This window comes from Kitasatospora sp. NPDC028055, from assembly GCF_040637885.1.
Taxonomy (GTDB): Bacteria; Actinomycetota; Actinomycetes; order Streptomycetales; family Streptomycetaceae; genus Kitasatospora.
On record NZ_JBEZXE010000047.1, the window covers coordinates 1 to 57,202 of the forward strand.

General features: G+C 73.5%; 51 protein-coding genes and 1 pseudogene (1 of these 52 cut by a window edge). 35 read left to right on the plus strand and 17 right to left on the minus strand.

What is annotated here, in order from left to right:
• The first annotated feature begins 244 nt into the window (after positions 1 to 244).
• The 4 genes and pseudogenes from AB0F71_RS32480 to AB0F71_RS32495 all read left to right on the plus strand — a co-directional run bounded on the left by AB0F71_RS32480 (position 245) and on the right by AB0F71_RS32495 (position 2,524).
• A complete protein-coding gene (locus AB0F71_RS32480; RefSeq protein WP_360242126.1) occupies positions 245 to 595 on the plus strand; it encodes a hypothetical protein in 351 nt (116 codons plus the stop codon).
• A gap of 56 nt (positions 596 to 651) precedes the next feature.
• A pseudogene (locus tag AB0F71_RS32485) lies at positions 652 to 1,526 on the plus strand (IS5 family transposase).
• 153 nt (positions 1,527 to 1,679) lie between these two features.
• Positions 1,680 to 2,096, plus strand: a complete 417-nt coding sequence (locus tag AB0F71_RS32490) for a hypothetical protein (RefSeq protein ID WP_360242129.1) — start codon at positions 1,680 to 1,682, stop codon at positions 2,094 to 2,096.
• Positions 2,093 to 2,524, plus strand: coding sequence for a DCC1-like thiol-disulfide oxidoreductase family protein (locus AB0F71_RS32495; RefSeq protein WP_360242132.1), 432 nt, complete (start codon positions 2,093 to 2,095; stop codon positions 2,522 to 2,524). Before AB0F71_RS32490 ends, AB0F71_RS32495 begins: the two co-directional genes overlap by 4 nt.
• Before the next feature lie 285 nt (positions 2,525 to 2,809).
• Here AB0F71_RS32495 and AB0F71_RS32500 read toward each other — a convergent pair whose 3' ends face one another.
• A complete protein-coding gene (locus tag AB0F71_RS32500) occupies positions 2,810 to 3,376 on the minus strand; it encodes a DUF4232 domain-containing protein (RefSeq protein WP_360242135.1) in 567 nt (188 codons plus the stop codon).
• Between the two features lie 435 nt (positions 3,377 to 3,811).
• Between AB0F71_RS32500 and AB0F71_RS32505 the strand changes: the two genes are divergently transcribed.
• Complete coding sequence (locus AB0F71_RS32505; RefSeq protein ID WP_360242138.1) at positions 3,812 to 4,072, plus strand: hypothetical protein; 261 nt, start codon at positions 3,812 to 3,814, stop codon at positions 4,070 to 4,072.
• A gap of 146 nt (positions 4,073 to 4,218) precedes the next feature.
• Complete coding sequence (locus AB0F71_RS32510; protein ID WP_360242141.1) at positions 4,219 to 5,433, plus strand: response regulator; 1,215 nt, start codon at positions 4,219 to 4,221, stop codon at positions 5,431 to 5,433.
• Between the two features lie 98 nt (positions 5,434 to 5,531).
• On the opposite strand, the gene AB0F71_RS32515 is transcribed toward AB0F71_RS32510, so the two are convergent.
• From AB0F71_RS32515 to AB0F71_RS32525, 3 genes are all read right to left on the minus strand, one after another.
• Complete coding sequence (locus AB0F71_RS32515; RefSeq protein WP_360242143.1) at positions 5,532 to 5,855, minus strand: hypothetical protein; 324 nt, start codon at positions 5,853 to 5,855, stop codon at positions 5,532 to 5,534.
• An 83-nt stretch (positions 5,856 to 5,938) separates the two neighbouring features.
• Positions 5,939 to 6,832 carry a hypothetical protein gene (locus AB0F71_RS32520; protein ID WP_360242146.1) on the minus strand — a complete coding sequence of 298 codons (894 nt, stop codon included), beginning with the start codon at positions 6,830 to 6,832 and terminating at the stop codon, positions 5,939 to 5,941.
• A 121-nt stretch (positions 6,833 to 6,953) separates the two neighbouring features.
• The gene (locus AB0F71_RS32525; RefSeq protein ID WP_360242149.1) at positions 6,954 to 7,640 is read right to left on the minus strand and encodes an alpha/beta hydrolase; all 687 of its coding nucleotides are present in this window, start codon (positions 7,638 to 7,640) and stop codon (positions 6,954 to 6,956) included.
• A gap of 371 nt (positions 7,641 to 8,011) precedes the next feature.
• Here AB0F71_RS32525 and AB0F71_RS32530 point away from each other — a divergent pair, with 371 nt between their 5' ends.
• Positions 8,012 to 8,503, plus strand: a complete 492-nt coding sequence (locus AB0F71_RS32530; RefSeq protein WP_360242152.1) for a YcxB family protein — start codon at positions 8,012 to 8,014, stop codon at positions 8,501 to 8,503.
• 7 nt (positions 8,504 to 8,510) lie between these two features.
• On the opposite strand, the gene AB0F71_RS32535 is transcribed toward AB0F71_RS32530, so the two are convergent.
• Entirely contained in the window at positions 8,511 to 9,368 is an 858-nt protein-coding gene (locus AB0F71_RS32535) for a hypothetical protein (protein WP_360242155.1), read from the minus strand.
• Positions 9,369 to 9,935: 567 nt separating this feature from the next.
• Here AB0F71_RS32535 and AB0F71_RS32540 point away from each other — a divergent pair.
• The 9 genes from AB0F71_RS32540 (at position 9,936) to AB0F71_RS32580 (ending at position 22,408) form a co-directional block, all read left to right on the plus strand.
• On the plus strand, positions 9,936 to 10,925 hold the full coding sequence (locus AB0F71_RS32540) for a nucleotidyl transferase AbiEii/AbiGii toxin family protein (RefSeq protein WP_360242158.1): 990 nt from the start codon (positions 9,936 to 9,938) through the stop codon (positions 10,923 to 10,925).
• 104 nt (positions 10,926 to 11,029) lie between these two features.
• Entirely contained in the window at positions 11,030 to 11,551 is a 522-nt protein-coding gene (locus tag AB0F71_RS32545) for a MarR family transcriptional regulator (protein ID WP_360242161.1), read from the plus strand.
• Positions 11,552 to 11,708: 157 nt separating this feature from the next.
• On the plus strand, positions 11,709 to 12,248 hold the full coding sequence (locus AB0F71_RS32550) for a hypothetical protein (RefSeq protein ID WP_360242164.1): 540 nt from the start codon (positions 11,709 to 11,711) through the stop codon (positions 12,246 to 12,248).
• Positions 12,245 to 13,111: an NmrA family NAD(P)-binding protein gene (locus tag AB0F71_RS32555; RefSeq protein ID WP_360242167.1), complete on the plus strand. Its 867-nt coding sequence runs from the start codon at positions 12,245 to 12,247 to the stop codon at positions 13,109 to 13,111. Before AB0F71_RS32550 ends, AB0F71_RS32555 begins: the two co-directional genes overlap by 4 nt.
• Positions 13,112 to 13,491: 380 nt before the next feature.
• The gene (locus AB0F71_RS32560; protein WP_360242170.1) at positions 13,492 to 17,418 is read left to right on the plus strand and encodes a Pls/PosA family non-ribosomal peptide synthetase; all 3,927 of its coding nucleotides are present in this window, start codon (positions 13,492 to 13,494) and stop codon (positions 17,416 to 17,418) included.
• An 89-nt stretch (positions 17,419 to 17,507) separates the two neighbouring features.
• Entirely contained in the window at positions 17,508 to 18,833 is a 1,326-nt protein-coding gene (locus tag AB0F71_RS32565) for a M1 family metallopeptidase (RefSeq protein WP_360242173.1), read from the plus strand.
• A gap of 97 nt (positions 18,834 to 18,930) precedes the next feature.
• Positions 18,931 to 20,325: a serine hydrolase domain-containing protein gene (locus AB0F71_RS32570; protein ID WP_360242176.1), complete on the plus strand. Its 1,395-nt coding sequence runs from the start codon at positions 18,931 to 18,933 to the stop codon at positions 20,323 to 20,325.
• Positions 20,326 to 20,666: 341 nt separating this feature from the next.
• Positions 20,667 to 21,503 carry a GNAT family N-acyltransferase gene (locus AB0F71_RS32575; RefSeq protein ID WP_360242179.1) on the plus strand — a complete coding sequence of 279 codons (837 nt, stop codon included), beginning with the start codon at positions 20,667 to 20,669 and terminating at the stop codon, positions 21,501 to 21,503.
• The gene (locus AB0F71_RS32580; RefSeq protein ID WP_360242182.1) at positions 21,500 to 22,408 is read left to right on the plus strand and encodes a lysophospholipid acyltransferase family protein; all 909 of its coding nucleotides are present in this window, start codon (positions 21,500 to 21,502) and stop codon (positions 22,406 to 22,408) included. The genes AB0F71_RS32575 and AB0F71_RS32580 overlap by 4 nt, the downstream gene beginning before the upstream one ends.
• Before the next feature lie 116 nt (positions 22,409 to 22,524).
• Here AB0F71_RS32580 and AB0F71_RS32585 read toward each other — a convergent pair whose 3' ends face one another.
• Complete coding sequence (locus AB0F71_RS32585; RefSeq protein ID WP_360242185.1) at positions 22,525 to 24,087, minus strand: MFS transporter; 1,563 nt, start codon at positions 24,085 to 24,087, stop codon at positions 22,525 to 22,527.
• 125 nt (positions 24,088 to 24,212) lie between these two features.
• Here AB0F71_RS32585 and AB0F71_RS32590 point away from each other — a divergent pair, with 125 nt between their 5' ends.
• From AB0F71_RS32590 to AB0F71_RS32605, 4 genes are all read left to right on the plus strand, one after another.
• Entirely contained in the window at positions 24,213 to 24,911 is a 699-nt protein-coding gene (locus AB0F71_RS32590; protein WP_360242188.1) for a TetR/AcrR family transcriptional regulator, read from the plus strand.
• A gap of 107 nt (positions 24,912 to 25,018) precedes the next feature.
• Positions 25,019 to 25,444, plus strand: coding sequence for a hypothetical protein (locus AB0F71_RS32595; protein ID WP_360242191.1), 426 nt, complete (start codon positions 25,019 to 25,021; stop codon positions 25,442 to 25,444).
• Positions 25,445 to 25,549: 105 nt separating this feature from the next.
• Positions 25,550 to 26,512, plus strand: a complete 963-nt coding sequence (gene pip, locus AB0F71_RS32600) for a prolyl aminopeptidase (protein WP_360242194.1) — start codon at positions 25,550 to 25,552, stop codon at positions 26,510 to 26,512.
• A 35-nt stretch (positions 26,513 to 26,547) separates the two neighbouring features.
• A complete protein-coding gene (locus AB0F71_RS32605; RefSeq protein ID WP_360242196.1) occupies positions 26,548 to 27,546 on the plus strand; it encodes a YdcF family protein in 999 nt (332 codons plus the stop codon).
• A gap of 90 nt (positions 27,547 to 27,636) precedes the next feature.
• Here AB0F71_RS32605 and mca read toward each other — a convergent pair whose 3' ends face one another.
• Both mca and AB0F71_RS32615 read right to left on the minus strand, forming a co-directional pair.
• Entirely contained in the window at positions 27,637 to 28,566 is a 930-nt protein-coding gene (mca, locus tag AB0F71_RS32610) for a mycothiol conjugate amidase Mca (protein ID WP_360242199.1), read from the minus strand.
• A gap of 51 nt (positions 28,567 to 28,617) precedes the next feature.
• Positions 28,618 to 30,084, minus strand: coding sequence for an MDR family MFS transporter (locus tag AB0F71_RS32615; protein WP_360242202.1), 1,467 nt, complete (start codon positions 30,082 to 30,084; stop codon positions 28,618 to 28,620).
• Positions 30,085 to 30,210: 126 nt separating this feature from the next.
• On the opposite strand from AB0F71_RS32615, the gene AB0F71_RS32620 reads away from it, so the two are divergent.
• The 3 genes from AB0F71_RS32620 to AB0F71_RS32630 all read left to right on the plus strand — a co-directional run bounded on the left by AB0F71_RS32620 (position 30,211) and on the right by AB0F71_RS32630 (position 32,568).
• Complete coding sequence (locus AB0F71_RS32620) at positions 30,211 to 30,900, plus strand: helix-turn-helix domain-containing protein (protein WP_360242205.1); 690 nt, start codon at positions 30,211 to 30,213, stop codon at positions 30,898 to 30,900.
• Positions 30,901 to 31,063: 163 nt separating this feature from the next.
• Positions 31,064 to 32,035 (plus strand): hypothetical protein, encoded by a 972-nt coding sequence (locus AB0F71_RS32625; RefSeq protein ID WP_360242208.1) that lies wholly within the window; start codon positions 31,064 to 31,066, stop codon positions 32,033 to 32,035.
• A gap of 86 nt (positions 32,036 to 32,121) precedes the next feature.
• On the plus strand, positions 32,122 to 32,568 hold the full coding sequence (locus tag AB0F71_RS32630) for a nitroreductase family deazaflavin-dependent oxidoreductase (protein WP_360242211.1): 447 nt from the start codon (positions 32,122 to 32,124) through the stop codon (positions 32,566 to 32,568).
• 14 nt (positions 32,569 to 32,582) lie between these two features.
• Here AB0F71_RS32630 and AB0F71_RS32635 read toward each other — a convergent pair whose 3' ends face one another.
• The gene (locus tag AB0F71_RS32635) at positions 32,583 to 33,371 is read right to left on the minus strand and encodes an alpha/beta hydrolase family protein (protein WP_360242214.1); all 789 of its coding nucleotides are present in this window, start codon (positions 33,369 to 33,371) and stop codon (positions 32,583 to 32,585) included.
• A gap of 106 nt (positions 33,372 to 33,477) precedes the next feature.
• On the opposite strand from AB0F71_RS32635, the gene AB0F71_RS32640 reads away from it, so the two are divergent.
• Positions 33,478 to 34,350 carry a helix-turn-helix transcriptional regulator gene (locus AB0F71_RS32640; protein WP_360242217.1) on the plus strand — a complete coding sequence of 291 codons (873 nt, stop codon included), beginning with the start codon at positions 33,478 to 33,480 and terminating at the stop codon, positions 34,348 to 34,350.
• Between the two features lie 400 nt (positions 34,351 to 34,750).
• On the opposite strand, the gene AB0F71_RS32645 is transcribed toward AB0F71_RS32640, so the two are convergent.
• Complete coding sequence (locus tag AB0F71_RS32645; RefSeq protein ID WP_360242220.1) at positions 34,751 to 35,200, minus strand: hypothetical protein; 450 nt, start codon at positions 35,198 to 35,200, stop codon at positions 34,751 to 34,753.
• 470 nt (positions 35,201 to 35,670) lie between these two features.
• Here AB0F71_RS32645 and AB0F71_RS32650 point away from each other — a divergent pair, with 470 nt between their 5' ends.
• The 8 genes from AB0F71_RS32650 to murQ all read left to right on the plus strand — a co-directional run bounded on the left by AB0F71_RS32650 (position 35,671) and on the right by murQ (position 44,223).
• On the plus strand, positions 35,671 to 37,089 hold the full coding sequence (locus AB0F71_RS32650; protein WP_360242223.1) for a DUF2079 domain-containing protein: 1,419 nt from the start codon (positions 35,671 to 35,673) through the stop codon (positions 37,087 to 37,089).
• A gap of 828 nt (positions 37,090 to 37,917) precedes the next feature.
• Positions 37,918 to 38,490, plus strand: coding sequence for a hypothetical protein (locus tag AB0F71_RS32655; RefSeq protein ID WP_360242226.1), 573 nt, complete (start codon positions 37,918 to 37,920; stop codon positions 38,488 to 38,490).
• Positions 38,491 to 38,744: 254 nt separating this feature from the next.
• Complete coding sequence (locus tag AB0F71_RS32660) at positions 38,745 to 39,671, plus strand: aminoglycoside phosphotransferase family protein (protein WP_360242229.1); 927 nt, start codon at positions 38,745 to 38,747, stop codon at positions 39,669 to 39,671.
• A 118-nt stretch (positions 39,672 to 39,789) separates the two neighbouring features.
• Entirely contained in the window at positions 39,790 to 40,197 is a 408-nt protein-coding gene (locus tag AB0F71_RS32665) for a GntR family transcriptional regulator (RefSeq protein ID WP_360242232.1), read from the plus strand.
• Between the two features lie 108 nt (positions 40,198 to 40,305).
• A complete protein-coding gene (locus AB0F71_RS32670; protein WP_360242235.1) occupies positions 40,306 to 41,298 on the plus strand; it encodes an ABC transporter ATP-binding protein in 993 nt (330 codons plus the stop codon).
• Positions 41,295 to 42,305, plus strand: a complete 1,011-nt coding sequence (locus AB0F71_RS32675; RefSeq protein WP_360242238.1) for a hypothetical protein — start codon at positions 41,295 to 41,297, stop codon at positions 42,303 to 42,305. Before AB0F71_RS32670 ends, AB0F71_RS32675 begins: the two co-directional genes overlap by 4 nt.
• Positions 42,306 to 42,521: 216 nt before the next feature.
• Positions 42,522 to 43,202: a DUF6445 family protein gene (locus tag AB0F71_RS32680; RefSeq protein WP_360242241.1), complete on the plus strand. Its 681-nt coding sequence runs from the start codon at positions 42,522 to 42,524 to the stop codon at positions 43,200 to 43,202.
• A 70-nt stretch (positions 43,203 to 43,272) separates the two neighbouring features.
• Positions 43,273 to 44,223 carry an N-acetylmuramic acid 6-phosphate etherase gene (gene murQ / locus AB0F71_RS32685; protein WP_360242244.1) on the plus strand — a complete coding sequence of 317 codons (951 nt, stop codon included), beginning with the start codon at positions 43,273 to 43,275 and terminating at the stop codon, positions 44,221 to 44,223.
• A gap of 112 nt (positions 44,224 to 44,335) precedes the next feature.
• On the opposite strand, the gene AB0F71_RS32690 is transcribed toward murQ, so the two are convergent.
• Both AB0F71_RS32690 and AB0F71_RS32695 read right to left on the minus strand, forming a co-directional pair.
• The gene (locus tag AB0F71_RS32690) at positions 44,336 to 44,848 is read right to left on the minus strand and encodes an isochorismatase family protein (protein WP_360242247.1); all 513 of its coding nucleotides are present in this window, start codon (positions 44,846 to 44,848) and stop codon (positions 44,336 to 44,338) included.
• Between the two features lie 5 nt (positions 44,849 to 44,853).
• Positions 44,854 to 45,576, minus strand: coding sequence for a TetR/AcrR family transcriptional regulator C-terminal domain-containing protein (locus AB0F71_RS32695; protein ID WP_360242250.1), 723 nt, complete (start codon positions 45,574 to 45,576; stop codon positions 44,854 to 44,856).
• A 180-nt stretch (positions 45,577 to 45,756) separates the two neighbouring features.
• On the opposite strand from AB0F71_RS32695, the gene AB0F71_RS32700 reads away from it, so the two are divergent.
• A complete protein-coding gene (locus AB0F71_RS32700) occupies positions 45,757 to 47,031 on the plus strand; it encodes an MFS transporter (protein ID WP_360242253.1) in 1,275 nt (424 codons plus the stop codon).
• Positions 47,032 to 47,102: 71 nt separating this feature from the next.
• On the opposite strand, the gene AB0F71_RS32705 is transcribed toward AB0F71_RS32700, so the two are convergent.
• The 3 genes from AB0F71_RS32705 to AB0F71_RS32715 form a co-directional block, all read right to left on the minus strand.
• A complete protein-coding gene (locus AB0F71_RS32705) occupies positions 47,103 to 48,311 on the minus strand; it encodes a hypothetical protein (protein ID WP_360242256.1) in 1,209 nt (402 codons plus the stop codon).
• A complete protein-coding gene (locus AB0F71_RS32710; protein WP_360242259.1) occupies positions 48,308 to 51,037 on the minus strand; it encodes a hypothetical protein in 2,730 nt (909 codons plus the stop codon). The genes AB0F71_RS32705 and AB0F71_RS32710 overlap by 4 nt, the downstream gene beginning before the upstream one ends.
• 246 nt (positions 51,038 to 51,283) lie before the next feature.
• Positions 51,284 to 52,822, minus strand: coding sequence for a glutamate synthase subunit beta (locus AB0F71_RS32715; RefSeq protein WP_360242262.1), 1,539 nt, complete (start codon positions 52,820 to 52,822; stop codon positions 51,284 to 51,286).
• A 162-nt stretch (positions 52,823 to 52,984) separates the two neighbouring features.
• Between AB0F71_RS32715 and AB0F71_RS32720 the strand changes: the two genes are divergently transcribed.
• Entirely contained in the window at positions 52,985 to 53,668 is a 684-nt protein-coding gene (locus AB0F71_RS32720) for a response regulator transcription factor (protein WP_360242265.1), read from the plus strand.
• Positions 53,665 to 55,050 (plus strand): ATP-binding protein, encoded by a 1,386-nt coding sequence (locus tag AB0F71_RS32725; protein WP_360242268.1) that lies wholly within the window; start codon positions 53,665 to 53,667, stop codon positions 55,048 to 55,050. The genes AB0F71_RS32720 and AB0F71_RS32725 overlap by 4 nt, the downstream gene beginning before the upstream one ends.
• Before the next feature lie 135 nt (positions 55,051 to 55,185).
• Here the strand turns inward: AB0F71_RS32725 and efeB are convergent, their stop codons facing one another.
• Both efeB and efeU read right to left on the minus strand, forming a co-directional pair.
• On the minus strand, positions 55,186 to 56,559 hold the full coding sequence (gene efeB / locus AB0F71_RS32730; protein ID WP_360242271.1) for an iron uptake transporter deferrochelatase/peroxidase subunit: 1,374 nt from the start codon (positions 56,557 to 56,559) through the stop codon (positions 55,186 to 55,188).
• Positions 56,559 to 57,202, minus strand: partial view of an iron uptake transporter permease EfeU gene (gene efeU, locus AB0F71_RS32735; protein ID WP_360242274.1) — the end only. Its footprint extends 1,432 nt past the window's final position; only the last 644 of its 2,076 coding nucleotides appear in the window; its start codon lies beyond the right edge, outside the window; the stop codon is at positions 56,559 to 56,561. The genes efeB and efeU overlap by 1 nt, the downstream gene beginning before the upstream one ends.

The following is a 57,202-nucleotide window of genomic DNA, read 5'->3' on the forward strand; positions in this document are numbered from 1 at the left end:
CCGGAGAACCGGGCGGCCATTCTCCAGGAGCCATCGAGGGCAACCACGCCATCAGCCACACCCGGTCCTCCCGGACCGACCAACATTCTTAAGGACCAGCCATGGCGAAGGTGGGCTGGAGATCCGTAAGGGACTGCGGCACTTTGCGCCGGGGGCGAAGGTGTGGATAGCACCGCCGGCCTGGGGCGACGGCGGCGAACGCGTCATTGTGGCTGGACGTCATCGGGGTAACCACCGTCGCTACATGCGGATCGTGATCGAGAGCCGATTCCTGGTGAACTTCCGGGTCCGTGCCGTCTACAGCCTGGCGCTGGTGCGTGCGTTGACAGAGGCGGAGCCTGGTGAGGAGAAGGAGTTCGGCGCCCACTTCCTGTGGCCCCTGGAACAGGCGGAGAGCTGGGCGCGGTCCTGGAACACACCGAAGATGGAGGCCCTGGTGGACGGCCACCGCAGTCGGGCCCACCTGGTCACCGATCCTCCGCCCATGGAGCTGCAGCTCGACGGCGTCACCTACTACCTGGCTCATTTCAATGCCCGTGGGGCCCGCTACTCGCCGGAGCCGCCACCGGTGGAGCCGTCGCCGACGACTGGCTGAGGGAAGCGACCGGCTCCTTTCCGGAGTGGATCAAGGTCATGCGATGATCACGTTCCATGGCTCGGGGAGATCTGACGGACACCCAATGGGCAGTGCTGGAACCGCTGCTGCCGCGGGGCATCAAGACCGGTCGGCCGCCGGTGCACACCAAGCGGAAGCTGATCAACGGCATACGGTTCCGAACCCGCACGGGCATCCCGTGGCGGGATCTCCCAGAGCGGTACGGACCGTGGGAGACGGTGTACGGGCTGTTCCGCCGCTGGCAGCGCGACGGCACGTGGCACCGGATTCTCGAACAGCTCCAGGCTCGGGCTGATGCGAAGGGTCTGATCACCTGGGACATCTCGGTAGACTCCACGATCACTCGCGCGCACCAGCACGCGGCTGGTGCGCGCAAAAGGGGGACCTACAGGTCGAGCCGCCCGGCGGAGTGTTCGCCGAGCCCGGAGACCATGGCCTCGGGCGCTCTCGCGGTGGACTGACCACCAAGATTCACCTGGCGGTCGAGCAGGCGCAGAAGCTGATGTCGCTCGTAATCACGGCAGGACAGCGCGGGGACTCTCCGCAGTTCCAGGTCGTCCTGGGCCGTATCCGCGTGCCACGCCTTGGTCCGGGACGGCCGCGCACCCGGCCGGACAAGGTCCGCGCCGACAAGGCGTACGGCTCGCGCGCGAACCGCGTCTACCTACGCAGACGCCGCGTCGGCTGCACGATCCCGGAGAAGCGCGACCAGATCGCCAACCGCAAGAAGCGCGGCTTCCATGGCGGGCGGCCGCCGAAGTTCGACAAGGACGACTACAAGAAGCGCCACGCGGTGGAGTGCGGGATCAATCGCCTCAAGCGCCACCGCGCGGTCGCGACCCGGTACGACAAACTCGCCGTCCGCTACGAAGCGACCGTGCTGGTCGCAGCCATCAACGAGTGGCTGTGACCAGCACTTTCGAAACACGCCCTAGGACTCCCCCTGCGACGTTGCAAGGGTCCGCGATCACCCCCACGCCTCACTTGAACGCGTTCAAAATCGCGCTACAGTGTTCCTCGGCAAGGTTTTGAACACGTTCGAAACACGAAGGGGAGTAGTCCCGTGGACTACACAGTCATCAGCTACGCCGTCTATCTGCCGGTCGCCACCGGGGTGACGGTCTGGGTGGCCCGCACGCTCAGCCGGAACGGCCGGATCTTCCTGGCGGACGTGTTCGCCGGGGACGACCGGCTCGCCGACGCGGTCAACCACCTGCTCGTGGTCGGCTTCTACCTGATCAACCTCGGGTTCGTCGCGCTCTGGATGCGCAACGACGAGCAGGTGGGCGACGTCCAGGGCATCTTCAACGCCCTGTCCTACAAGCTCGGCACCGTCCTGCTGGTACTCGGGGCGATGCACCTCGGCAACGTCTACGTGCTCAACCGGATCCGCCGCCGGGGCGCCCAGGAGCGCGAGCCCATGGCAGCGTCGCGCCCGCCGGTCCCGGCGCAGGGCCGCGTCAAGCCGGGCGTGGCGTGACCGCGCACGGGTACGAGCCGCCGCCCGTGCAGCGGCTCACCGTGCTCCACGATCCCGCCTGCCCGCTCTGTCGCGGCCTCACCTCCTGGCTGCGCGGGCAGTGGCAGCTCGTCCCGCTGGAGTTCGTCGCGGCCGCCTCCCCCGAGGCCCGCGAGCTCTTCCCCGGGCTCGACCACGACGCATCGCTCGGCGAGATCACCGTGGTCGGCGACACCGGCGAGGTGTGGCGCGGCCACCACGCCTTCGTCGCCTGTCTCTGGGCGCTGGCCGACCACCGGCCGCTCGCCCGGCGGCTCGCCACGCCGGCCGGTCTCCCGCTCGCGCGGGCCGCCGCCTTCGCGGCCGCCCGGATCCGCGCGGTTACCAAGGGGCCGACCCGCGACTGCCGGCCCGACGCGTGTGACGTCCCAGCTCGTGCGGCCGAGTAGGGTGCTGCTCCTCAGGAAGGGTGGGTGCAGTGCCCATGACCCGCGAGACGGCGGTCGGGCCGGTGCAGAAGGTCATGCACGCCGAGTGCTCCAAGGCCGAGACGGCACGGTTGTTGGAGCAGCTCGACCGGGCTCTCGCCTGCCCGACCGGCTAGTGGCCGCAAAGTCAGTGGCATTGCGCCTGGCGGTTGAAGGACGCGTTCCCGGCCTCCCGCCAGATCCCGCTCGCCGCCTTCTCTCGTTCTCACTTCTCTCGTGCTCTCGCCGAAGGGTGTTGCCGAGGCGTCACCAGGAGGTGGTGTCGTCCATCGGCTGCTGCCAGTAGGTGACCTTGAGGGAGTCGTCGACGAAGACGCCCTCGGCGGGCAGCGAGGGCTGGGATCCGGCGCCGACGCTCTCGTTGCCGGACGGGCCGTGGAAGTAGACGGCCAGGGAGTTCACCGTCTGGCCGTTGGTGCTGTCGGTGCTGTCGGTGCCGTCGGTGGAGGACAGGTTCACGGAGGCGTAGCCGGACTCGCCGGGCTTGAGCGTGACGACGGCCTGCGGCTTGGAGTCGGCGATCACCGGGGGCACGGACTGGGCCTCCCCGAACCGGACCTCCGGGTAGCCGTACAGGAAGCACCTGCCGCTGCCGGTGTTGGTGACCGTGAGCAGCATGTGGTTCACGGGGCGGTTCAGCGGGGCGGCCGTCGTCCTGGTGTTGTCGCCTGTGCAGGTGGCCGACTTGGCCACCTCCGACGCCTGCGCGCCGGACGACGTGGACGCGGGGGCGTTCGCTCCGGGCTTCGCACCGGTGGATGCGGGCCCGGTGGCCGAGGGCTTTCCGGCGCTGCCGGTCGGAACGGCGGGCACCGGCGTGGTGCTCGACGCCCTTCGGAAAGCGGTCGAACCGTTCGTCGACCGGATGACCGAAGCCTGCGAGACGGTCCGTCCCAGCCGCCGGACCACACACCCTGCTGGGGAAACGGGAACGGCAAAAGGGCCCCTGACCTGCGGGAACGAGGCGCCCTTGGAACCCCGAAACGGGACGCCGAGGGGCTTCGCGGACCCTTGCGTCCCGCCGTCAGTGCGGCTGCCGGTCGGACCTCTCGTTGTCCTGCATCGCCCCGAAGGCAGCGCGCTTCGCCGCATCGATCCCGGCGGCGGTGTTGCCGATCGGTGTTGCCGCCCCGGAAACGGGGGCGCAACGGGGGCCGGACTGTCCATGCTGTGACGCACCGTCAGCTCGGTCCGACTGGCGGGCAGGTCGTGGTCGGCGGAGGCCGCCACGGATCGAGGAGGTTCACGGTGCGGCGTCCGCTGCTGTCGACCAGGGCGACCCTGGTACTGCTGATCGGCGTGCTCACGGGGATAGGCGCGGGCGTCCTGGCCGCCGCTGGGGGTGTGCACGCGACCCAGTGCGTGCTGTACGGCGCCGGGGCCTTCGGCGTCAGCGTGCCCTTCGTCGACCGGCTCGTCGCCGGTCCGGAGCAGGAGCCCGCCGAGAAGGCGCCGGCCGAACGGGCCCCGGCCGGAACGGCTCCGGCCGGAACGGAGCCCAGTTCCTGACACCGGCGCGGCCCGGGCCCCGGGCTCCCGGTCCCCGGGCCGCGACCGGACCGACGTGCCGATACACCGACACGCCGACACACCAACACACCGATACTGCAAGGATGGTGCCGTTGTGGAGCCCGTAGGACGCAGGGGGTGACCGGGTGGGGAACTTGCAGCCGCTGAGCCCCGATCTGAACGAGGAGTGCCGTGCCTTCGCCGAGGCCCTGCGCAGTCTGTTCGCCGGGCTGTGGCCCGCGGTGTCGGTGCGCCGCTACGGCTCGCGCCGACACCTGAGCCCGGGGGCGCTGTCCCGCTATCTGTCCGGGCAGCGAATCCCGTCCTGGCAGTTCGTCCAGGACCTGCTCACCGACGTGGGCGCCGACCGGGGCACCGTCGCCACCTTGGAGACCGTCGAGCTCCTCCGTTCCCTGCACGCGGCCGCGCTGCGGACCAGTGCCTCGGTGGGCCACGCCGTGCAGCAGCTGCAGTTCCAACTGGCCGAGGCAGACCGGCTGTCGAGGCGCTCGGCCGCGCACAGCGACGTCCTGGGCGACGCCCTGCTCGACAAGAACCACCGCATCGCCGATCTGGAACTGCGCCTCAACCAGCTGGAGAGCGACTGGGCACGCGAGCGCGCCCGCGCGGACGAGATCGCCGTCTACGTCGACGACCGCGAGGACCTGCTCCTGGAGAAGCAGGACCTGGAGAAGGAGGTCGCCCGGCTGGAGGCCGAGTTGGGCGAGGCGCTCCGGCGCCGGCTCGCCGCCGAGGCCCGCTGCGAGCTACTGGAACGCCAGCTGATCGCGGCGGAGCAACAGGCCGGCGAGGACCCGCTGCGGATCGAGGCGGTCGCGGCCGATACCGCCGTCCCGGCCGTCACCGGTCGGCCGAGGGTCCTGGTGGTCGACGACCAGCCCTCGAACCTGGTGGCCCTGGAGGCCGTCCTCGCGGCCGCCGACTGGGACGTCCTGGCCGTCACCTCCGGTCCGGACGCGCTCAAAGCGCTGCTCCAGCACAACGACATCGCCGTCATCGTCCTGGACGTGCAGATGCCCGGCATGGACGGCTACGCGACCGCGGCCCAGATCAAGGGCCGCGCACAGACCCGCGACATCCCGATCATCTTCGTCACCGCGATCGGCTCCGACCCGGAGAACACCCTGCGCGGCTACGACGCGGGGGCGGTCGACTTCATCGTCAAGCCCTTCGACCCCTGGCTGCTGCGCGCCAAGGTCACCGCCCTGACCGGCATGTACCTGAGCTACCGCGGCACCCCCCGTCCCGCCCCCGCGCACCGGCCTCAGCACCCCACCACCGACTGGCTCCTGCCCTCCACCGCCGCCCCCGCTCCCGCTCCCCCGCACCAGCCGTCCTGACCCCGGGCCTTTCTCGTGGCGCAGTCGGGGTCGCGGGGGTCTTCCAGGTCTTCACGCGTCGAAACGAGACGCCCTCGCAGAGAATGACCGACCAGGGTTCAGCCCACGACCGCGCCATTGCCGACGCCGATGAGCTGCTCGTACGAGGTGCGGTACTCCCTCAGCGCCTCTCCACGGAAGAGCGCCAGTTCCTCCGCCGTGAGCGGGGCGGTCCGCGCGGCGATCTCCCCCAGGGACTCACCCGCACAGGCCGCGGTCAGCGAGTACCCGGCCCCTCGGTCGCAGCAGACCTGAACCAGTGCCGCGCGGACACGAGGGTCATCGCTCTCGCCCAGGTACATGGCGGCGTCCACCCGCTCATCCTCACGCGCTCCAGAATCCAGCACGAGCTTGATCAGTGGCTCAATCCGCCATGCCTCCATGCGAACATCCTGCCCGATCAACCCGACGAGTGGCGCCGGTCGGACGCGCGGAGCACACGGGGCGAACGTGGTCTGATGCGGCACTAGCAGGGCGCGGTGGGGCTACGGGTGACGTGCACCGTCGTCCAGTCCGCCGTTCCCCGATCAGGGCTGAACTCGAGCCGTTGGGAGTCACCGCCCAGGAGTTCGGCGCACACCGTGCCCTCGGCGTTCACGGAGCCGTCCACGTTCTGCAGCGTGACGACGATTCCGAACTGCCTGGCGAGCCCGGTGTTCGGATCGTGCGAGGTCACATCGAGAAGGAGGTCGACGGTCGTGGTGTTGGCGGGGTTGGCCAGGCTCATCCTGACGCTGTAGTCGCCGATCGTGCAGGTCTGGGCGAGCGCCTTCTGCTGCGCTGCCGCCGTCCGGACGGCGGCAGCGGAAGCCGATGCGGACGCTGCCGCCGACGCGGACGCCGATGCCGCAGCAGAGGCCTCGCCCCGCGCAGCGCCCGACGCCCCCGTGGACGCCGACGACGACGCCTCCGTGCCGACCCGGCCGGAACCACCACCGGTTCCCGGCCTCGCCAGCGCGGCCGCCAGCACACCGTCGGGGGACACCGCCGGCTGCGGCCTGCCGTCCTCCGGCGTCAGCTCCTGGGCGCTCACCGGACCGATGCGACAAGCCAGATCGCGATCGGTGACGCTGTCCAGGATGCTGGCGGCGGCGATAGTGTGCCGGCCGGGCGGCACATAGTAGACCGTGCGGCCGGCGTCGAAGGCGTGGCGCTCGGTACTCGTGCAGGCGAGGTCGATCGTGTACGCCAGCATGCGGGGAGAGCGGTTGTCGACCGATAGCGCGCACCGCTCCGTTCGCATCCGACCGCCCAGGACGGGATCGACGCCTTCCGATGCACACAGGATGAGTCCCACCTCCGCACTGCGGTCCCGATCCGGCACCGAGGAGGAGCAACCGGACAGCATGGTGACCGCCACCAGTGCCGCGGTGACGCAGGCGGAGTTCCCGGCGGAGGTCACGGCGGAGGCGGCCAGGGAAGCGAAGGGGTGATCCTCAGCTCGGGCGGGACCCGGTTCCGGGGCCGGAGTGCGGGCGCGATCAGCCGCGGGGCGCCATCTCGTCGAGGAGGTGGGCGAGTTCGGCAGGCCTGGTGAACATGGGCCAGTGGCCGGAGTCGATGTCGACGAAGTCGACGTGCTCGGCCCGGGCGAGTTCCGGGGCCTCGCCGGCGGCGATCCACTCCCGGGCCTGCTGCGGGGTGAACTCCGGGCAGACCAGCACGACCGGGACCTGGTAGCGGCGTCGGTCCGTCAGCCGGACCACGCCCCTGGCCACCTGTTCGGGGACGGGGACGGCCTCGGCGGCGATGCGGCGGCGGAGCTCCTCGTCGAGGTCGGCGCTGTCGGCCCCCTCGAACGGGCCCCAGCCGGGGAAGGGCATCGCGCCGTCGTGGATGGCGAAGAAGTCGGCGTAGGGCCGGCCGTCCTGGTGGGGGAAGCCGCCGATCAGCGCCAGTTTGGCGACCCGGTCCGGGCGGGCGTCGGCGGCGAGCCAGCCGAGGGTGGCGGCGGCCGAGTGCGCTACGACGAGGGGCTTCTCCTCGGCGGCGTCCACGGCGGCGAGGACTGCGGCGAGCTGGTCGTCGAGCGTGGCGGACGAGCGTCCGTCGCCCTGGCCCGGCAGGGTCACGGGCCGCGGGCGGTGCCCCAGCGCCTCCAACGCGGGTACCACCGCGTCCCAGGCGCTGCCGTCGAGCCAGAGGCCGCCGATGAGCAGGATGTCCACGGTGGGACTCACTTCCTTGGTCGAGGTTTGCGGGGAGGCAGCGGGAGGAGGCCGCGACCGTCCCGGAGCGGACGCGCCGCGCCGCGCCGCGCGGACAGCGTACGCACCTACCGGATCGACCGGGTGCAGGCGGCCGAGGAACTCCCGGCCGGATTCCGGATGCCCGAGGGCCTCGACCCGGTCGCGGTGCTGGAGCAGCACCTGGCCGCCGCCCTGGCCGTCCGTCTCACCGCGGCCGTGTCCGGACCTGCGGCACCGTCCCGTCCCCGCCCCCTGAACCCCGGTGCGGGCCAGAGCACTTGGCGCCCGCCGCCGCTGCTGGCAGGATACCGGGGCGACGGGACAGTGGACGAACCACCGGAGGGCGAACTGTGAGCATCCACGTCAGCTACGAGCTGACGGCCGAGGAGGAGTACCGCGGGGTGCGGCGGGCCTACCGGCGCCGCTTCGCGGTGGTCCGGACCTGCTGCGCGGTGCTCGCGGCCTGCGGCATCGCCCTGCTGGTGACGGGTGGCCAGACGGTGCTCGGCGTGGTGCTGGTGGTGGTCGCGCCGCTGCTCGCCTTCTGGCAGTCGTTCGTCACCAGGCTCCGCGTCGCCCGCCACCGGGCGCAGTACCCCGGCCCGCTGACCATCACCTTCGCCGACAGCGGCTGCGCCTTCACCACCGGGGGCTTCCGGCAGGCGTTCTCCTGGTCGCGCTTCTCCCGGATCACAGACGACCGGGACCACCTGTACCTCTACGCCCGCGGCGAACTCCCGGTGGCCGTACCGAAGAGCGAGTTCCACCCCTACGAACTGGGCGAACTGCTGCGGGTGTTGCGGTCCCGGCCGAACTACCGCCCGCCCCGGCACTCTTCCTGAGGCACGGTCAGAGCGAGTAGCCGCGCGGCCGCATGGCGGTCGAGAGCCCCAGCGCGCCGCGGACGGCCTGGTCCGGGTCCATGGCGGCGTGGTCGGCCTCGCGGGCGGCGTCCATCTGGTGGTGGATCTCGGCGCGGGTCGTCCCGGCCGCCGCCGCCTGCCAGGCGGACACGGCCTTGCGGTGCTGGTCGAGCACGACGGCGAACTGCTGCTCGGCCCCGGCCGGTGCTCCGGCCTTTCGTAGTTCGTCCACCACATGCGGCTCGGCCGTGGCCATCTCGCCCGCCCAGGCGGTCAGGTGGTCGTTGGTCGACTCCGCCGCGTCCAGACCGACCGAGGAGGCGTTGTCGTAGGAGCGCACGGCGTCCAGGTAGCGGCGCTGCTCGGCGGTCAGGCGGGAGGTGTCGGCGCGCAGCGGGCGGGTGAGCGGGATGCTCCGGCCCAGGTAGAGGCAGGTCGCGACCGGGTGGTCCTTGAGGTCCTGCTCCCGCGGGGGCACGAGGGTGATGACGGCGTTGTCCGGGAGGGCCCAGAAGTCCGGGTTGTAGTCCGCGAAGGGCTCCCGGCAGGCCAGTTGCGAGGCGGTGGCGAGGTCGTTGTGGCGGACCTGGTCGGGGTCGAGGGCGGCCTGGGCGACCACTTCGCCGCGGTGCGGCTCGGTGCACGTCACGGGCAGCACGTCACGGCCCGGCCCGTCCGGGGCATCGTGATGGGCCTGGAGGTAGCTCGCGGAGGGGTTCCGGAAGCAGGTGCCGGGCGCGAGCGAGGTCAGCGCCACCGGACTCTCGCGGTCATCCGACGGGGAGGCGAGGACCACGGCCAGTCCGGCGGCCAGCAGCACGCAGCCCGCGATCCCGGTCCACATCCACGCCCGGGCACGCGGGCCACGCCCCGAACGCCCCGCACGCCCCGTACGCCCCGCACGCCACCCCGCCCCGGCCGCGGTCGGCGCGGCGTCCGTGAGCCGGCCCGGCCCGTCGGAGGGGTGCTGTTCGGCACTCGGTGGCGGCTCGGCCGGACTTGACACGCGGAACCCCTTCATGAAGATCACCCGATACGACTGCGAGACCCTACTCCAGCGGTCGCCGAAGGATCCGGTCGGGCATCGGCATCCTCCGCGTCCGAGCTGTGCCCACCGGCGCTGGACCCCCGGCCCGCTGGCATGTCCGCGGCCGAAAGTTCGCAGGTCAAAGCTCTGTTCATGCGGCCCGGACCGGTCTAGCATTCCGGGTCACAGCAGCCCCACCACCCCCTCGCGGGGCTGCTGGGCAGACCGGCCACGCCCCCACGTCGGCCGGTGCCTCCCACGGCCGGGACCGCGGGCCTCCCCCCGTCCCCGCGGTCCCGGCCGGCCCGCACGCTGTCGGTGGTGGCCACTACAGTCGGCTACCGACGAGCGGACGGACGGACGAGCAGGCGCGGAGTGGCGGAAGTGACGGATCTCGCGGGGGACTTCGAGCACGACGGCGAGCGCCGTCGAGCCCACCGGGCCGTCCTCGACCACCTCCTCGCCCTGGTCGCCACTTCCCCGCTGGGGGACATCCTGGTGCTGCGCGGAAGCATGGTGATGCCGGCCTGGGTGGGGGCCGACGCACGGGAGCCCGCCGACCTCGACTGGATCGTCCCGCCGCCACCGCTGATCCCCGTCGATCCCGGGCACCCGTACCCGTACGTGGCGGAGCCGGCCACCCTCCAGCAGTGGCCGGAAGCCGCCGACGGCGCTGCCCGGTACGAGATCTGGAGCTTCGAGGAGGTCGACACGCCCGGTCTGCGACCCGCGCTCGCACCCGAAGGACTGCACTGGATCGGCGCGGCGGAGCCGGAGGCCGACCCGCCCCACCGGACGCTGCTCGACCTGGTGCGTGAGCAGCCGACGGCCGCCCCGGGGCTGGTCCTCGACCCGGCCGCCGCCCGGCTCGACGGCACCTGGACCTACGCGGAGTACGACTCCCCGGGCATCCGCCTGGCCATCCCCTGGCGGGCCGACGGTCTCCCGCCCGGCGAGGTGACACTGGACTTCGCCCGCGACGAGCGGCTCCCCGAGGCCCCCGTGTGGACGGCGGTCCCCCGTGGCGACAGCGCTGCGCCGACCCCCGTACGCACCGCGAGCCGTGAGCTGTCGCTCGCCTGGAAGCTGTTGTGGCTGCACGCCGACTCCGCGACGGAGGGCCGCGCCGAGCCCAAGGACCTCTACGACGCCGTCCTGCTCGCGGAGGCCGCCGGCACCGGCCCCTCCCCGCAGCTGCTGCACCGGGTGTTCCGCCGAGGACCCGTCACCCCGGCGGGCGGGACCACCTTGCACCTGGACTCGCTGGCCCTCCCGCCCGGGGCCTGGGACGACTTCCGGGCACGGCACCCCAGGGTCCGGGGCACGGCCCAGGACTGGCTGACCCGTCTGCGCCGGGCACTGAACGGGCGCTGACCGACCGAAGGGGCCCTACCGCACCACCGTCGCCGGGCCGGTCTCCCGGGCACGGGCGACCGGGGCAGCTTGACCGGAATCTGATGAGGCGCCATATTACTTTCATGACGCAGCACCCCGAGACCGGCCCCGCCGCCCCCAGCATCGAGCAGGTCCGTCGGCAGATCGCCCGCTACGGCCTGTCGGCCGATCCGCAGGCGATCCTGGTCGCGGCCCGGCTGATGACGGCGGGGGCGCGGCTCGGGCAGGCCGGAGAGGTGCACTTCGGGCGGTTCGGCCTGTCGACCGGCCGGTACCGGCTGCTGGCGGACCTGGAGGACCACGGCGGCGAGAAGTCGCCGTCCCAGCTCGCGGCGACCCTCGGGGTCTCCCGGGCGACCGTGACCGGCCTGGTCGACGGGCTGGAGCGGGAGGGGCTGGTGGTCCGCCGGCCGTCGGCCGAGGACGGCCGTGGCAACGTGGTGATCCTGACCGCGCGCGGCGCCGACCGGCTGCGCGAGCTCGCCCCCGAGCACTTCGCCCGGATGCAGTCGCTGGTCGGCGGTCTCAGCGTCGAGGAGCGCGCGACCTTCCTGGACCTGCTGGCCCGGGTCGTCGCGGGCATCGACGCCCTCGCCGAGGACTGACGCCCCCACACCGAGGACCGACACCCCGCCCCGAGGGCGGCAAGCACCACCCGAGCCCGAGGCGGGCCGCCGAGCGGTCCGCCTTCTCTTCACCCCAATAGTTAGGTACCTAAGTACAAATACTTAGGCGCCTCACCAGATCCATCGAGGAGCAACCGTGAGCAAGAAGGCCCCCGGGGCACCCCCGCCCTTCGTCCTCTGGCGGGAGGTCCTGACCTCCTACGCGATGCCCGCCGTCAGCGCCGGGATCGGCGGAGCCGCCACCCAGCAGCCCCAGCTGATCGTCGCCGCGTTCACCACCATCGGCGGCACCTCCGCCCTGGTGGCCGCCGTGCTGGGCGCCGCCCTCCGCCGCCGCTCGGCCCGGGCCGCACCGACCCGGACGCCCCGGACACCCCGGACGCCCCGGGCGCTCGCGGCCGCCGCCTCCGGGCTGCTCGCCGCCGCCCTCGGCCTCGCCGTCGGCCTGGCCGCCGCGCGCTGGCTCCCGCACCTCCCGCCGCTCGCCGACAGCCCCTGGCCACGGCGGCTGCCCGTCGACCTGCCGGTCTCCTCGGCGATCGCCGGGACCATCACCACCTGGCGCTGGCGCGCCAACCGGCCCGCCCGGGAGCCGCAGCACCGGCTCCCCGCCGACACCACGACCAACGCCAACACCAACGCCAACACCACCCGACCCGAAAGGCAGACGTCATGATCGTCATCATGGGCGCCGGAGGCGCCACCGGCGGTGCCACCCTGCGCAGCCTGGCCGCCCTCGGCGTACCGACCCGCGCCCTCAGCCGCGACCCCGCCCGACTGGCCGCCGCGCTGGACGACCACACGCTCGCCCGGACCACCACCCTCCCGGCCGACGCCGCCGACCCTGGCTCGCTGCGCCGGGCGTTCCAGGGCGCGCGCCAGCTGTTCCTCACCATGGCCAACGGCCCGCGCCAGGTGCAGTACGAACTGGCCGCGATCGAGGCGGCCGTCGACTGCGGCGTGGAGCACATCGTCAAGGTGTCCGCCCCCGCCGCGGAACCGGACTCCCCGGTCGCCGTCTCCCGGGGCCATCACCGGATCGAGGAGCACCTGCGGTCACTGCGCGTCACCACGACCGTCCTGCGGCCGTACGCCTTCCTGCAGAAGCTGCTGCTCCTGGCGCCCGGCGTGGCGGCCGGCGGGGTGCTGCACGGCGCGATGGGGCAGGCCCGGTGCAACTACGTGGACGTCCGGGACATCGGCGACGCCGCGGCGGAGGTGCTGACCCGCCCGGAGCTGGCCGGCGGCAGCTACCCGCTCACCGGCGGGCGCGCCTACAGCCACCCGGAGCTCGCCGCGCTGCTGGGCGAGCTGCTGGGCCGACCGGTCCGCTACCTGGACCTGGCGCCCGGCGAACTGCACGCCCACCTGGTCGGCCGGGCCGCGATGCCGGACTGGCTGGCCGCCCACGTGGTGGAGATCCAGCAGCTCGCGGTGGTCCGCAAGGAGGTGCCGGACGACACTTTCACTCGTCTGACCGGGCGCCCCCCGCGCAGCCTGACGGCCTTCCTCGACGAGCACCTGCGCCTCTTCCACTGACCGTCCGACCCCCGGGCGGTGCCGCGCCCGGCACCGCCCGGCACCGCCCGGCCCGGCCCGCCACCCGAACGGAGCAGCATTTCCTGTGGCATGGGTCACGATCGGAAAGTCGACCTGACGATCCATCAATTCGACTGACGAATCGTCACATCGATACGAACGGGCATCAGTTGTTGACTGACGTGGCGTCAGATTTGGCCGTTCAAGGCCAAGTTGAGCCTTCTGCGGCCCACTGCCGGCTCGCCGCCCCGGGGCTACCATCGGTCGGGTTGTCCGCTCCGGCCCCGGAGCGGGGTCACCCGTCGCACAGGTGATCCCGCCGCCCCAGGGGCCGGACATCGGTAGGAACGGGGCGAGGACAGAGGAGCGCACGGGCTGCCATGACCGCTGAACCGAGCCACCCGAAGCAGAACGCCACGCCACTGCGGCCCGCGCCGGAGCCGGTGCCGGACTCCACGCCGCCGCGGCCCGCGCCGCCCCGGGCCCTGTTCCCCGGCCGCCCGGCCGCCGCCCCGCGCACCCTGGTCGACGTGCTGGACGCCACCGTGCGCGCCCACCCCGACGAGCCGGCCCTCGACGACGGGCGCACCGTGCTCAGCTACCGGGCCCTGGCCGCCGAGGTCGAGCAGCTGCGCCGTCGCCTGGCCGCCGCCGGGATCGGCCCCGGCGACCGGGTCGGCGTCCGGGTGCCCTCCGGCACCAACGACCTGTACGTCTCGATCCTCGCCGTGCTCGCCGTCGGCGCCGCCTACGTCCCGGTGGACGCCGAGGACCCGGACGAGCGCGCCCAGCTGGTCTTCGGCGAGGCCGCCGTGGCCGCCGTGCTCGGCGCCGGGCGCGCCCTGAGCGGCACCGCGGAGCGCGCGCCCGCCCCGGAGCGCCGCCCCTCCCCCGCCGACGACGCCTGGATCATCTTCACCTCCGGCTCCACCGGAAAGCCCAAGGGCGTCGCGGTCACCCACCGCAACGCCGCCGCCTTCGTCGACGCCGAGGCCGCGCTCTTCCTCCAGGAGGAGCCGATCGGCCCCGGCGACCGGGTGATGGCCGGCCTGTCGGTCGCCTTCGACGCCTCCTGCGAGGAGATGTGGCTGGCCTGGCGGCACGGCGCCTGCCTGGTGCCCGTCCCCCGCTCCCAGGTGCGCAGCGGCGCCGACCTGGGCCCCTGGCTGGCCGAGCAGGAGATCACCGTGGTCTCCACCGTCCCGACCCTGGCCGCGCTGTGGCCCGCGGAGGCGCTCAACGAGGTCCGGCTGCTGATCTTCGGCGGCGAGGCCTGCCCGCCCGAGCTGGTGCAGCGCCTGGTCACCGAGGGCCGCGAGGTGTGGAACACCTACGGCCCGACCGAGGCCACCGTGGTCGCCTGCGCCGCCCTGCTGACCGGTGACGGCCCGGTCCGGATCGGCCTGCCGCTGGACGGCTGGGACCTCGCCGTGGTCGACGAGGCCGGGCAACCGGTCGCCCCCGGCGGCACCGGGCAGCTGGTGATCGGCGGGGTCGGCCTGGCCCGCTACCTCGACCCGGAGAAGGACGCCGAGAAGTACGCCCCGCTGCCCTCGCTGGGCTGGGAGCGCGCCTACCGCAGCGGTGACCTGGTCCAGGCCGACCCGGCCGGCCTGCTGTTCCTCGGCCGCACCGACGAGCAGATCAAGCTCGGCGGGCGCCGGATCGAACTCGGCGAGGTGGACGCCGCCCTGCAGGCGCTGCCCGGCGTGGCCGGCGCGGCCGCGGCCGTACGAACCGCGCGCGGCGGCAACCAGCTGCTGGTCGGCTACCTGGTGCTCCAGGACGGCTTCGACCGCGAGCGGGCCGTGGAGCGGCTGCGCGCCGAGCTGCCCGCCGCCCTGGTGCCGCTGCTCGCGCCGGTCGACGCGCTGCCCACCCGCACCTCCGGCAAGGTCGACCGCAACGCCCTGCCCTGGCCGCTGCCCGAGCTGGAGGCCGCCGGGCCGGGCGAGCGGCTGTACGGCACCGAGGCCTGGCTGGCCGAGCAGTGGTCGGAGATCCTCGGCGTGCAGGTGGCCGGGGCCCGGGAAGACTTCTTCGCCATCGGCGGCGGCAGCCTGGCCGCCGCCCGGCTGACCACCCTGCTGCGCACCCGTTACCCGAACGCCGCGGTGCTGGACATCTACCAGCACCCGACGCTGCGCAAGCTCGCCCGCCACCTGGAGCGCACGGCCACCGCCGACGGCGAGGCCCGTACCGTCACCCTGGTGCCGACCAGGGCCAAGCTGCTCCAGCTGCTCCTGCTGGTCCCGCTGTTCACCGTGGTCGGCCTGCGCTGGACGGTCGCCCTGCTGGCCGCCGGGAACCTGCTCGCGCACGTCGGCGCCTATCCGTGGGCGCCCACCGCCTCCTGGTGGGTGGTCGGTGCGGGCGCGCTGCTGCTGTACAGCTCGCCGGGCCGGCTCGCGATCGGGGCCGGCGGCGCCCGGCTGCTGCTGCGCGGCCTGCGCCCCGGCCGCTACCCGCGCGGCGGCGCCGTGCACCTGCGGCTGTGGGCGGCCGAGCGGCTCGCCGAGCTGAGCGGCGCGACCGAGCTGAGCGGCGCCTGGCTGGTCCCCTACGCCCGGGTGCTGGGTGCCAAGGTCGAGAAGGAGGTGGACCTCCACTCGCTGCCGCCGGTGACCGGGATGCTCAAGCTGGGCCGGGGCTGCGCCGTCGAGGCCGAGGTCGACCTGTCCGGCTACTGGCTGGACGGCGACCGGCTGGAGGTCGGCCAGATCAAGGTCGGCGCCGACGCGGTGGTCGGCACCCGTTCGACGCTGCTGCCCGGTGCCCGGGTCGGCAAGCGCGCCCAGGTGCTGCCCGGCTCCAGCGTCACCGGCCAGGTGCCGACCGGCCAGCGCTGGGGCGGCGCGCCCGCCGTCAAGCTGGGCCGGGCCGAGTGGTCCTGGCCGACGGAGGCTCCCGTGCGCCGGCCCGCCTGGGCCGCGCTGTACGGCGCCGGCGACGCCCTGCTCGGCCTGCTCCCGGTCCTGCCCGCCGCGGCCGCCCTCGCTGTGCTCTCCCGGTTCGTCGAGCAGGGCGCGGACCTCGGTCCGGCGCTCGGCGGCGCCCTGCTCGGCCTGCTGCCCGCCACCCTGGCGTACGGCGCGCTGTACGCGGCGCAGCTGGTGGTGCTGGTCCGGCTGCTGAGCATCGGCCTGGTGCCCGGGGTGCACCCGCTGCACGGCCGGGTCAGCTGGCAGGCGTGGACGGTCAGCCAGCTGATGGACCGGGCCCGCGAGGTGCTCTTCCCGCTGTACGCCGGACTGGTCACCCCGCTGTGGCTGCGGGCGCTGGGGATGCGGGTCGGCCGGGGCGCCGAGGTGTCCACGGTGCTGGCGCTGCCCAGCCTGACCACCGTCGGGGACGGTGCGTTCCTGGCCGACGACACCCTGATCGCGCCGTACGAGCTGGGCGGCGGCTGGATGCGCCTGGGCGAGGCGAAGGTCGGCGACCGGGCGTTCCTCGGCAACTCGGGGATGACCGCGCCGGGTCGCTCGGTGCCCAAGCGGGGCCTGGTGGGCGTGCTGTCGGCGACGCCGGCGAAGGCGAAGAAGGGCAGCTCCTACCTGGGCATGCCGCCGGTGCGGCTGCCGCGCGCGGCCGACCGGGCGGACCAGAGCCTGACGTACGAGCCGCCGGCCCGGCTGCGCTGGGCGCGCGGGCTGGTCGAGCTGGCCCGGCTGCTGCCGGTGCTCGCCTCGGGGGCGCTGGGCCTGCTGACGGTGGCGGCGCTGTCCTGGCTGGCGGACGGCTCCCCGCTGGCGGCGGCGCTGCTCTCCGGCCTGGTGCTGCTGGCGGCGGGCGGGGTGGCCTGCCTGGTGGCGGTGGCCGCGAAGTGGCTGCTGGTCGGCCGGTTCCGGGCGGTGGAGCACCCGCTGTGGAGCGGCTTCGTGTGGCGCAACGAGCTCGCCGACACCTTCGTCGAGGTACTGGCGGTGCCCTGGCTGGTCGGCGCGGTGCCGGGCACCCCTGTGCTGAACCTGTGGCTGCGCGCGCTCGGTGCCAAGGTCGGGCACGGCGTGTGGTGCGAGAGCTACTGGCTGCCGGAGGCGGACCTGGTCACCCTCGGCGACGGGGTCAGCGTGAACCGGGGCTGCGTGGTGCAGACCCACCTCTTCCACGACCGGATCATGCGGATGGATACTGTGGTCCTCCGCGAGGGCGCCACCCTGGGCCCGGGCGGGATCGTGCTGCCCGGCAGCACGGTGGGCGAGCGCAGCACGCTGGGCCCGGCCTCGCTGGTGATGCGGGCCGAGTCCGTCCCCGCGGACACCCGGTGGCTGGGCAACCCCATCGAGGCGTGGCAGACCACGTCGTGACCACCCCTCCCTCCGGTACGACCACCCCTCCCCGTCCCACTGGTACGACCGCCCCCACCCGTCCCGGCCCGCAGGAAGCGCCCGCCCCCGTGAAGCCCAAGCACGCCCCGCCGGCCGCCGCCGGACCGGACCCGTACTTCCCGAACAGCGGCGACCACCGCTACCGGGTGCACCGCTACGAACTCGCGCTGGACTACCGGCCCGGGCCCAACCGGCTGGCCGCCTCGGCCCGGCTGAGCGCGGTCGCGGACGCGGCGCTGGCCGAGTTCGCGCTCGACCTGGCCGAGTTCCGGATCGGGCGGGTGCTGGTCGACGGCCGGGCCGCCCGCTACACCCACCGCGGCGGCAAGCTGCGGATCCGCCCGGCGAAGGCGCTCGCCGCCGGTGCGGCGTTCACCGTCGAGGTGCACTACACCGGCAACCCCCGCCCGGTGCGCAGCCCGTGGGGCGGCCTGGGCTGGGAGGAGCTGACCGAGGGCGCGCTGGTGGCCAGCCAGCCGGTCGGCGCGCCGTCCTGGTTCCCGTGCAACGACCGGCCCGCGGACAAGGCGACGTACCAGGTGGCGGTCACCACGCCGTCCCCGTTCACGGTGCTGAGCGGCGGACGGCTGCTCACCCGGACCACCCGGGCGTCCAGCACCACCTGGGTGTACGAGCAGAGCGCGCCGACCTCGCCGTACCTGGTGACGGTCTCCATCGGGCACTACCGGGCGGTGCCGCTGGCCGCCCGGCCGTCGGTGCCGCAGACCGGGTACGTGCCGGAGCGGCTGGTCGGGAACTTCACTCGGGACTTCGCCCGGCAGCCCGAGATGATGGCCCACTTCGCCGAGGTCTTCGGGCCGTACCCGTTCGGCGAGTACGCGGTGGTGGTCGCGGACGAGGAGCTGGACGTCCCGGTGGAGGCGCAGGGCGTGGCCACCTTCGGCACCAACCACCTCGGCGGCGGCTGGGAGCGGGAGCGGCTGATCGCCCACGAGCTGGCCCACCAGTGGTTCGGCAACAGCGTCACGATCGCCGACTGGCGGCACATCTGGCTGAACGAGGGCTTCGCCAAGTACGCGGAGTGGCTCTGGTCCGAGCACGCCGGGGGCCCGGCCGCCGCCGTGCACGCCGCCGCCGCGCACCGGCTGCTGGCCGGGCTGCCGCAGGACCTCCGGCTCGGCGACCCGGGCCGCCGGCTGATGTTCGACGACCGGCTGTACCAGCGCGGCGGCCTGGTGGTGCACGCGCTGCGGCGGGCGCTCGGCGAGGACGCGTTCTTCGCGATGCTGCGGGACTGGGCCGGCGTCAACCGGCACGGCGTGGTCACCACCGGCGACCTTCTGACCCACGCCTCCCGGTACACCACGGCCCCCCTCGGCCCGCTGTTCGAGGCGTGGCTGGAGCGGCCGGAGCTACCGCCGCTGCCGGGCTGAGCGGATGTCGCCGATGCCGGGCCGAGCGGATATCGCCACTGCCGGGCCGAGCGGATATTCGGTCGGGCCCGCGGGTCGGCTGGGCTACTGTCCGGGCATGCCGAACAGTGATCACTTCGCCGACCTGCCCGACCAACTGCTGCCCACCACCGCCCGCGCCCTGCTGCACCGCACCGCCGTCGCCCAGGCCGAGGGCCGCACCCCCTCGATGGTGGCGGGCGTGGTGCGGGACGGCCGGCTGGTGTGGACCGGCGCCCGCAGCATGATCGAGGGGCACGCACCGGACCTGGACGTCCAGTACCGGATCGGCTCGCTCAGCAAGACCTTCGCCGCGGTGCTGGTGCTGCGGCTGCGCGACGAGGGCCTGCTCGACCTCGCCGACCCGCTCGGCCGCCACCTGCCCGGCACCCCGGCCGACGACGTCACCGTCGCCCAGCTGCTCGCCCACTCCGGCGGGCTCGCCGCCGAGACGCCCGGGCCCTGGTGGGAGCGGACCGAAGGCGCCCTGCGGCCCGGACTCGGGGACCTGCTGGAGGAGTCGAGCCCGCTCAAGCACCCGGCCGGGCGCCGCCATCACTACTCCAACCCCGGCTACGCGCTGCTCGGCGCCCTGGTCGAGCGGCTGCGCGGCGAGCCCTGGGGCGAGGCGCTGCGCCGCGAGGTGCTGGCCCCGCTCGGCATGGACCGCACCACCCTGCTGCCCGAGCACCCGCACGCCGGGGGCTTCGCCGTCCACCCGTGGGCCGACGTCATGCTCCCCGAACCCCCCACCGACACCGGGCTGATGGCCCCGGCCGGTCAACTCTGGTCCACCGGTGCCGACCTGACCCGCTGGGCGGCCTTCCTCGCGGCCGGCGACGACCAGGTGCTCAAGGCCGACACCCTCGCCGAGATGCGCCGCCCCGAGGTCGGCCCGGAGGACGCCGAGTGGACCTCCGCCTACGGCCTCGGCGTGCAACTGTCCCGCCACGAAGGCCGGGTGCTGTACGGCCACACCGGCTCGATGCCCGGCTTCACGGCCTGCCTGTGGATCAGCGCCGAGGACGGCCTGGCCGCCTTCGCGCTGTCCAACGCCAACGGCAGCGGCACCGGCCGGCTGGCCGCCGAACTGATCGGCATCACGGCCGCCCACGAGCCCCGGCTGCCCGAACCCTGGCGCCCGCTGCCCGAAGCGGACGAGGAACTGCTCGCCCTCACCGGGCCCTGGTACTGGGGCGCCGCGCCCAACGCCCTGCGGCTGCGCGCCGAGGGCGTCCTGGAACTGACCCCGCTGACCGGCGCGGGCCGGGGCTCCCGCTTCCGGCCGCAGCCGGACGGCACCTGGCTGGGCCTCGACCGCTACTACGCGGGCGAGACCCTGCGGGTGGTCCGGCACCCCGACGGCACGGTCAGCCACCTGGACATCGGCTCCTTCGTCTACACCCGCGAACCGTACGGGCCGGCCGACGCCGTCCCGGGCGGCGTCGACCCGGCGGGCTGGCGGGGCTTCTGATCCCGGGGCCGGGCCCGGGGCCGGACCCCTCGGACCGACCCATCGGGCCGACCCTGGGGGCATTCTCCGGGGGCGCGTACGAATCAGGTACGCGCCCCCGTTGTCCACCCCGGACGAACGACCGCCCGGTGCCCGGCAGATGACCGACAGGCCAAGGCCCGCCACGGGTGGCCCCATTCAACAGGTGCACATCTGCGCTCCTCCGGCCCGCAACGTGAATGCCAACCGGCTTGGAGACACATACGGGGACCGGTCCGCGCCCGATGCACGACCCCTGCGGGCCGGGACGGTGCCCTGGCGATCCACGGCACCGCCGATCGTGCTGCCCTGGAGGGTCCGCCATGACCACCGTCCCCACGTACGCTCCGTCCGCAGTCGCCCCCACCCACCTCACCCCGGCGGTCCCCGCGCCCCGCACCCGGCCGGCCCCGGCGCCGACCGCCTACACCGTCTCCCTCGCCCGCGACGAGGACGACGTGCGCGCCGCCCAGCGGCTGCGCCACCAGGTCTTCGCCGCCGAGCTCGGCGCCGTCCTGCACAGCCCCGTCGCCGGATTCGACGTCGACCCCTTCGACGAGTACTGCGACCACCTGCTGGTCCGCGAGGGCCAGGACGGGCCCGTCGTCGGCACGTACCGGCTGCTCCGTCCCGAAGCCGCCCGCCGGGCCGGACGGCTGTACTCCGACGGCGAGTTCGACCTCTCCGCGCTGGCGCCCGTCCGGCCCGGCCTGGTCGAGCTCGGCCGTTCCTGCATCAGCCCCGAGCACCGGGGCAGCGGTGCCGTCATCAACCTGATGTGGGGCGGCATCGCCCGCTACCTCGCCGACACCGGAAACACCTGGGTCGGCGGCTGCTGCTCCATCGACCTGGAGGACGGCGGTGCCACGGCGGCCCGGGTCTGGGACACCGTCAGCGCCAAGTACCTGGCCCCGGCGGAGTACCGGGTCACCCCGCACCGCCGCTGGGACGCCACCGGCGTGCCGCGCGCCGAGCGCGGCGCCCTGCCCGCCCTGCTCCGCGGCTACCTGCGGCTCGGCGCCTGGGTCTGCGGCGAGCCCGCCCACGACCCGGACTTCAACTGCGCGGACCTGTACGTCCTGCTGTCGCTGGAGCGCACCGACCCGCGCTACCTGCGGCACTTCCTGTCCGGAGCGGCCGCCCTGGGCAGCTCGTCATGAGCGTCTGGCTGCCGACCGCGCCCTGCCGGCCGGAGACCTGCCTCAGTGAGCGCGCGCCGGAGGTCTCGCACCCCCGGCGGGTGCTGCGGCTGACCGCCTGCCTGGTGGCGGTGGCGGCCGGCGTGCTGCTCACCCTGCCGGTGCGACTGCTGCCGTACGGCGCCCGGGACCGGCTGATCCGGCTCTGGGCGCGGGTGGTGCTGCGCTCCCTGGGGGTGACCGTGCACCTCGGCACGGCCCGGACGCCCGGGGCGAACGGCCGGACCGGGGCGGGCGGGGCTGCTGGGGTGGACGGGCGGACCGGGGCGGTCGGCTTCGTCCGGAGCCGGGACGGCCGGGCGGTCGGCGCCGACGGGGCGCTGGTGGTGGCCAACCACGTCTCCTGGCTGGACATCCCGCTGCTCGCGGCCGGTCGCCCGGGGCGGTCGCTGGCCAAGACCGAGGTCCGGCGGTGGCCGGTGCTCGGGCCCCTGGTCGCCTGGGGAGGAACCGTGTTCCTGGACCGCGACCGGCTGCGCACGCTCCCGGACACCGTGGCGGCGGTGGCCGAGGTGCTGCGCTCCGGGCACCCGGTGATCGTCTTCCCGGAGGGGTCGACCTGGTGCGGGCGGGAGAGCGGGCGCTTCCGGCCCGCGCTGTTCCAGGCCGCGGTGGAGGCGGGCGCCTTCGTCCAGCCGGTGACGATCCGCTACCGGCTCGCGGACGGGCGGCCGACCAGCGCTCCCGCCTTCATCGGCGACGACGGGCTGCTCACCTCGCTCGCCCGGGTGGTCGCGGTGCGCGGACTGGTCGCCGAGGTCACCTTCCTGCCGCCGATCCCGCCGCCCGGACCGCAGCCCACCCGGGCGGGGGCCCGGCGGGAGCTGGCCCGGGCGGCCCAGGCCGCGGTGGAGGGGATCCGCTGAGCCGGCCGGACCCCGGGCGTCAGAGCTGTCCGGTAGCGCCCGACCGGGGGCACCGGCCGACCGGGGCACCGCTCGACCAGGGCAACGGCCGACCGGGGGCAACGGCCGACCGGGGCCTACCGGTTCGCCCCGGCCAGTTCCTCCGGCTGCGCTGCCCCCGGGGCGGCCCCGCCGATCGGGCGGGCCCGGCCCAGCAGCACCGCGACCAGGACGGCGGTGACGGCCAGTGCGGCCGACCCGCAGCGCAGCGCGAGGTGGATACCGTCGACGAAGGCGCCGTCCACGGCCTGCTGGACCGGCGCGGGCAGCGCTCCGGCCGGGCCGCCACCGCCGTGCGCGGCGCCGGTGGGCGCGTCCGCGATCGGCCCCACCGCCCCGGCCGGGACACCGAGCCGGTGCAGGGCCGAGGTCAGCTCGTCCGTCATCCGGTTGGTCAGGACGACGCCGAGCACCGCGATCCCGAGCACGCCGCCGAGTTCGCGCAGGGTGTTGACGGTCGCCGAGGCCATCCCGGTCTGCACCGGAGCGACCCGTCGGAGCACCGCGATCGAGATCGGGGTGAAGGTCAGGCCCATCCCGAAGCCCAGTGTGAACAGCGTCCAGAGGTACTCGACGTAGTGGGCGCGGTCGCCGTACAGCGACAGCCCGCCGAGGCCGACCGCGCAGAGCGCGAGCCCGAGCACCATCGGCAGCCGGGGACCGTACCAGGCCGCCAGCCGGCCGGACAGCGGGCCCGCCACCACCAGCATGGCGGTCATCGGCAGCCCACCGTAGGCCGCACCGGAGGGGGACCAGCCGAGCACGCCCTGCATCATCAACGGAAGGAAGAACAGCGCCCCGAACATCCCGAAGCTGACCATGAAGCCGCTCAGCAGCGCTCCGTTCAGCGCGCCGTCCCGGAACAGCCGCAGCTCCAGCATCGGCTCGGCCAGTCGCAGTTCGAGCAGCAGGAAGGCGACCAGCAGGGCGAGCGCGGCGGCGCCGCAGCCGACCACCAGCGAGTCGGTCCAGCCTCGTGACGGGCCCTCGATCAGGGCGTACACCAGCAGCCCGAGGCCTGCCGCGGAGAGCGCGAAGCCCCCGACGTCGATCCGCCGGGCCCGTGGCGGGATGCCCGGGAGGACCTTGGCGGCGAGCACCACCCCGACCACGCCGATCGGCACGTTGATCCAGAACACGCTGGCCCAGCCGAGGTGTTCGACCATGGGGCCGCCGATCACCGGGCCGATCGACAGACCCAGTGCCGACACCCCCGACCAGAGGCCGACGGCCCTGGTGCGCTCGCGCTCGTCGGTGAACACGTGGCCCAGCAGGGTGAGGCTGCCCGGGGTGAGCAGCGCGGCCCCCACGCCCTGGACCATCCGGCCGCCGACCAGCACCTCGATCGTCCCGGCGAGCGCGGCCACCGCGGAGCCTGCCGTGAACAGGCCCAGGCCCAGCACGAACATCCGGGTGCGGCCGTAGCGGTCGCCCACTGCACCGCCGGTCAGCACGAGAGCGGCGTAGACCAGGCTGTAGCCCTCGGCGACCCACTGGAGGCCGCTGATCCCTGCATCCAGGTCCTGCCCGATGCGGGGCAGGGCGACGTTGACGACGACGTTGTCCAGCATGGCCATGAACATGGCCACGCAGAGCGTCAGCAGGGCGAGCCGCTTGCGGCGGGCGCTCGTTCCTTCCATGGATTCCCTCCCACAACTGAGCCCCTAACACCGTTAGGGGCGGGTTTGGTGTCCACAGGCTGCCCCTAACGGTGTTAGATTGCAAACGGGATTCCGCAGCCGCACCCGGAGGTGTCCGCACAGCCGTGCCGGAGAACGCCAGCGCCACACCGGCGCACCACACCACGCCCCCCGCCCTGACCAGGGAGAGCCTCGCCCAGGCGGCACTCCGCGTGCTGGAGCGGGACGGCCTGGCCGGACTGTCCATGCGCAAGGTCGCCGCCGAGGTCGGCGTCAAGGCCGCCTCTCTGTACTGGCACGTCCGCAACAAGGAAGAGCTGCTCGACCTGCTCAACGACGCGATCATCGCCTCGGCCGAGCCCCCGCCCCGCGAAGGCGGCTGGCGGGTCCAGATGCGCGGATACTGCTGGAACTACCGTCGGCTGCTGCACGAGAACCGCGACGCCGCCAAGGTCATGGCCGGACGCCTCGCACCGGGACCGCACATGCTCGGCCTGCTGGACGACCAGCTGGACCGCCTGCGCGAGGCCGGGTTCTCCGACGCCCACGCCGCCCTGACCACCTACCTGCTGAGCTCCTTCGTCCAGGGCTTCGTCCTCCAGGAGCAGTCGCCACTGTCGGCCGCCGAGGCCGAGGGCGCCAGCCGGCTGGAGGTCGTCACCGAGGTCCGCGAGCGCTTCCGCGCACTGCCCGTGGAGGACTTCCCCAACCTGGTCGCGCTCGCCGCCGACCTCACCGAGCCGAACCACGACGTCCGCTTCGAGTTCTGCGTCGAGCGCATCCTCGACGGGCTGGCCGCCCTGCTGCCGCCGGACCACCGCTGACCTGGGGCGCCGCAGCGAGGATCCGCTACGCTACCCACAGGTAAAGGATGGGCAAAGGGTCGGGGTGGGGCATGGCCGGGGAGCAGGCAGCAGAGGGGCCGGGGGCGGTGCCAGGAGCGGAGCCCGTCGGACACCAGCCCGGGGACCCGACCCCCGTCCCGGGCGGCCAGGTGGGACTGGCCACCGGACTGACCACCGGCCTGGCCCGCCACTCGGCCGGCTGCCTCGGCGAGTTCGTCCTCGAAGCCGTCGGCGGCGTGGTGCTCCTCGCGCTCACCACGGCTTCACTGGCGGGCGCGTTCCTGCTCACCCAGACCCTCCACCGGGCCAGCCCGGCCGCCGCCTACGCACTCGCCGCGGCGGGCCTGCTCGGACTCGTCCACGGCATCCGCCACCGGCGCAGGCCGAAGGAACAACGCAGCCGGCTCGGCCGGATCACCGCCGGGATCGTGGGCGCGCTCGGCCTCTGGCTGATCCTCTGCGTCGGCTACGCCTCCTTCGACAGCGCCTTCGGACTGAACATCGGCCTCTGAGTACCGGACTCTGAGCACCCGACTCTGAATATCGGACTCCGCCCCGCCCGACAACGGGTAGGCTCGCCCGGCGCCCCGCCCGAACGTCCACGGAGGAGTTCCCCGATGTCCGAGCCGTACCAGCACGACGAACCCTACGCACAGGGTCTGTTGAACGTCGGCGACGGGCAGCGGATCCACTGGAACACCTCCGGCGCCCCGGACGGGAAGCCCGCCGTGGTGGTGCACGGCGGGCCCGGATCGGGCCACAACCCGGGCAGCCGACGGTACTTCGACCCGCAGCGCTACCGCGTCGTCCAGTACGACCAGCGCGGCTGCGGACGCAGCCTGCCGCACGCCGCCGACCCGTCGACCGGGCTGGAGCACAACACCACCGCCCACCTGGTCGCCGACCTGGAGCGGCTGCGCGAGCACCTGGGCATCGACAAGTGGCTGCTGTACGGCGGCTCCTGGGGCTCCACCCTGATCCTGGCGTACGCGCAGGCCCACCCGGAGCGGGTCTCCGCGATCGTGCTCTGCGGGGTGACCACGACCCGCCCGGCCGAGACCGAGTGGCTCTACCAGGGTGTCGGCCGCTTCCTGCCGGGCCCGTGGGCGGAGTTCCGCGACTTCCTGCCCGCCGCCGACCGGGACGGCGACGTGTTCGACCTGCTCTCCGCCTACAGCAGACTGCTCAACAGCCCCGAGGAGAGCACCCGTCGGGCCGCCGCCCGGGCCTGGGCCGCCTGGGAGGACGCGGTGATCTCGCACGAGGTGCTGGGCAAGCCGAACGCCTACTCGGACCGGCCCTCCGACGCCCTGATGGCCTTCACCCGGATCGCGGCGCACTACTTCTCGCACCGGGCCTTCCTCCCCGACGACCAACTGCTGCGCGACGCCGGCCGACTGGCCGGGATCCCGGGCGAGCTGATCCACGGACGACTCGACCTCGGTGGCCCTCTCGACACCGCCTGGCACCTGGCCGAGGCCTGGCCGGACGCGAAGCTGACGGTGATCGACGAGGCCGGGCACACCGGAAGTCCCAAGATGGCCGAGGCCCTCCGCGCGGCGGTCGACCGCTTCGCCTGATCCACCTCTCCAACCCTCCCCCTACGATACGAACCATGCTCGCCTACGCTCCGGCCGCCCTGTTCTTCCTCCTGTTCGGAATAGGGGTGCTGCGCGACCGACGCCAGTTCAGCAACGCCGTGCTGCTCGGCATCGCCGTCTCGCTCCTCTCGCTCGCCCTGCTCGCCGAACTCCGCAGAGCACCCACACTGGTGGCGGAGCTCGCGGCCGTGGCGATCATCCTGCTGCCCACCGTCGGAACGGTGGCCCTGGTCTGGTTCCTGCTCTCCAACGGCGTGACGATGATCCGCAAGGAGGGCACCCGTCCGGCCAACCTGCTGTCCCTGCTGGCCGGGCTCGGCATCATCGCCGTGATCGCACTGCTGGCCGCCGCCATCGTCACCCACTCACCGCGGCTGGCCATCCTGGCCGGCACCGCCGTCCTGGTGGTCGGCTACGTCTCCTTCCTCTTCGTCTGCTTCGTCGGATACGCCTTCCTGTACGGACGCCACCGGCCGCGCCGGGACGTCGACTTCGTGGTCGTCCTCGGTTCCGGGCTGATCGGCGGCGAACGCGTGCCGCCGCTGCTGGCCAGCCGGCTCAACCGGGGCCGCGAGGTGTACGAGGCCCAGGCCGCACGCGGCAACCCGCCGGTGCTGATCACCTCCGGTGGCCAGGGCCCGGACGAGAAGCTGCCGGAGTCCCACGCCATGGCCGACTACCTGGTCGAACGCGGCTTCCCCGCCGAGCACATCGAGCGGGAGGACCGCTCGCGCACCACCGAGGAGAACCTGCTGTTCAGCCGGGCCATCATGGAGCAGGCCAAGCCCGACTACCGCTGCGTAGTGGTGACCAACAACTTCCACGCCTTCCGGGCCGCGTTGACCGCCCGCAGGACCGGCGTCAACGGGCACGTCTTCGGCTCGCCCACCGCCCGGTACTACTGGCCGAGCGCGACCATCCGCGAGTTCGCGGCGATCTTCCTCTCGCACAAGCTGGTCAACTTCGGCATCTGCGGACTCCTTGCGCTCTGCGGGGTGCTGGCCGCGCTCTGAGCGGTAGCTGACCGGTGGGACCTCTGGCCGGGCCTCAGCCGTTGCCGTCAACCTGCCCTCTTCGAACGCCCGAACGCCCGAACGCCCGGCTCAAGGCTTGCTCAGTGCTCCTCCTTCCCCGGCGTTCCGGTCGGCCCGCAGCCCCGCGAACAGATCGGTCTCGACCGCACCCGCCCCGCCGGCACCTTCGGCACCGGCCACGAAACTGCGCGCCAGGTGGTACTCCTCGGTCGGCCAGACCTCGCGTTCGACGTCCCGCGGGTGGGCCATGAAGGCCACCCCGGGCTGGACCTGGGTGGCGTGCGCCAGCATCGCCGCGTCCCGGACGGCGAACTGCTCGGCGCACGCGATCCGGGTGGTGGTCGCGAGGGCGGGCGGGGTATCGGGCCACCCGGCGAGCAGTTCACCCATCGCCGAGGGGATCCCACGCTCCGTCATGGCGTCGTGAATCGCCTGGAACCAGGGCCGGGAGAGCGCCAGGTGGTAGTAGAGCTTCGCCGTCTGCCAGGGTTCGCCGGCCTCCGGGTGGCGCTTCGGGTCGGCGGCGGCCTCGAAGGCCTCCACGGCGACCTTGTGGGTCATCACGTGGTCCGGGTGCGGGTACCCGCCGGTCTCGTCGTAGGTGATCAGGACGTGTGGACGGAACTCCCGGATCAGCTCGACCAGCGGCGCCGCCGCTACCTCCACCGGCTGGGCGGCGAAGCAGCCCTCCGGCAGCGGTTCGTCCGGGCCCGGCATCCCGGAGTCGACGAAGCCGAGGAACTGCTGTCGCACACCGAGGATGTCGCGCGCGGCCGCCATCTCCTCGCGCCGGATCCGGGTGAGGTCGGCGCGGACCTCCGGGCGGTCCAGCTCCGGGTTGAGCACCGACCCGCGCTCGCCTCCGGTGCAGGTGGCGACCAGGACGTCCACGCCCTCCGCGGCGTACCGGGCGAGGGTGGCCGCCCCCTTGCTGGACTCGTCGTCGGGGTGGGCGTGCACGGTGAGCAGACGCAGGCCACCGGGGTGCTTGGTGAACACGGATACCTCCAAGGTCGGGGTTCGGAAGGGGAACTGCGGAATGATCTACGGTCAGGCCGCCCTGCGGGCGGTGCCCGGGTAGAGCAGGGCCGGCGCGATCGAGAGTGCCGACAGGGCCAGCACCCACCAGAAGGTCGTGCCGAAGGCCGCAGCGGGGCGATCCGGCCGCGCCGCCTGTGCGTGTTGGAGGACCAACGTCAGCACCGCCGTACCGAGCGCCCCGCCGAGCCGGTTGAGCACGTTCACCGCACCGGCGGCAGCGGGCACCTGGGCCCTGTCGACGCTCCCGTACACCGCCGCCATGCCGGGGATCACCATGACTCCCATGCCCACCCCGCGCAGCACCAGCGAGCCGACGACCAGCCAGTCCGCCGGGCCGGAGCCACGCCCCAGCTGGGTGAAGGCTAGGGTGCCGAGCAGCGAGCAGCCGATGCCGAGCAGGATCAGCGGGCGCGGCGCGACCCGGTCGGCTATTCGGCCGGACAGCAGCGAGGTGACCGCCGTGCCGAGCGCCTGGGGCGCCAGCAGCAGCCCGGCCGCGACGGCCCCGGTGTGCTCCAGCTGCTGGTAGTAGAGCGGCACCAGGAACATCGAGCTGTACAGCACGGCCCCTTGCAGGAAGCTGTTCGCCGTCGCCACCGCGAAGCCCCGCCGGGCGAACAGCCGCAGGTCGATCAGCGGGGCCCGGCCGTCACGGCGCCCGGCCCGCAACGCGTGCCACCCGTAGGCCACCAGCAGCGCCGCCCCCGCCGCGACCGCCACCCGGCCGACCGCGCTGCCCTCACCGCCCTCACCGGCCGCGCCGATCGTGGCGAGCCCGTAGACCAGGGCGGTCAGACCGGGCGACAGCAGCGCCAGGCCCGTCACGTCCAGCCTGGGCGCCGGGAGTTCGGACGGCTCCGCGGCCGGGAGCCATCGGGCCGCCAGCAGCACCGTCACCAGCCCGACCGGCACGTTCAGCAGGAACATCCAGCGCCAGTCCAGGTGCTCCAGCACCAACCCGCCGAGGATCGGCCCCAGGACGGGAGCGAGGCTGATCGGAAGCAGCAGCGTGCCCATCACCCGGCCGATCCGGGACGGTCCGGCCGCCTGCACCATGATCGCCTGCCCCAGTGGCTGGATCATCCCGCCGCCGACGCCCTGCAGCACCCGGAAGGCGATCAGGCTCCCCGTCGACCAGGCCAGGCCGCACAGTGCGGACCCCAGCACGAACAGCACCACCGAGGCCAGCCAGGCCCGGCGGGCCCCGAACCGGCCGGCGGCCCAGCCCGAAAGCGGCATGGTCAGCGATATCGCCAGTAGGTAGCCCGTCACCACCCACTGCACCGCCGCCACCGAGCTGTGCAGCTCACGGGTGACGGCATCGATGCCGACGTTCACGATCGTGGTGTCCAGCAGCGCCAGGACCGGGCCCAGCGCGAGCACCGCCCCCATCCTCATCAGGCCGGGCGGCAACGGCTCCGGCCTCGTCGACCGGGCCTCCCCCGGCCTGCCCTTCCTCGCGACCGAGACGGTCATGCGCCCTCCCCAGGCTCGTTCCTCGGCAGCCACTCCGGCCGCCGAGGAAGAACTTAGGACGGACCCACTGATTAGGTCAAGCATAATTACTGTGCCCGACCCAGCGAACTGCGCTAGGCTCGCGCCATGACCGACACCGGGACCGCACCGAACCTCCGCGAGCTCAACAAGCGCCGCACCCGCGAGGCGATCTCGCACGCCGCGACCAGGCTCTTCATCGAGCGCGGCTTCGACCGCACGACCATCGCCGAGGTCGCGACCGCGGCCGGGGTCGCCAAGATGACCGTCACCAACCACTTCCCGCGCAAGGAGGACCTCTTCTTCGACCTGCACGAGGAACTCGCCGGCCGGCTCGCCCGGACCGTCGCCGAGCGCGCCCCCGGCGAGTCCGCCCTCGCCGCGCTGCGCCGCGACTGCCTGACCGGACTCGACCGCCACGACCCCCGACTCGGCTTCTCCGGACCGGACTTCGCCCGGACCGTCGCCGAGAGCCCCGCCCTCGGCGCACGTCTGCGCGAGCTGCACGAACTGAGCGAGACCGCACTCGCCGAGGCGCTCGCCGAGGCCGTGCACGCGATACCCGTCGACTTCGAGAGCCGGGTCGCCGCCGCCCTGCTCGCCGCCGTCGACCGGTCCGTGCTCGCCGAGGTCTTCCGCCGCACGCTGGCCGGCGAGGACCACGCCACCATCGCCGCCGCCGTCCGCCCCTCGGCCGTCCGGGCCTTCGACCGACTGGAGGGCACCCTCGGCTCGTACGCCGTCCGCGAGGAGCCGGAGGGCCGGGCGGACGGGAGCGCTCCGGAGGAACGGGGGTGAGGCGGGAGAGGACGACCCGAGCCGTGACGGCTCGCCAGTTCTGACAGCGTGAGCACTGGCAACGGGGGTGACGGACGCTCTTATCCTTCCCTTAGATCGTCCACCTAGCGTCTCGCCCATGATGACGCCACGCAGTGCATTCGGAGCCGTTGCCCTCACGGCCGTGACCTTGACGGCCACCGTCGGGGCGGCCGCCCCCGGCAAGGGCCCCGCAGCCCACGGCCCCGGCAAGGTGACGGACAACCTCTACATGTCGCTCGGCGCCTTCGAGGACGCGACCTCCGGCGCGGACCCGAGGGTAAAGGCGATGATCGACCGTGCGGACATCGGCGGCGTCCAGGTGGTGGCCCCCTGGAAGGCCCTGGAGGGAAAGAAGGGAGAGTACAAGTGGTCACGACTGGAGAGCGCGCTGGAGTACCTCCAGGAACGCCACAAGAAGCTGTTCGTCCAGGTTCAGGACCGGTTCTTCGACGTGGCCGTGGGAGACGCCAACCTTCCCCAGTACGTGAAGGACGAGGGCGGGGTCACGCCGACGGTCGACGAGAACCCCGACAACCCGACCACCCACGGGGCGATGGCCGCCCAGTGGAACACGCAGGTCCGAGCGGACTTCCAGGCCATGCTCAAGGCGATGGCGGAGAAGTTCGACGGCAGGCTCGCGGGGGTGAACCTGCCGGAGACCGCGGTCGAAGTGGACACCGAGAAGGACCGGACCGGGTACACCTCGGCGTCCTACATCGATGCCGAGATCGACAACATGCGCTACGGCAGGAAGGTCTTCACCAGGACGCAGTTCATCCAGTACGTCAACTTCCTTCCGGACGACGACGACCACAAGCGCATGAAGGAGATGTTCGACGTCGCCAGGGAGAAGAAGATCGGCATCGGAGGGCCGGACACCCTGCCGGACCGGCCGTACCAGATGGAGAACTCCTACAAGTTCCTCCACCAATACCGGAATTCAATTCCCCTCGTCGCGATGGCCGTCCAGGAACCCGACATCAACGCCAAGGACCCGAAGACCGGTAAGCCGTACACCCGCGAACGGTTCACGGACTTCGCACACGACTACCTCGGTGCCCGCCAGATGTTCTGGACCGTCGAAGCGGACTGGCTGCAGCGACCCAAGGCATGACACCCGCACGAGTGCGGCCACCGGCCGGGCGGCACCCGATATGCTTCCCCGGCCACAATTCGCGACGTGACGATGGGGTGAAGGCGATGCCTCTTGAGGGCGAGTACGAGCCGAGCACGGCACAGTGGGTGCGCGATCAGGTCGAGTTGTACGAGAGTTCGGGCGGCACGCAGGGGACGACGCTCCGGGACACGGGCCTGCCCGTCATCATCCTCACGACGCGCGGCGCGAAGAGCGGCAAGATCCGCAAGACCCCGTTGATGCGCGTGGAGCACGAGGGCCGGTACGCGGCTGTGGCCTCGAAGGGCGGCTCCCCGCACCACCCGGTGTGGTACTTCAACGTCACCTCGGACCCGCACGTGGAACTCCAGGACGGCCCCGTACGGCAGGACATGACGGCCCGCGAGGTCACGGGGGACGAGAAGGCCGAGTGGTGGGAGCGCGCGGTCGCCGCGTACCCGCCGTACGCCGAGTACCAGGAGAAGACCGACCGCGAGATCCCCGTCTTCGTGCTCGAACCCCTGCGGGGTTAGGTCACCAGGGCGCGTCAAGCGCCCGCCCGCGCCATCCGGGACTGGGTCGAGACGGCGCCTTCGCCGGGCCCCGCCTGCCCGGCGGGTGCGTGCGGCCCGACGGGCCCGGCCGGCCCGGCGGGTGCGTCCGCGCCGTCGAGCAGAAGCGCGGCGACCGCCCTCGGGGCCTCGCGCATCGCGTTGTGGCCGGTCGGCAGGTCGTGGACGGTCCAGCCCGGGTCGGCGACCAGCCGGCTGCGCTGCGCCGCGAAGGGCGTGCGGTCCTCCCACGCCGAGCAGTAGACGAACTCGCGCCGGGGCACGGCGGCGTGGGCGCCCGTCAGGTGGACCGTCTGAAGGAAAGCGGCGAGCGGGTGCGGGCGGCGGCGTGGGTCGCCGTCCGGCCGCCACGGGGGCCGGACGGCGTAGCCGGTGGCGGCGGCACCGGCGACGAACGACTGCCGGTAGCCCTCGTTCATGATGGACCAGCAGGACTCGCCGTCGCGCGGCACGCAGGCGTCCAGGTACACCAGGCGGGAGACCCGGCCGCCGGCGCGGTCGGCGGCCGCGGTGATCACCATTCCGCCGTAGCTGTGACCGACCAGCGTCACATCCTCCGGACAAGCCCGCTCCAGCAGGCGGAGCACGTCCGCGGCATGGGTGTCCAGGTTGGCGGCGGCGACCACAGCGGGATCGTCGTGGGGGTGCAGGCCGGTCAGGGTCAGGGCGTGGACGGTGTGACCGGCCCGCTCCAGCAGCGGGACCACTCCCTCGAACGCCCAGGAGCCGTGCCAACCACCGGGTACCAGAACGAATGTCGCCATGGGACTTCTCCTTCGCACTGCTCGGCGGTGGCACCGGGGACCACCGCTCACGACCAGAAGTCTCGTCGGGGCGCGTCACGGCGTGCTACCGGTAGAGTGCCAACCGATGCCCATTCCCCGCCAAGCCCGCCCGGTAGCCGGCGCCACGTCCCTGACCTGGCCCTCCGGCGGGCGCCACCTGTGGTCCTCCGGCGGCAGCAGCGAGGAACGGGTGCACGCGCGCGGGCACCTGGTGTACGCGGCCAGCGGTGTGCTGGTGCTGCACACCGAGAGCGGGACGTCGATCGTCCCGGCCAACCGGGTCGCCTGGACGCCGGCCGGCTTCGCCCACCGCCACCGCGCCCACGGGGACACGGACATGCGGATCGTCTTCCTGCCGCCGTCCCTGGCCAGGCTGGTACCGGGGCGTCCGGCGGTGTTCTGCGTCTCCGGCCTGGCACGGGAGGTCCTGCTCGCCCTGACCGGCCCGCGCGACGACGGCCACGGCGGCGCGGGCGCCGGGGTCGGGGGCGGGAACGCCGGAGACGGGAGCGGGGCCGCCGGAGATGGGAGCGGGAGCGGAGCGGTGCCCGGTTACGGACGCGCCGCGCGTCAGCGGCTGCTGCGGGTCCTGGTCGAGGAACTGCGCGAGGCGGACGAAGAACCGCTCCACCTGCCGCACCCGCGCGACGACCGGCTGCGGGCGGTCGAGCAGATCCTGTCCGAGAGGCCCGCCGACGCCACCACCCTGGCCGGGCTCGGCCGACAGGTCGGAGCCAGCGCCCGCACCCTGAGCCGCCTGCTGCGCGACGAACTCGGCATGACCTTCTACGAGTGGCGGACGCAGTTGCGTGTGCACCACGCGCTCGTGCTCCTCGCCGAAGGCCACGACGTCACCCACACGGCCCACGCCTGTGGCTGGGCCAACCCCAGCGGCTTCATCGCCGCGTTCACCGACCTCGTCGGCACGACCCCGGGCCGCTACCGGTCCGGCCACTGACCCGCGCCAAGGTGGAGCAGGGCCGGGACCGAGGCCGAGGCCAGCGGCGGGGCCCGAGGTGTCCGATGCTCCTGAGCTTCTTCGGCACCAGCGCCGCGGCCGAGCCCGCGAGGCGCCCTCGACCAGCCTGCGGATCGCGCGCCCCGGACAAATCGGGACCACGCCCGTAATCACGCCAGCAGCGCCGTTGATTGACAGACCGTCAGATCAGCACATGGTGACGGCCCGTTGCGTGCGGAAAAGTTGCACGCAACGGGCCGTCGGGCACGCGCCGTACGGGCGGGCCGCCCCCGCCCCGCGCGTCACGCACTCACACCTGCCACCGCAGGACCGACCGACCCGGAGCCGAAAGTCCGGGCCGTCAACACGCACTCCGGATAGGCAGGTTGTGCAGCGCTGGTCAGCGCACGGTCACGGTGAACACGGGCGAGGCGGCGTTCCCGCTGATGATGCGCAGCTCGTTCAGGCCCTTGATGCCGAGCTTGACGCCGAGCGAGTAGGCCCCGTTGCGGTTGGTCTGCACGGAGGCGGGCAGGGTGACCCACTTGCCGTGCTGCTTCTGCTGGAGGGCCACCGTACTGCCGGTCTTGAGGCCGGTGGTGGTGCCGGTGACCCGGAACAGCTGCCAGGCGTTCACCGAGGTGACCGACGACTTGGCGGTGATGGAGGCGGACGCGGACACGGCGGCGGACGCAGGCGCGGAGGCGGAGGCGACGACCGCGGGCGCGGTCACGGGGTGGGCCGGCGCGGCCGAACCGGCCGCCATGGCGGTGCCCGCCGCGCCGGCGAGCAGCGCGCTGAGGGTGACGACGGCGGCCAGGCGCATGGAGTTCCGCTTGGAGACGATCACTGGTGCACCCCTTTCAGGGGAGGTGGTCGTTCGACCCGAAGCACCGTCGGTGCGATCGGGTGCTGTCACCAAGGAGGACGTCCCACCCGGCGCCACCGGTTGTGTGCGGAACGTCACTGCCATGTAACAGTCGCCCTGCCTGCCCGATCGCCCCAACTGGCAGCCCCCGTACGGTCGTTCCACCACCTCCGGGCAGCACAAAGGCCCGGTCGGCGCCGCCGGACCGGGAGTTGACGCCTGTGCGCCCTTCCACCACCCTTCCACTAATCGAATAGTGAAAGGGTACTTTCCCGATGCCCGTGGCCTTCACCCCGCTCGACTCACCGAGCCCACCGAGCCCGCAGAGCCCGCGCCGCCCAGTCGCCCGATCCGCCCTACTCACCCCACTCGACCGAGCGCCCCGCCCGCGCCACCGCCGACTCCCTATCCGCCGCCTCCTGCGCGCCATCCCACTCCCCCGTCGCCCTGCCGTGCTGGCCTGGGGCCTGGCCGCCGGCTTCGCCGCGCTCTACACCTGCGTCGGCGTCAACCGCCACCGGCGAGGCCTCACCAAGGCCTACGACCTGGGGATATTCGAGCAGGCCGTCCGGGCGTACGCCGACGGCCGGGCGCCGATCGTGCCGCTCAAGGCGCCCGGCTACAACCTCCTGGGCGACCACTTCCACCCGCTGCTCGCGCTCCTCGCCCCCGCCTACCGCGCGTTTCCGAGCCCGCTCACCCTGGTGGTCGCCCAGGCCCTGCTGATGGCGCTGGCCGTCGTCCCGCTCACCCGCTGGGCGCACCAGGTGGCCGGGCCGCGGGTGGCGCTGCTGGTCGGCTGCGCGACCGGGGCCTCCTGGGGGATCGTCCGGGCCGCGGCGGACGACTTCCACGAGATCGCGTTCGCCGTCCCGCTGCTCGCGTTCGCCGCCACCGCGCTCGGCCGACGCCGACCGCTCGCCGCCGCGCTCTGGTCACTGCCGCTGCTGCTGGTGAAGGAGGACCTGGGACTGACGGTCGCCGCCGTCGGCCTGCTGATCGCCCACCAGGCCCGGCAGGACCGACGCACTCCGCTGCCCGGGCTCGCCCTCGCCGTCACCGGTGTCGCCGCGACCGCGCTCACCCTGCTGGTCGTCCTGCCCGCGTTCAACCCCAACGGGGGCTTCGACTACTGGCAGCAGTTGGACGCCGGCGGCGGGCGGGCTCCGCTCTGGACGCTCCCGCTCCGCCTCGGCTGGCCGCCGATCAAGTGGCTGCTGCTGTTCCTGTTGGCCGCCACCACCGGCTTCCTCGGCCTGCGCTCACCGCTCGTCCTGCTCTGCGCACCCACCCTGGGCTGGCGGCTGCTCTCGACCAACCCGCACTACTGGGGCGTCAGTTACCACTACAGCGCGGTGCTGATGCCGATCGTGTTCGCCGCCCTGGTCGACGCCGTCCGCCGCGCCCGCGACCAGGCCACCGTCACCTCCACCTCCACCTCCGGAGAGACCGCCACGGGCCCGACACCCGCCACCCCCCGCCGGGTCCGGCGCGCCCTCGCCGTGACCGCCCTGGTGACGGTCGTGACGCTGCCGCTCTACCCGCTGCACGAGGTGGTGATGCCCGAGGCCTGGCGCACCTCGCCCCGGCTCACCGAGACCCGGGCGATGCTCCGCCTGATACCCGACGACACCACTGTCGCCGCCTCCAACCGGCTGGCCGCCCAGCTCACCGGCCGGGCGGAGGTCACCCTGGTGTGCCAGGAACCGGTCGGCCCCGGCCCGGACTGGGTGGTCGTCGACCTGCGCGATCCGAGCGTGCAGTCCCCGTGCGCCACCGCCGCCACCGCCCGCATGCTGGCCGCCTACCAGAGCCGGGGCTACCACCGACTGATCGACCAGGACGGCCTGCTGCTCCTCGAACACCCCTGAGCGGCCACACCGGTGGCGAGGGCGAGACGGGCAGGTCAGGACCGGCGGGGCAGGTCAGGACTGGCGGGGCGGGTGCGGGCGTCGGCGCGAGCAGGGCCGGTTGCGGCCCAGGTCACCGGCCGTGCGCCCGCACCGGCGAACGACAGTCGGATGACTGATGCCGGGGCGTCGGCGTCCGCAGGGCAGTGAGGGGCCGGGCAGCGCCCCGGCCCCACGGGGGTCGCGCTCCCCTGCCCGGGCCGGTGTTCACCATGCCCGTCGTCGCGCCCCGTCGCACGCCGCCGGCCGCGTCGGCACGGCGAGCGCCGACGTGCCGTTCCGCACGGTGAAGCACGTCCGACTCGACCTCGACGGGGCCGGTGACGCGATGCGGCGGGACTACCCGGCCTTCACCACCGGCCTGCGGCAGGCCGCCGGTCACGACTGGCAGCAGCGCATGCGGCAGGCGCAGGTCGCCGCGTCGGGCAACGAGCTGATCCGGGCCGACCTCAACTCCGGTTCCCCCGGGTCCAGCTGTGGATCAGCTCCGGCGACCTGTACGGCCGCGGTTGGGTCCAGCGTCGGTAGGTGCCTCAGACCGTTCCGGCGCGGTCCTCGGCAGGTGCTGATCGCCGCTGTGGTGCCCGCGTCGTGCGTGTCTCACAGAGCGGTTGGCTCTTTCGGATGGCGCAAGGGCATGTCGGCCGGAACTTCCGATTGGCGTGTTCACGCCCGTGCCACTCTGGGATTTCCAGTGAGGAAGTCTCCGAACGAGAGGGAATCGGTGCCATGAGGAGAATCGCGCGCGGGCTGGCAGTACTCGGGGTGGTCGCGGCGACGGTTGCGCCTGTGCCGGCGCACGCGCAGATCCGGCTGTTCCATCCTCCGGAGCTCGGAATCCGGTTCAACCCCGATGGTGTTCCCGGCCAGTGCGGCGGAAGGACCGGTGATCAATGGGCCGAGGAGAGAACCTGGACCGACGCCATCCGTTTCGATACCGACAGTCGTCCGGGCGGCTGCCAGCTGGCGTTCGGCGTCTACGACCCCGACGGCGACCTGGAGGGCGTGTCTCTCACCTACGAGCTCCGCTCCACCCCCGGCGGGGACCCGGCACAGTGCGGCAACCAGGGCACGTTCAGTATGCCGATCAGCAAGGATGCCCGAACCTTCGGTCCCGCCGTCCGGATCGACACCGACAGTCGTCCGGGCGGCTGCAACCTCACCTTCGCCGTGCCGCAGATCAAGCAGACGTACGTCGCCCTCGACATCCAGTACGACCCGGACGGCGACCCGGCCCAGTGCCACAACACCGGGCGCAGATGGGCCGAAACCGACCGTGGCCCGGTGACGATCGGCATCGACACCGACGACCGTCCCGGAGGGTGTCGGCTCCAACTCCGGCTCACGGTAGGAGCGGGCTGACCGCAAGGAGGCCGCCCCGGGTGGCTCCGCACGCGGCCACCCGGGTACGAAGTACCGGTGGGCCCCGAGTGATCTCGGGGCCCACCGGCCTCGCGCAGTCCTACGCCGAACACCCCTGACCACCGCGAGGAACGGCGTCCCCGGGGTGCCTGGCAAGGCACTGATCACGCCACTGAAAGCCTTTGCGCGTGCTGCCGTCCGGATGATGAGGTGGCACGGTGATCGACCGTCATGGAGCAGTGCCCGTAGGACCGTTGACACTGGCCTGGGTCCAACGACACCTGTCGACCGGCGAACGGATCGTCGGCACCGAGGCGCTGCACGGCGGCATCACAGCCGATGTGCGGAGGCTGACCATCGGCACCCGGGACGGAGGCACCCGTGACCTGGTGCTGCGGTCGTTCGTCGACCCGTCCTCGGTGGAGCGCGCCGAGGAGTGGCTGAACCGGGAGGCCGACGCCCTGGCGCTGCTGGCGGGGACCGATGTGACGGCTCCTGGACTGGTCGCGGTCGATCCGACCGCCGCCCACTGCGAGTACCCCTCGCTCCTCATGACACATCTGGCGGGCCGGCCGGTCCTCGATGACGAGGGACTGGAGACGCGCGTCCCGCTGCTGGCCCGGCAACTCGTGGCGATCCACGCCGTGCGCCCCGCCGAACGGCCCCGGGAGTACGAGGCGTTGACGACCGCCGACACCGTGGTGGTCCCGAAGGGCGCCGACACGACGGCATGGGCCGCGGCGATCGACGTGATCCGCAGGCCCGCGCCGCGCTACGAAGGCCGGTTCCTGCACCGGGACTTCCAGCCCGGCAATGTGCTGTTCGACGTGCCGCCCGCGAAGTCGGCGGGTGCGCGGATCACCGGCGTCGTCGACTGGGCCGCCTCCTCCTGGGGCCCGGCGGACCTGGATGTGGCGCACTGCTCCACCAATCTCGCGCTGCTGCACGGCCCGGCCTGGGGGCAGCGGTTCGCCGAGGCGTACGAGGAGGCCGGCGGGGTGCTGGCCGCGGCCGCGGGCGAGCGACTGTACTGGCAGGTGCGGGACCCGCTCGCCTGCTCAGAGGAAGTGCAGGTGGTGGCGCGGGCCTGGCGGGACGCCGGGAGGGCGGAGCTGACGACGCAAGCCGTGGAGGAGCGACTGGATGCCTACGTCACCGGCTTGATGGACGCGTTGGGCTGAGCACCGGCGGTCCGGGGCCCGACTTCCGCCCGCGAAACGCGGCCCCCGTCCCGGCTTGACCCGCGGGCCGCCCTGGGCCACCATTCCACTATTGAACTAGTGAAAGGCCGCAACGGGTGTGATCGAGTACCGCATCGATCGGCGCAGCGGGGTCTCCACGTACCAGCAGATCGTGCAGCAGACCAAACAGGCCCTGCGGCTCGGGATGCTGGAGCCCGGGGACAAGCTGCCGACCGCCCGAGAGGTGGTCGAACTGACCGCCATCAACCCCAACACGGTGCTCAAGGCCTACCGCGAACTCGAACGCGAGGGACTGGTCGAGCCCCGCCCGGGGCTCGGCACCTTCGTCCGGCGTTCGCTCGCCCGGCCGGAGGCGGCGGCCGACGGACCGCTGCGCGCGGACCTGGTCGGCTGGGTGGACCGGGCCCGCGAGGCCGGGCTGGAACGCGAGGACATCGCCGCGCTGATGGCCTCCGTGCTGGAGCAGCGCTTCGACGCCGGGGTTCCGCCGACGCCACCGAGCTGACGCACGCCGGAACGGGGGCCGGTGTCGTACCGAACAGACAGACAGACACACCACAGCCGTACGCCGGGCCGCCCGGCAGCACCGAACCGAGAACAGTGGGGGGACCGGGTGAACGACGACCCGACAACCGTGGCTCCGGCGTTGGAGGCCGTCGGACTGGGCAGGCGGTACCGGGGCGAATGGGCCCTGCACGCCTGCGACTTCACCGTCCCGAGCGGACGGATCTGCGGGGTGGTCGGCCCCAACGGTGCCGGCAAGAGCACCCTGCTCTCCCTCGCCGCCCGCCAACTCACTCCCACCGAAGGCGAGTTGCGCGTGTTCGGCGCATCGGCCGACACCCACGAGGAGCGCGCCCGGGTCGCCTACGTGGCACAGGACAAGCCGCTCTACCCGGGCCTCACCGTGGCCGAGACCCTCCGGATGGGCCGCGAGCTCAATCCGGTCTGGGACCAGGAGACCGCCGAACAGATCGTCGACCAGGGCGAGTTGCGCCGCAAGGCCCGGATCGGCTCGCTGTCCGGCGGCCAGCGCACCCGGGTCTCGCTGGCGCTCGCCCTCGGCAAGCGCCCCGACCTGCTGCTGCTCGACGAGCCGATGGCCGACCTCGACCCGCTCGCCCGGCACCAGCTCATGGGCACCCTGATGTCGGCTGCCGCCGAGCGCGGCACGACCATCGTGGTGTCCTCGCACATCCTCCCGGAGCTGGACGGCGTCATCGACCACCTGCTGCTGGTCCAGCGCGGACGGATCCGGCTGTCCGGCGACCTGGACGACATCCTGGCGGGGCACCAGGTGCTCACCGGCCCCGCGGCCACCCGGTCCGGGGGTGCCGACCTCCCGCCCGGCCTGGTGGTCGAGCAGCGGACCGCCGGTCGCCGGGTGACCGCGCTGGTACGCACCGGCGAGCCGCTGGACGGCCCCTGGGAGAGCGAACGGCCCAGTCTGGACGAGCTGCTGCTCGGCTACCTCCGCGCCCCGGCCGAACCGGCCCCGGGCACCACGGGCACCCGTGGCACCACCGGCACCCCGGTCACCACAGGCACGACCGGCACCAGCGGCACGACCCGCACCACCCCGGCGACCGACGAGAAGGCAGCATGAGCACGGATGTCCTGACCGACCCCGCGAAGCCCGCCCCCGCCCCCGGGTCCGCCACCCCGGACCGTTCCGGAACCCCCCGGCTGCGCGGCCTGATCTGGCTGACGCTTCGCCAGAACCGTGCGCTGCTCTGGGTGCTGTCAGCACTGCTGGTTCTGCTGACGGCCGACCTCGTCTGGATCCACGTCGTCGACCAGCACATCACGGGCGTGCTGCGGCGAACGGGCTGCTACAGCCCCGAGAGCTGGGACAGCAACAGGTGCTGGATCCTCCTCTCGCCGATCAACCAGCCGAACTTCTGGTTCATCTCCGTGCTCCAGCCGGTGGTCACCGCCGTCCCACTGCTGATCGGTGTGTTCATCGGCGCACCGCTGCTGGCCCAGGAGCACGAGCGCGGCACGATCCGGCTGATCCGCGCCCAGTCCGTCAGCCCCGTGCGCTGGCTGGCCGCCCGTCTCGCGGTGCCCGGCCTCGCCGTCCTGGCCGCCACCGGCGTGCTCGCCTCGCTGATGACCTGGGTGTGGTGGACGGACATCGTGCACGGCCCGGTCGCCTTCGACCCGCCGTTCCAGTTCTTCACCTACCCGGCCCTCGGGGTGGCACCGGTCGCCTGGTCCCTGTTCGCCCTGGCCCTGGGCGTCCTGGTGGGCCAGCTGGTGCGCCGGAGCCTGCCCGCGATGTTCCTCACCGGTGCGCTGGTGGCGATCGTCCACGGCCTGGTGCGCTGGGCGCGTCCGTCCTTCTACCCGACGGTCGACGCGGTGGCACCGCTCAGGGCCATGCAGCCCACCAACGCGTGGCTGGTCGACGCGAAGACCATCCTGCCCGACGGCAGCCGGGTCGACTCCGTCGCGTGCGTCGAGACGCATCGGTGCGACGGGGCCACCGGCACCTGGCTGAGCTACCACCCCTCCGCCCACCTCGTCCCGGTCCAGCTCGTCGAGGCCGGCATCCTGTTGGCGCTCACCGCCCTCGCCCTCACGGCCGCCTTCCGCCTCGTCCGCCGGTAGCCCTCCGGGCAGCACGCCGACCGCACGCCGACACCTCGCCAGCAGCACGCCGACCACGCGCCGACCACGCACCAACACCTCGCCGGCATCTCGCCAGCACCACGCCGACCCGCGCCCGGGGCCGGGCGCCGCCCCCTCCCCACCCACCGCGCACTTGACGAAAGGTTGACCTGTTCACGGCAGATCGTTGACGCTCGGCGCCCCTATGGTCGGCCCATGCCCTCACAGCCCATCAGGCCGACCGCCCTGCCGGTCCTGCCCTACCGCAAGCCCACCCGCGGCCGGGACTACTGGGTCCTGGACAACGTCCTGCCCGACCCGGACGCCGTCCGCGAACGCGTCCTGGCCCGCGGCGACTGGACCGAGGGCTACCCGTACCGCCCCGAGACCTGGCCCGGCCTGCGCACCATGCCCGGCCTGGAACCGGACGAGCTGGCGCGGGTCGAGGCCCAGGTCCGCAAGGCCACCGGCGCCTCCCGGCTCTGGGTGCAGAGCACCCCCGGCGGCGGCACGCTCAACCACAACTGCGTCCAGGTCGTCGGCGCCGGGGAGTCGGAGTCCCGCCCGCACACCGACTCCCGCGCGCTCTGCCGCTACGCCGCCGTGCTCTACCTGAGCCCCGACGCCCCCAAGGACGCCGGCACCAGCTTCTACCGCCAGCAGTTCCCCGGCGGCCGCCTCGGGGGCAACCTGGTCAACGCCCCGCACAACAACCTGGTCGAGGCGCTCGGCACCCGCCACGTCCCCGCCGACCACTTCACCGAGGACGTCCGGGTCCCCAACCGCTACAACCAGCTGCTCCTCTACCACGCCAACCTGATCCACAGCGCCACCGACTACTACGGCGCGGAACTGGCGGACCGCCGGATGACCGCCGTGTTCTTCTGGATGGCCTGACCGGCGGACCGCGCCGGCCCGGGACCCCACGGACCGGTTCGAGCGACGCCCGCCCGGGGACGCTCCCCGCATGAACCCCGACGCCGTACCCCCCACCGAGACCGTCCGCCCCGACTGGGCCGCCATCGACCGGCTGCCGAGCGCCGACCTGCTCCGCCTGATGAACGCCGAGGACCGCACCGTCCCCGTGACCGTCGCCGGGCAACTGGTGCGGATCGCCGTCGTGGTCGACGCGGCGGCGCCGAGGATGGCGCGCGGCGGGCGGCTGATCTACGCCGGGGCGGGCACGGCCGGGCGGCTCGGGGTACTGGACGCCGCCGAGTGCCCGCCGACCTTCGGCACCGACCCCGGGCTGGTGGTGGGCCTGATCGCGGGCGGCCGGAGCGCCGTGACGGAGGCCGTCGAGGGCGCCGAGGACCGCACCGACCTCGCCGAGGCCGACGTGGCGGCACTCGCCCTCACCCCGGACGACACCCTGGTGGGCGTCTCCGCCTCGGGCCGCACCCCGTACGCGGTCGCCGCCGTGCGCGCCGCCCGGGCGGCCGGGGCACTGACCGTCGGGCTGGCCTGCAACCGTGGCTCGGCGCTGGTGGCGGCGGCGGAGCTGGGGATCGAGGTGGAGGTCGGCCCGGAGGTGCTCGCCGGGTCCACCCGGTTGAAGGCGGGCACCGCGCAGAAGCTGGTGCTCAACATGCTGTCCACCGCGCTGATGATCCGCCTCGGCCGGACGTACGGGAACCTGATGGTCGATCTGCGGGCCACCAACGTCAAACTCCGTGAGCGCGCCCGCCGGATCGTCGCGGAGGCGACCGGCGCCGACACCCCGACGGTCGAGCGCGCCCTCACCGCCACCGACGGCCGGACGAAGGACGCCGTCCTGCTGCTGCTCGCCGACGTGGACGCGCCCACCGCCGCCCGGCTCCTCACCGCCTCGGCCGGACGACTCCGCGACGCGCTCGAACTCGCCCGCCGCCAGCGCCCGTTGCCCGACCCGGGATCGCCGGAGCCGAGCAGGCCCTGACCGGAGACGGCCACGGCCATCGAGCGGTCCGGCGCCACAGCCGGTGCGCACCCTCCGCGGTTCACCGCTCCCTCAGGGCAGGGACCGGGGCCGGGAACCCACCGGGGACCCGCTACCCCAGCCGCAGGTCCGCGGCCGCCACGACCTCTCCCAGACGCGGGAAGTCCAGCTCCACCGAGGCCCGGTGCTCCGCCTCCGTCAACCCGGCCATCGCGTCCTCGACGAACACCAGCCGGTAGCCGTGGTCGGCGGCCGCGCGGGCGCTCGACTCCACGCCGAGGTTGGTCGCGATCCCGGTGAAGACGAGTGTCTCCACACCCCGGGCCTGGAGCAGTTCGTGCAGTCCGGTGCCCTGGAAGGCGCCGATGGTGCGCTTCACCACCACCTCGTCGGCCGCCGCCGCGACCTCGGCCACCAGCCCGCTGCCGGGCGGCTGTTCGGCGACGCCCGGGCGCTCGACCCGCACCGCGACGACGGGGGCGCCGGCCGCCCGGAACTCCTCGGCCAGGCGCAGCGAGGCCGCCACGACCTCCGGGCCGGAGTGCGGCGCGAGCTGGTTGGCGACGATCCGGTCCATCAGGTCGATCAGAACCAGGGCCGTGCTGCGGGGGTCAAGGGTGGTCATGGCGCTCACGCTAGCCCATCGCCCACGGCGTCCGGCCCCGCCCCTGCGGCAGCCTCATCCGCCTCCGACCCCTCCCGCCCTTCCGCCGCTTCCCGCCCTTCCGCTGCCTCCCGGGCGATCTCCACCCGGAAGCCCTCCACCAGCACCCGCAGCCCGTAGTCGAAGTCCGCGTCGTGGTCGGCCATCCGCAGCACGTCGGCGGCCTCGCGCAGCAGCGGCAGGTCGCGCAGCGCCTCGTCGGGGAACGGCGGCCGGGTGCGCTGCGCGGCGTCCTGTCGCCAGGCCTGTTCCTCGGTGACCCAGCCCATGATGTAGCGGTCGACGGTCAGCAGCAGTCGCAGCGCCGTGCGCGGGCGCAGCCCGGCCCGACACAGGGCACTCAACTGTGCCTCGACTGCAGGGAGTTCGTCCTCGGTCGGCAGGGTGCCGGCGTGCACCCGGGCGCCGTCGCGGTAGGCCAGCAGGGCGTTGCGCTTGGCCCGGGCGTCGGCGGCGATCCAGTCGGGCCAGTGCTCCGGGTCCGGCTCGCGGTCGGGCGGGAGGGCCTCGGCGAGCATCGCCTCGGCCATCAGGTCGAGCAGTTCCCGCTTGTTCTTGAAGTGCCAGTACAGCGCCGGTGACTGCACGCCGAGCTCGCGGGCGAGCCGCCGGGTGCTGAGCCCGTCGATGCCCTCCTCGTTGAGCACGCGCAGCGCGGTGCGCACCACCTCGTCGCGTTGCAGCGCCATCCGATCGGCCTCCCGGTAATCCGCTTGCGGGGCCACCTTATCGCCGCTAAGTTCCGACCCGGACTTTATCAGTGATAAGGACGCAATGACCTATCCGACGGCCACCCACCCGACGGCCACCGCCACGACTGCCACCGGCACCACGACCACCGACAGCCCCACGACACCCAAGGGCCCCGCATGACCTCAGGAACGGACCGCCGACGGTCCCGGCTGCTCCCCGACACCACGCCCTGGCGGACCTCCCGGGACTTCCGCCTCACCTGGACCTCCGGCACGGTGACCCTGCTCGGCTCGGTCTTCACCATGACCGCGATCCCGCTCCAGATCGCCGACCTCACCGGCTCACCGCTCGCCGTCGGAGCCGTCGGTGCGGTCGAGCTCGTGCCCACCGTCCTGTTCGGCCTCTACGGAGGTGTGCTCGCCGACCGCGCCGACCGCCGTACCGTCGCCCTGGCCACCGAGGTCGCCCTGGCCGTCCTGAGCGCCCTGCTGCTGGCCAACGCGCTGCTCGGGGCGCCCGCCGTCTGGCCGCTCTACCTGGCCGCCGGCCTGGCGGCGGCCGTCCAGGGCATCCAGCAGCCCTCGGTGGAGGCGATGATCCCCCGGCTGGTGCCGCCGGAGCAGCTGGTGGCGGCCGGGGCGCTGCTCTCGCTGCGCTGGAGCATCGGCGGCGTGGCCGCGCCGGCCGCCGCCGGACTGCTGATCGCGACCACCGGCGCCCCGGCCGCCTACCTGATCGACCTGGCCACCTTCCTACTGTCGATCGCCCTGCTCGCCCAGGTGCGGCCGGTCCCCACGGCACGGGACGCCGAGGCGCCGCCGCTGCGCGACTTCACCGAGGGCATCCGGTACGCGGCCCGCCGGCCCGACCTGTTGGGCACCTACCTGGCCGACCTCGCCGCCACCGTCTTCGCCCTGCCCACCGCCTTGTTCCCCTTCCTCGCCGGGGAGCTGGACGCGACCTGGGCACTCGGCCTGCTCTACTCGGCCTCCGCCGCGGGTAGCCTGCTCGCCGCCGCCACCGGCGGCTGGACGGAACGGGTGCACCGGCACGGGCGGCCGGTCCTGCTCTCCGCCGCGCTGGTCGGCGCGGCCACCGCCGCGGCCGCCGTCGCCCCGGGCCTCTGGGCCGTACTGCTCTGCCTGGCCGTCGCGGGTGCCGCCCACTGGATCGGCGACACCTTCCGCAGCGCCATCTGGAACCGGTCGGTTCCGGACGGGCTGCGCGGCCGCGCCGCCGGCCTCGAGCTGCTGATCGGCTCCGCCGGACCGGCCCTCGGCGACCTCCGGGCCGGCGGCCTCGCCGCCCGGCAGGGCATCCGGGCCGCCCTGGGCACGGGCGGGCTGCTCTGCCTGGGCAGCAGCACCCTGCTCGCCGCCGCACTCCCGGCACTGTGGCGCTACGACCAGCGCACGCCCGCCACGGCGGCCGGGTCCCGTCCCGCGCCGTGACGGCGCCGGACGACCGGACGACCGGGTCCGCCCGGCCGTCAACCATCAACCATCACCCCCCCCACCCCCGACTACCCCCCGGCCGGCAACAGGTACCCCAACTGGGAGATCACCGACCAGAGTCGGTCCGCCAGCTCGGACGCGGCCGCGACCGCCCCGACGAACACCTCGGGCGCACTCGCCGCCGCGACCAGCCCGCCCTTGGCCACCGCCCCCAGTCCGGCCACCGCACCCGCCCCGACCGCCGCCCACACCCCCAGGGCCAGCAGCCCGACCGCCCCCAGCCCGGCCAGGAACAGTTCCCCCTCGGGGGTGAACAGCCGCCGGTCCCGCTCGATCGTCACCGCCAGCTCGGGCACCAGGGTGGGCCCCAGCGGCGCCGGCCGCTGCCGGGCCCGGACCAGGTTGAGCATCGCCTCCCGGATCTTGTCCGGGAGTTGCACGGCCCGCAGCGGCACCCGGTGGATGTGGTACAGCACCAGCCCGTCGTACCCGGGACGGCCGTTGGCCGGCCTCGGGTACTCGCGGAACTCGGCCCGGTCGGTGGGCCAGTAGCAGATCCAGTCGACGTACGTCTCCCCGTTCTGCTCGGTGACGTTGACCGGCACCGGAAGGATCATCAGCCCGGCGCCGAGCCGCCAGCTGGTGGCCCCGGCGACCACCGAGTACGGCAGCTGCTTGACCGCGGTGCGCTGCAGGGCGATCAGCCGGTTCTCGATGATCCGGCCGCACGGGTCCCGCAACACCGCGATCTTGCCCTGGAGTTCGCGGTAGGTGTCGAGCGCGGTGCGCTCGGTGCCGACCTCCAGGGCCTCCATCCGCAGGTCCGGGACGTGGTTCTGCAGGCCGAGCAGGTCCGGCTTGAGCGCACCGCCCGGGGTGAGTTCGCGGATGGCCTTGACCAGTTTGACCGCCGGGGTGCTCCGGTCCTTGAGCATCCGCTTGATCGCGTCGACCTTGGCCGCCGGAAAGGTGTTGGTCAGGTCCTCCGACAGCACCTGGAGCACCATCCGCAGCACCGGGTCCTGCGGCTGGGCGGTGAGCCGCCCGTACGGCAGCGCCTCCTCGGGGCCCAGCCGGTCCCGACGGGGCGTGCCCCACCACTCGGCGATCCGGTCGAGCTGGAAGGTCACCCAGGTCGCTCCGGGGCGGGCGTCGAAGTCCACCCCGAAGTGGTGGCGCACCCACAACTCGGCGGCCAGGTACTCGAAGACCGTCGGCGGCTCCTCCCGCGCCGGCCCCAGCAGCAGACACGTGTCCTGGTCCCTGAGGAAGCTCACGCGATGTCCTTCAACGGGCTGCTCACCGCGATGTCCGTCCCCGAGGTCGGCGTGTACTCGTTCCACTCGGCGATCAGCGTGCCCCGGTGGCCGGGCCGGCGGACCGGGAACGGCGTCAGGGTGCCGTCGTGCCGGTGGGTCAGACCGCTGAGCACCAGGTGGGTGTCGTCCGGCACCCGGACCACCCGGGCGGTCTCCTGGATCCGCCGGTCGTCGTACTCGTCCACGACGACCGCGGTGCCCGGGGCGAAGCCGGCGCTGGAGGCCACCGGCACCAGCACCGGGGCGCCCCCGGCGGGCGGGTCGACCACGGCGGCACAGGTGGTGACCGCCTCGTCCTCCAGCAGCAGCGAACTGCTGCCCGGGTTGGCCGGCGGGATGCCGGGGTAGTTGCGGTCGTCGTAGGCGGCGATCTCCCGGGCGATGCTCAGGTACGGGTGGTCGGCGGGCAGTTGGGCGCCGTGGAAGCCGCCCTCGGCGAACCGCACCCAGGCCTCCTCCCAGCCCTTGCGCACGGTGAGCACCACCCGGGCGCTGCCCGCCCGCAGGAAGGCCTGGCGGTTGGCGTCGGGGTGGCTGATCCGGCTGACGAAGGGCCAGGCGGCCGGGGCGTCCCAGAAGTAGGAGTAGAGGAAGGTGACCACGTTCTCCCACTCGATGGCCTGGTTGACGAAGGCCACCTCGGCCTCGTGCCCGAGCACCGCCGCCCAGGCCGCGGCGCTCACCTTGAGCGCGCCGGTGTCGTCACCGGGGAAGCCCGCGCCGTGGCCCAGCCGGTCGGGGTCGCTCGCGACCGAGTCCTTGAAGGCGTTCACCACGTCGGAGGGCATCAGGTGGTAGTCCACGCCGAGCAGGAAGCGCAGTACGCCCTTCATGATCTCGTCGCTCTCCTCGCGCCGGAGCGTGAGGGTGTCGACCCCGTTGAGGCGTTCGCGCAGCGCGGCGGCGCGGGCGGCGAGGTCCTGCTGCTCGGCGTAGTACTTGGTCTGGGCCGCGTTGAACAGGGCCGCCCAGACGTCGTTCTGCCACTGCCGGCGGGCCTCGTCGGTGGGTTCGACGACGGCGGTCAGGTTGAGCCAGGTCTGCCGGTTGTTGACCAGGTGGAAGCTCACCGTGCACGGCCCGCCGGCGTGCCGCAGCAGGGCGCCGTTGACCGGGTCGGCGAGGTCGACCGGTCCGTGGGTGCCGAACGGCTCGTTCCACTCGGGGATGGTGCTGCCGAGCACCTTGAGGTTGTAGTTGTAGTCACCGGTGCGGCTCTCGGAGGCGAACTGGAACCAGAGGTTCTTGATCCAGTACCGGTCCGGGACGTTCAGCGGCGGCGCGTCGAAGATCCCGGCGCCGTCGTTGTTGGGCGCGGTGACGTTGACGTGGAGGTCCGGGTGCGGGCCGGGGGCGAGCGGCACCACCGCACCGTACCGCTCGGCGAGCACCAGGTAGTGCGGCTGGCTCTCGCCGGGCCGGACCTCCTCGGTGATGTCGGAGTGCGGCACCTCGAACTGGAACGGCCCCAGCTTCGCCTCGATGGCCGCGAGTTCGGCATAGGCCTGGCGCAGGGCGCCGGCCGGTTCGGGGATGGCCAGGTCGTAGGTCAGCCGCAGCCCGGAGCGGTAGAGCCGGACCCGCCACTTGCGCATCATGCTGAAATAGTCGATCCGGACCGGATCGGTGGCACTGGCGTTCTTCAAGGTGCGGGTGGTGGTCTCCGAGGAGCCGGTCACGGTGGTGGTCGTGATGGTGACCTTGTGCTCCTGCTTGGTACGCGCGGAGGCCTTCTGGGTGATCGTGGTCGCGTGCTTGCGGCTGTCGGTGGCGGACTGCGAGTCGGCGCTCTGGCTGGTCATGCCGGAGGTGGCGGAGCCGGAGATCAGCGGGATCCCGCCCGAGACGGTGCCGGTGACGTTGAACTGGTTGCTGTGCTGGAGCTGGTTGGTGGTGGACTGGGCGAGTTCGGTGTTGTCGGTGACGCCGGTCTCACTGAAGTTCTCCAGCGAGTCGGTGACGATCGAGCTGAACTCCTTGGAGGTGACGGACCATTCCTTCTGGGTGACGGCCGTCTCCTCCAATGGCGCGAGCGGGATGGTCGCGACCAGTTCGCCGCGCTCGATCCCGGCGGGGGCCATCTCCAGGCGCTCCAGGTTCATCATGCCGATCGGGTCGACGGCCGCGTTGTGGTCGTACGCGGCGTTCGCGACGGCGGCCAGCCCGGCCCGGGCCCGGCCCGCCGCAGTGGTGTCGGATCGGCGCAACTGCTCCAGCTCACGTCCGAGTTCACGCAGCGCGGGACCGTCGGCGGCGGCCAGGACGGCGGCCCGCAGCGGGCGGTCGGCGGGGTCGGCGGCGGAGGCGGCGAGCAGCTCCCAGGGCAGCTCGGCCGTCAACCGGCCGCGCAGCGCGGTCACTTCGTCCGGCCGGAGGTCGAGCCCGCGCAGGTAGGCGTGCGCGACCAGGCCCGGCCCGCCCGGCGGACCGGGCACCTTCAACGGGACCAGGGTGGCCTTGTCGATGCTGCGGGCCGCGTGGCCGAGCACCGGTGGCGACTGGTCCCCGCCCGGCCAGGGCGGCACGGGCGGTACGGGCGGCACCGGCAGACCCACCACGGCGGGCGGCGGCGCGACCCGGGGCGCGGGCACGGCCTCAGGCGCGGCCTCGGGCGCCGGCACGGCCTCGGGCACCGCCTCGGGAAAGGTCGTGAGCTCGGGTGCCTCCGGGGCGCGATCCGACATGACGGTCCCCTCCGTAATCCGTCCGGTTGCTGCCCGCCACCTACCCGGCGCCACCGGGCGGACGCGCCGCACCCGAACGGCTCGCGGAGCGCACGCCGTTGCGCGGAGGTGCACACCAACGTGCAAGACTGCCGCACGCCCTCACATCGGCCTGCACGCCCTCCGTCCGTCCTCGGCCTGGACCGACGCACCCGCCGTCCGGCCCGGGCCCCGCTCCTCACAGCGTGAGAGCCCGGGCCCCGCGCCTCAGAGCGTGAGAGCCCGCGCCGACGCCCGTACCGGGGACGGGAGTTCGGTCCGCCCGCGCAGGTAGCGGTCCACCGCCGCGGCCGCCGACCGGCCCTCCGCGATCGCCCAGACGATCAGCGACTGGCCCCGCCCGGCGTCCCCCGCGACGAACACCCCGTCGGCGGCGGTGCCGAACCCGTCGTCCCGCTCCAGCGTCCCCTCCGGCCCGATGCCCAGCCCGAGTTGGGCGTACAGCGGCTGGTCCGGCTCCGGCCCGACGAAGCCCAGCGCGAGCAGCGCCAGCTCCGCCGGGAGCACCCGCTCGGTGCCCGCCCGGGGGCCGCGGTCGCCCGGCTCGGCCTCGGCGTAGCGGACGGCCGCCAGGCGCCCGTCCGGCCCCGGCTCGAACCCGACCGTGACCGCCGCGAACACCCGGCCACCGGCCGACGACGACCGGCCCGCCTCCTCCCCCGACGACGCCCCCGCCTCCCCCGACAACGACGACGCCCCCGCCCGCCCCGCCAACTCCTCGTGCGAGGTGGTCTCCCGGTACACCTTCGGGTGGACCGGCCACGGCTGCCCCGGCCCGCGCCGCTCGGGCGGACACGGGTTGATGTCCAGCTGGGTCACCGAGGCCGCGCCCTCGCGCAGCGCCGTCCCCAGGCAGTCGGCCGCGGTGTCCCCGCCCCCGACGACGACCACCCGCCGCCCCCGCGCGGACAGCGGCGAGACCTCCCGGTCCCCCTCGTCCACCCGGTTCGCCCAGGTCAGGTACTCCAGGGCCGGGTGCACCCCGGCCAGCCCGCACCCGGGCACGGCCGGTACCCGCCAGGCACCGGCCCCCACCGCGACCACCACCGCGTCGTACCCGGCCCGCAGCTGCTCCCCGGTGACGTCCCGCCCGGCCCACACCCCGGTGCGGAACTCGGTTCCCTCGGCCCGCAGCTGCGCCAGCCGCCGCTCCAGCCGGTGCTTCTCCAGCCGGAACGGCGGGATCCCGTAGCGCAGCAGCCCGCCCGCCCGGTCGGCCCGTTCGTAGACGGTGGTGGCGTGCCCGGCCCGGGTCAGCTGCTGGGCCGCGGCCAGCCCGGCCGGCCCGGAGCCGATCACCGCCACCCGCCCGCCCGGCTCCGGCCGCTCGGGCGGCTGCGCCGCGTCCCAGCCCTCGGCCCAGGCCCGGTCGGCGATCGCCAGCTCCACGTTCTTGATCGTCACCGCGTCCCCGTCGATCGCCAGCACGCAGGCGCTCTCGCACGGCGCCGGGCAGAGCCGCCCGGTGAACTCCGGGAAGTTGTTCGTGGCCAGCAGCCGGGCGGCCGCGGCCCGCCAGTCCGCGTCCGCGACCAGCCGGTTCCACTCCGGCACCAGGTTCCCCAGCGGGCAGGCCGCGTGGCAGAACGGCAGCCCGCAGTCCATGCAGCGCTCCGCCTGTCCGCCCACCAGCGGCAGCAGCGCCCCCGGCCGGTACACCTCCCGCCGGTCCCCCAGCCGCTCCCGGGCGTCCCGGCGCGCCCGCTCCGCGCGCGGGGTGGTGAGGAAGGCCATCCGCTCTGCCATCGAGGCCTCCGGCGGGGCGTACCGAAACGGACCGGCGGCCGCCCGGCGGCGCGCCACCGTGTGGCCACCGTACGCCCACGAAGCGGCACGCGACACCCGTGCCGGCCGGGAATCCGTGCCCCGCTCTCCACTGCCGTGAGCACGCCAGGGAGAATCTCCCGCATGAGCCACACCGTGCTGATCGCCGAGGACGACCGCGCCATCCGCGACTCGCTCACCCGCGCCCTCACGCTGGAGGGCTACCGGGTGCGGATAGCCGCGGACGGCACCCAGACCCTGGCCGTCCTCGCCGAGCAGCGGCCGGACGTCCTGGTGCTCGACGTGATGATGCCCGCGCCGGACGGCCTGGAGGTCTGCCGCCGGCTGCGCGCGGCCGGCGACCGCACCCCGGTGCTGATGCTCACCGCCCGGGTCGAGGTCCCGGACCGGATCGCCGGCCTGGACGCCGGGGCCGACGACTACCTGGTCAAGCCCTTCGACGTGGACGAGCTGTTCGCCCGGCTGCGTGCCCTGCTGCGCCGCAACCCGCCCGCCGACACCCCCGAGGACGTCCTGACCGTCGCCGACCTGCGGGTCGAGCCCCCGGCCCGCCGGGCCTGGCGCGGCGGCGCCGAACTGGAGCTCTCCCGCACCGAGTTCGACCTGCTGGAGCTGCTCACCCGGCACGCCGGCGCCGTCCTCGACCAGACCACCCTGTACGAGCGGATCTGGGGCTACGACTTCGGCCCGGGCTCGAAGAACCTCGCGGTCTTCATCGGCTACCTGCGCCGCAAGCTCGACCGCCCCGGCCTCACCCCGCTGATCCACACCGTCCGCGGCGTCGGCTACACGCTGCGCGAGCCGTGACCGGCCCGGCGGCCCGCCGCCCCCGGCTGCCGCGCCCCGGCCTGCGCACCACCCTCTCGCTCGCCTTCGCGGTGATGGCGGCCCTGGTCGCGGTGGTGATCGGCACGCTCGGCTACCGCGCGGCGGCCGCGCTGATCCGCGACGACGAGTCGGACGACTTCAACTCGGCCGTCCACGCGGTCAGCGGCCAGGTGGACCGCCAGAAGCTGTTCCCTGGGGACTTCAACAGCCCGAGCGGGCTGAGCGAGCAACTGCTGCACCCGATCAGGGTCACCGCCCAGGCCCTCGACTCGCACGGGGCCATCCTCCCGGGCACCGCGCACCTCGCCCTGCCGACCACCGCGACCGACCGCGAGCTCGCCCGCGCCGACGAGCCCGCCCGTACGGTGATCGACGAGCGCCAGGTCGGCGACCGGACCTGCCGGGTGGGCGTGGTCTCGCTCGGCGGCGGCCGGGGCGCCGTCCAGGTCGTGCTGCAACTCGACGACATCGAGGAGCTGTTGGAGGTGCTGCGGCACCAGATGGCGGCCGTGGTGGCCGCCGTCGTGCTGGTGGCCGGCGGATCCGGGTGGCTGGTCGCCGGGCGGATCACCGGCCGGCTGGTCCGGCTCACCGACGCGGCCGAACGGGTCGCCGCCAGCGGCCGCCTGGACGTCCCGGTGCCCGCCTCGGGCCAGGACGAGGTGGGCCGGCTCGGCCGCGCCTTCGACCGGATGCTGGTGCGCCTGGCCACCGCCAAGGAGAACCAGCGCCGGCTCGTCCAGGACGCCGGGCACGAGCTGCGCACCCCGCTGACCAGCCTGCGCACCAACCTGTCGGTGCTGCCCAGCATCGACCGGCTGCCGCCCGCCGAACGCACCGCGCTGCTCGCCGACCTGGCCGAGGAGGCCCGGGAGTTGACCCAGCTGGTGGAGGAGCTGGTGGCCCTGGCGGCGGACCGCAAGGCCGACGAGGACCCGGTCGAGGTGGTGCTGGCGGAGGTGGTCCACGAGGCCGCCGGCCAGGCCCGCCGGCGCAGCGACCGGGAGATCACGGTGGTCGCGGACGACACCGTCGTCATCGCCCACCCGGACGCGCTGGCCCGGGCGGTGGGCAACCTGCTGGACAACGCGGCCAAGTTCGACCCGGCCGGGACGTCCCCGATCGAGCTGGTGGCGCACGGCCTCCGGGTCGAGGTCCGGGACCGCGGTCCGGGCATCGACGAGACCGACCTCGACCGGGTCTTCGACCGCTTCTACCGGGCCACCGCGGCCCGCAGCCTGCCCGGCTCGGGCCTGGGCCTGGCCATCGTCGCCGAGGTGGCCCGCTCGCACGGCGGCACCGCCTACGCCGCCAACCGGGTCGGCGGCGGTGCGGTGATCGGCTTCACCCTCGGCGGCTGAGCACGCCCGAGCAGTGGCCGAGCAACGCCTGGGCAGTGCCTGCGCAGTGCCCGGGCACGTCCGAGCACGCCGAACGGGCCCGGCGCGCACCACGCGCACCGGGCCCGTTCAGGTGCCCGACCGGCTCGGACCGGCTCAGACCGCGGCGAGCAGTCCCCGCCCGAGCCAGTCGGCGTCGTCCTTCACACCCGGCAGGACGAAGAAGTACCCGCCGCCGGTCGGCGAGATGTAGTCCACCAGCGGCTCGTCGATCAGCCGGGTCTGGGTGGCCTCGAACTGCCGCACCACGTCCTGCTGGTAGCAGCAGAACACCAGGCCCATGTCCAGGTTGCCCGCCTTGTCCACGCCCCGGTCGTAGTTGAACCCGCGGCGCAGGATGCGCGAGGCGTCGGTGTCGGCGGTGCGCGGGTTGGCCAGCCGGATGTGCGCGTTGAGCGGGATCGCCTTGCCGTCCGGGTCCTTGCCGTAGTCCGGCGCGTCGTTCTCCTGGTGCCCGTCCAGCGGCGCGCCGGTGTCGCGGCGGCGGCCGAACATCTTCTCCTGCTCGCTGAGCTTGACCCGGTCCCAGAACTCGATCAGCATCCGGATGATCCGGATCACCTGGTAGCTGCCGCCGGTCGCCCAGGCGGGCTCGCCCGCGCCGTCGGTGACCCAGATCAGCCGGTCCGTCTCGCGGGCGGAGGTGGTGTCCGGGTTGGCGATGCCGTCCTTGAAGCCGAGCAGGTTGCGCGGCGCGCCGTCCGGGCGGGAGGCGCTCTTGAAGCCGTCGATCCGCCAGAGGATCTGCATCGCCCCGCGGGTGTGCCGGGTTATGTCGCGCAGCGCGTGCAGCACGGTGTCCTGCTGGTCGGCGCAGATCTGCAGCGAGAGGTCGCCGTGCAGTTCGCCGGGCTGGAGGTTGTCGTTGGGGAAGGTCTTCATCGGCGTCAGCTTGACGGGCTTGGCCTTGGCGAGCCCGTAGCGGTCGTCGAACAGCGAGGCGCCGACGCCGACCGTGACGGTGAGGTTGTCGGTGGGCACGGTGGGGCCGAGGATGCCGCTGTCCGAGGGCGGGGCGCCGACGCCGAGGTCGGGCGGGGTGCCGCCGGCGGTGAGCAGGCGGATTCGCTCGGTCAGGGTCTTGAACAGGTCCTCCAGGCCCTTGCGGTCCTGGGCGATGACCTGGCAGGAGACGAACGCGGCGAAGCCGGGGGCCGGGGTGATGACACCGGCCTGGTGGGCGCCGTGGAACGGGACGACCCCGTTTGCCGGCTGGTGGGTGTCCCCGGCGGCGGCCGGTTCGGCCCCGAGGGTGAACGCCCCGCCGGCCAGCACGGCGGCCCCGGCGCCCGCGCCGAGCGCGGCCCGGACGAAGCTGCGCCGGGCCGGACCGGCCGGGCAGCCGCCCTGGTCGGCGTCGGCGACCGTCTCTGCGACCGGCCCGGCGACCGACTGGGCGACCGGTGCGGCGGCGGCGGCAGCGGCGTGCGGGAACGGGCAGGAGCCGGTGGCTGCGGTGTGGTCGGTCATCAGGCGGCCTTCCGGATCTCGAGCAGGGCGGGGATGGGCGAGAGGTCTTCGAGCAGCTGGCCGGTGGCGCCGTTCAGCTGGCGGCGGGTGCCGTCGGGCAGCTTGTCGAGCGGGGTCCAGCCGTCGGCGGTGTGCGCCGCGGCGACGAGGTCCCCGACCCGCTTCATCCCGGCGTCGACCCGGACCAGCACCTGCGGGTCACGCTCGTCGAGCAGCGGCCGGAGCAGGGTCAGCAGCTCCTGGGTGCCGGCCAGGTTGGCCTGGGTGGTGGCGAGGTTGGTGCCGCTGCCCATGTCGGTGTCGCCGGTCAGCTCGAACTGGAGGGTGTTCTCCAGGATCTCGTGGGCGCGCAGCGGGAGGTCGCCCGGGTCGAAGTCCTGGGTGGGGAAGTCGTGCACCAGCTTGGCGACGTTCTGGGCGAGTTCGTCGGCGACCGGCGTCAGGTCGGCGGCGGACTGGCCGTGCCAGAGGCCGTACTCCAGGCGCAGGAAGCCGGTGAAGCCCGGGTCCTGGGCCTTGTCGGCGTAGCCGTCGGCGCGGCCGTCGATCTTCTTGTCGAGGTCGGCGAAGGTGCCGTAGGCGGCGCCGAGCGAGGCGTACTGGAGGTGGGCGGTGAGCCAGTCCGCCTTGGCGGCGTTGAGGT

Excerpts from the sequence above, each read along its gene's own strand:
- AB0F71_RS32680 (WP_360242241.1), top strand. The coding sequence starts at position 42,522 with ATGCCCTCACAGCCCATCAGGCCGACCGCCCTGCCGGTCCTGCCCTAC.
- efeB (WP_360242271.1), bottom strand. The coding sequence starts at position 56,559 with ATGACCGACCACACCGCAGCCACCGGCTCCTGCCCGTTCCCGCACGCC.
- AB0F71_RS32715 (WP_360242262.1), bottom strand. The coding sequence starts at position 52,822 with ATGGCAGAGCGGATGGCCTTCCTCACCACCCCGCGCGCGGAGCGGGCG.
- AB0F71_RS32710 (WP_360242259.1), bottom strand. The coding sequence starts at position 51,037 with ATGTCGGATCGCGCCCCGGAGGCACCCGAGCTCACGACCTTTCCCGAG.
- AB0F71_RS32635 (WP_360242214.1), bottom strand. The coding sequence starts at position 33,371 with ATGGCGACATTCGTTCTGGTACCCGGTGGTTGGCACGGCTCCTGGGCG.
- AB0F71_RS32620 (WP_360242205.1), top strand. The coding sequence starts at position 30,211 with ATGACCGACACCGGGACCGCACCGAACCTCCGCGAGCTCAACAAGCGC.
- AB0F71_RS32605 (WP_360242196.1), top strand. The coding sequence starts at position 26,548 with ATGCTCGCCTACGCTCCGGCCGCCCTGTTCTTCCTCCTGTTCGGAATA.
- AB0F71_RS32580 (WP_360242182.1), top strand. The coding sequence starts at position 21,500 with ATGAGCGTCTGGCTGCCGACCGCGCCCTGCCGGCCGGAGACCTGCCTC.
- pip (WP_360242194.1), top strand. The coding sequence starts at position 25,550 with ATGTCCGAGCCGTACCAGCACGACGAACCCTACGCACAGGGTCTGTTG.
- AB0F71_RS32515 (WP_360242143.1), bottom strand. The coding sequence starts at position 5,855 with ATGGAGGCATGGCGGATTGAGCCACTGATCAAGCTCGTGCTGGATTCT.
- AB0F71_RS32585 (WP_360242185.1), bottom strand. The coding sequence starts at position 24,087 with ATGGAAGGAACGAGCGCCCGCCGCAAGCGGCTCGCCCTGCTGACGCTC.
- AB0F71_RS32615 (WP_360242202.1), bottom strand. The coding sequence starts at position 30,084 with ATGACCGTCTCGGTCGCGAGGAAGGGCAGGCCGGGGGAGGCCCGGTCG.
- AB0F71_RS32545 (WP_360242161.1), top strand. The coding sequence starts at position 11,030 with ATGACGCAGCACCCCGAGACCGGCCCCGCCGCCCCCAGCATCGAGCAG.
- AB0F71_RS32690 (WP_360242247.1), bottom strand. The coding sequence starts at position 44,848 with ATGACCACCCTTGACCCCCGCAGCACGGCCCTGGTTCTGATCGACCTG.
- AB0F71_RS32720 (WP_360242265.1), top strand. The coding sequence starts at position 52,985 with ATGAGCCACACCGTGCTGATCGCCGAGGACGACCGCGCCATCCGCGAC.
- AB0F71_RS32575 (WP_360242179.1), top strand. The coding sequence starts at position 20,667 with ATGACCACCGTCCCCACGTACGCTCCGTCCGCAGTCGCCCCCACCCAC.
- murQ (WP_360242244.1), top strand. The coding sequence starts at position 43,273 with ATGAACCCCGACGCCGTACCCCCCACCGAGACCGTCCGCCCCGACTGG.
- AB0F71_RS32480 (WP_360242126.1), top strand. The coding sequence starts at position 245 with ATGCGGATCGTGATCGAGAGCCGATTCCTGGTGAACTTCCGGGTCCGT.
- AB0F71_RS32675 (WP_360242238.1), top strand. The coding sequence starts at position 41,295 with ATGAGCACGGATGTCCTGACCGACCCCGCGAAGCCCGCCCCCGCCCCC.
- AB0F71_RS32640 (WP_360242217.1), top strand. The coding sequence starts at position 33,478 with ATGCCCATTCCCCGCCAAGCCCGCCCGGTAGCCGGCGCCACGTCCCTG.
- AB0F71_RS32700 (WP_360242253.1), top strand. The coding sequence starts at position 45,757 with ATGACCTCAGGAACGGACCGCCGACGGTCCCGGCTGCTCCCCGACACC.
- AB0F71_RS32570 (WP_360242176.1), top strand. The coding sequence starts at position 18,931 with ATGCCGAACAGTGATCACTTCGCCGACCTGCCCGACCAACTGCTGCCC.
- AB0F71_RS32695 (WP_360242250.1), bottom strand. The coding sequence starts at position 45,576 with ATGGCGCTGCAACGCGACGAGGTGGTGCGCACCGCGCTGCGCGTGCTC.
- AB0F71_RS32535 (WP_360242155.1), bottom strand. The coding sequence starts at position 9,368 with ATGTGGACCGGGATCGCGGGCTGCGTGCTGCTGGCCGCCGGACTGGCC.
- AB0F71_RS32555 (WP_360242167.1), top strand. The coding sequence starts at position 12,245 with ATGATCGTCATCATGGGCGCCGGAGGCGCCACCGGCGGTGCCACCCTG.
- AB0F71_RS32560 (WP_360242170.1), top strand. The coding sequence starts at position 13,492 with ATGACCGCTGAACCGAGCCACCCGAAGCAGAACGCCACGCCACTGCGG.
- AB0F71_RS32630 (WP_360242211.1), top strand. The coding sequence starts at position 32,122 with ATGCCTCTTGAGGGCGAGTACGAGCCGAGCACGGCACAGTGGGTGCGC.